Below are 57,671 nucleotides of genomic sequence, written 5' to 3' on the forward strand. Positions count from 1 at the left end.
GGCGGGTATCGAAGAGTACATTGAGTATTACAATCACTCACGCATAAAACTGAAGCTTAACGGCCTGAGTCCTGTGGAATACAGAATGCAGGCTGCCAAGGCAGCGTAGGTGGATAATTGTCCAACCTTCGGGGGTCACACCACTGTGAGGAACGATAATTTCAACTCCGTGCTGAAGCTCTGCGTCGGTCTGCGCGGACAACTCGTTATCGTGCGACGCTCCGCGTCGTCATGCCGTTCCGGACGCTCCGCGTCCTCTTGGCGACGCAGAGCGTCGCGACCCGCATTCCCACGCTGGAGCGTGCCGAACGATAATCTCACTCCTTACCAGCCAGCACCCCGATAATTCCCTGAATATCCCCCTGCAATTCCGCCAGCGGGTCAGCGCCATCGATCCCCAGCACTAATAGCTTGCTGCCGGCTGCCTCGATGGCCACCTTGACCGGCGCGGGTGGCTGGCGGTGATCGAGCACCAAGGCCACGTCGTTATCCTTCAGGGTCGCGCTCAATTTGCTCAAGGCTTCTGGCGTCCATTGCTCGTCCATCAGTGCCTGAGTGTCGATCAGTTCCAGATTCAGCCCGCTGATCAAATAGCTGAAGCGATCCGACAGGCTCACCACACTCAAATTATCGGCACCGGCCAGCGCTGCCTCGCTGCTGGCGCTGAGCTTGAGTAGCTGCTGCTTGAACGCCGCCAGGTTGGTCTCGATTTTCGGTTTGGCGGCCGGTGCCAGGCGCACCAGATCTGCTGCCAGCACATCGGCCATACGGCCCATGTTATTGCTCGCCAGCCATGGCTGACTGTTCAATCCGTCACTGCCCTGACCCGGCTGTACGGCGATGCCCGGCAAGCTGCCGTCCACCGGCCGTGCGGCGTCGATCTCGACGATACGAATATTGCTGCGCCGTGCATTGGGGTAAAGCGGGTCATCGGCCCAGATCGAGCGCAAGCCGATCACCGCGTCGGCGTTGTTCGCCAGCCCGCGCAAGGCATCGGCACCACGCCCGGTGAAATACGCCGTCTGACGCGAGCCTGGAAGGTTGGCCGCTGCAGCCCGCTCCAGCACCACACCGCTGTCCTTGAGCAGTATCTCGCCCAGGCCATAGGTAATCGGCAGGCTGGCCAGCACTCGCACCGGTTGCGAACTGTCGGTTTTGCTGTCAGCCGCCTGCAAGCTGTTGCTGAACAGGCCGGTCATGATCAGCGCGAGGGTCAGAGTACGTAACGTAGGCATTTATCCAATATTCCCTTTCAGGCTCGGCAGCGTGCCGCGAGCGATGGCGGCGAGGGCGAAAGCCATGCCCGCCACCAGAATGATTGCCGCGCCGGACGGCACAGGCAGGTCGAAGACGATGGGCAGCAGGATGCCGCACAGGGTGCTGAACGTCGCAATAGCCACTGAAATCCAGAAAAAGCCCTTGAGCGACTGGCTCAACAGGCGCGCCGCCGCCGCTGGAATCACCAGCAACGCACCGACCAGAATCGCGCCGATGACTTTCACCGCCGCGACCGTGATCAGCGTCACCAGAATCACGAACAGGTAATCCAGCGTCTTCACCGCGACGCCACGCACCGCAGCCAGTTGCGGGTTGAAGCTGGCCAGCATGATGCGGTTGTACAGCGGCAGGCTCAGGCCCATGACCAGCGAACCGACGATCAGCAGCACCAGCAGGTCGTTGCCGTTGACGGTCAGCACCGAGCCGAACAGCACGTTTTCCAGAATGTGCACGTTGATCTTGCCGGCCAGCACCAGCAACAGGCTCGCGCCCAGTGCCAGGGAGACCGACAGGAACACGCCAATCAACGTGTCCGGTGCCAGCCCGGTGCGGTTGCGCAGGTAATTGAGGACGATGCCGAACAGCAGGCAATAGCCGAACAGGGCGCCATAGGGGCCGGTGTAGGGTTCGCCGAGCAGAATGCCGATCGCCACCCCGGTCAGTGCCGCATGGCCCACGGCTTCGGAGAAAAACGCGAAGCGCTTGACCACCACCAGCGTGCCCAGACCGCCCAGCACCGGGCCGATCAACAGCCCGGCGAGCAGGGCGTTGACCACGAAACCATAGGCCAGCGCTTCGGGCAGATAACCGGACGAGGCGAGGCCCTGAATGAACAGGCGAAAGGTTTCGTAATCCATTACACGATCCTCCCGGCGCTGCTATCCATCGTGCGCGGGTGCGCCGAAAACAGGGTCAGCAGCCGCTCCGGGGTCAGCGCGGTGGCGGCCGGTTCGCCGAACAGGATGCGTCGGTTGAGCCCCGTGACCTGATCGGCCAGACGCCTGACGGCATCCAGATCATGCTCGATCCACAGGACCGTGACCCCGCTTCGGCGCCATTCACCCAACAACCGCTCGAACACCTGAATACCCGCCTCATCCAGCGCCGACATCGGCTCATCCAGCACCAGCAAATGCGGCGCAGGAATCAGCCCCTGCGCCAGCAGCACGCGCTGCCGTTCGCCACCGGACAGCGCGCCCATGCGCCGTTTGCGCTTGTCCTGCATGCCGACCCGTTCCAGTGCCTCGCCAATCGCTGCCGCGTAGTGCTTCGACAAGCCCAAAAACGCCGGGCGTCGCTGACACATGGCCGCCATGAAATCGTCGACGGTCATCGGCAGGCCACGGTCGAACTCCAGCGCCTGCGGTACATAGCCGATAATTCCTGGAGCTGCAGGCCACAGCAGGCTCAATTGGCCCTGATGCGGTGTCTGCCCGAGCAGGGTCTTGATCAGCGAGCTTTTGCCACCGCCATTCGGGCCGACCAGTGCGTGTACGCTGCCGGCGCGCACATTGAAGTGAACCTGATCGAGAATCGTGGTGCGCCCGAGGGTCAGGCTGACCTGGTTGAATTCGATGCCCGGCCCCTGGCTGACGATATCGAGGTGCTGTGCAGCCGTCATGCGCCCGACTCCTGAATGGCCCGTACCACCGTGTCGAGGTTGCCGGCCATCTCCTTTTCGTATTTGTCGGCGGTGTACTCGCCATAGGAAATGTGCGACAGCGGGTACAGCCGAACCCCGGATTCACGCTGAATGGTCTCGACGTAGGTGGACGGGAAATCCATTTCCGAGAAGATCACCTTCACGTCCAGCTCACGCAGTTGGTCGATGGTTTTTTTCAACTGACTCGGGCTCGGCTCGATGCCATGCGCCGGTTCAACCACGGCGGTGACTTCCAGACCGAATTCGCGCAGCAGGTAGTCGTAGGCGGCATGCACCGTGGCCACGCGCAGGTCGGCGTTGGGTGCCTTGGTCAGTTTGGCGAGCGCATCGGCGCGCATCTGGCGCAGGCGCTTGCCGTAGGCGCGGGCGTTGGCGGTGTAGGTTTTGGCATTGTCCGGGTCCAGCTTGCCCAGCTCGCGGGCGATATTGTTGACCTGCGCAATGGACGCACTGATCGACAGGAAAGTGTGCGGGTTGACCACTTTGCCATCACCTCGCGCCGCCACCCCGGTGGCCGCCAGCAACGGCACATCGGCGTTGGCCTCGATGGTCTTGATGTTCGGCGTTTCACTGGCGGCGATCATGCGGTCGGCAAAATCGTCGTGGCCAACGCCGTTGAGCACGATCACGTCCAGCGAGCCGATGCGCTTGATGTCCTCGGCGCGCGGCTCATAGGCATGCGGGTTGAAGCCCGCCGGGATCAGCGGCACAACGTCGGCCTTGTCGCCGACAATATTGCTCACGTAGCTGTAGTAAGGGTGCAGGGTAATGCCGATGCGCAGGCGTTTGGCCGGTTCGGCGGCGAAGCTGGACGGCGCCAGCAGGGCGACGATCAGTCCCGTCAGCAGGCCGCGCAGCAAGGGACGGCGTTTGAATGAAATAGGCATGGGCAAGCGGTCTTCTTTCAAAGGAATGCGGAGTTTCAGTGCGGGTGCTGACGGGTCACGCCAGCATCGAATTGCGCGACGACCTGTTTCCAGCCTGAATCGATCAAGGCCTGGTCACTGAGGTCGCTGACCGCCGCCAGCGAGGCGTTACGGTTGATCCAGATGTCCGGCTGCTCGCCCGAATCGACACGCATCAGAAACGAACCGGCCACGCTCGGCGTCCGGCTCAGTCCCAGGTAGGACTGCTCGATCATCTGCCAGGCATGGTCGCCACGGCTCACCGAACTGGCATCCCTGGCGAACGGCGCAAAGCCTTCATCGCCCAGTTGCTCTGGGGTGATCGGCGTCTGCTGCTCGCTGGCCAGCAGGCGAATTTCGTCGAGGGTCACGCGCAGGTCGGCGTAAATGCCTTGTTCCGCAGCGCTCAGGTCGCGTCGTGCGTCCAGTTGATGGCTGGCGACGCTGTGCGTTTCCTGAGTATCACGGTGCAGGCTGATCACGCCGGCAGCGCTGCCAAGGATCAGCAGGCACAGCAGCAGGACGTACAGGGTTTCATGCCCGGCGCCTGCCGGACGGACGATGTGTCGGGTTGGTGTGCTCATGGGGCCTGGATGTCCGCCTGATCGATTTCCACCACGTGACCGGGACCGGCGTCGAACAGCACGTAGAACTCGGAGGCAGGGCGTTTGAAGGTTACTGTCGAGTCCTCGCCAAGCTTGCCGGGCACCAGGATGGTTTCGTCGTAGCCGATCACGTCCAGGGTCACACCCGGCGCACCACTGCCGTCGGAAAAACCGCCGGTGCAGCGGATCTGCTCGGTGTCGATCTGTTTGCATTCGCACATCGGGTTATGCGCCAGGGCGTTGCTGCTCAGGCCAAGCAGGCACAAGGCACTGGCCGTCAGCCAGCGCAGGGAAGGGCGGGCACTCATGGTTGGGCTCCTTGTTTTTTCAGCCACGCCATGGTGCTGGGCGAAGCCTGTTGCAGGGGGATGGAAGTCTGATGCACGGCGCCGTCCCAGCCTTCCATGGTGATCCACAGCTCGGCGTCGGGATCGGTGTTTTGCGCGATCTGCATGAAGGCGCTCATGCGGTAGCCGCCACCGAAGAAAATCACCCCGGCGGTGCGCAGGCTGCGCGGTTTGCCGATGCGCAGATAAGTGGCCTTGACCCGGTCGATGCAGGCGTTGCACAGCGCGGCGTTGAAACTTTTCATGTAGCCCGATGGGCCGGAAAGGCGCGGCGCTTCGTTGCGGTCTTCTGCCAGGCGCAGGCTCCACGGGCCGACCTGAATCTCGCCGACTTCGCGCTGGCCAAGGCCCTGATCGCCACGATCCAGCGCGTTGTCGGAAAAGTACTTGGGCATGAAACCCAGCGGGATCAGCACCAGCAGCACGTTGATATGGAAGCGCCATTTGTGCCAGAAACGACTCAGTGACGATGCAGGTTGTGTAACAGCGGCGGCCTTGCTCACAGGCTGTTCTCCGGGGTGCGGGTCGCCAGCGGCGAGGGCGAGGTGTTTCGTGGGGTTGCAGCGGCCGTTGCCGGGCGGGCTCGGGTTTCACGCTTGAGGGCGTTGAGCGTCGCCAGTGCAGTACGCTTGCTCCAGATCAACAGGCCGCTGAGCACCATCATGCTCAGCAGCAGGCCGAAAAACGCCCAGATCAGCTTGATCCATATGCCGCCGAAATCGCCGGTGTGCAGGGGGCGCATGGACTCGGTGACGAACTCCAGCTTGTTGCGGTCCGACAGCAGGTGCGAGGCGGCAATCTCGCCGCTGTACGGGTTGATTTCGGCGGTCTGGAACATCAATGGATACCAGCTGCGTCCACCCACCTGCATGTTGCTGTAGGCATTGAACGGCGGTGTGATGAAGCTGGCTTCCAGGCCCGGAATCCGCTCCCTGGCGATTTCCACGGCGCGCTCCAGGCTGATGGTCGGCGCGGGTCTGCCGTCGGCAGTCAGCGGCACGGCGCTGTGCGGGATGATCGACGCGACCTGGGATTTGCTGGAAATACTGATCTGGTTGTCGCCCAGAATCGCCTGGATCAGAAACCACGTGCCGGTAATGGAAATCACCGCAATGAACCAGATCGACCAGACGCCGCTGAGGCGATGCAGGTCGCCCCAGAAAATGCGCGGGCCCTGGCTGAAACGCACGGGCTTGAAAAAGCCGCGCCAGAATTTCTTGTAGACCACCAGCCCGGTCACCAGTGAGGCCAGCAACGGCAGGCCGAGAATCGACACCAGATACCAGCCCCACGAATAGCCGTTGGTAAACGGCACCAGCCACCAGCCGTGCAGCGCGCGGGTGAAGCGGCGGAAGTCGAACGACGGGGTAATGCCCTGAATCACCCCGGTGTAAGGGTTGACGTAAGCCGGCACCGAACGCCCGTCGGGGTAGGTGATGAACACGCTCAAGGCGAAATAGTCGCCGTCCGGCTGCATGATGGTGCCGACGATCAGGTCAGGCTCGTTGCGTTCGATGGTTGCGCGAATCTGTTCGAAGTTCAGGCGCTGGGCGTCGTCGGAAGGGCGGTTGTCACGCATCTCCGGGTTGGCCAGCCACATGATTTCCTTGCTGACCACGGCCAGCGTGCCGGTCACACAAACGATCAGCACGAAGAACCAGATCGGCAGGGCCAGCCAGCTGTGGACGAGAAACCAGATTTTTGAACGGGACTTCTTCGACATGGATAAACAATCTCGATTCACGATGTGGAGCGGCCGCAAGGCGGTGCCCTCTGTCTGTACGCGCGGGCGTAAAAAGCCTCGCATTAAGTTAAAGACGAATGAGAACTGAATTCCTATAAGAACTTTTTGCGTTTAAATGCAAAAAATTGTTTCAGCGCCGCGGTACAGCTCCGCATGCCGCATGAATAGGGCGGTACGGCTAATTTTCCAGCAGCGCAGTACGTTCAATCTGAACATTGGTTTTGCGCCAGGCCGCAGGGGCTCGGGCGCTTTTGCCATCAAGGGAGAGACATCATGAGTCATGCGTTGAGTTTGGATATCCGGCCGTTGCTGGCAGGGGCGGGCAGCTTGCCGATGCTGGTGCAGGCACCCGAGCCCGGTCTGGACTTGATGGAAGCGCTGGGCGAACTCAAGCCGTTGGTCGCCGGGCACCTGTATAGCGCAGGCGGGATTCTGTTTCGCGGCTTCGAGGTGGGCGGTGCGGAAGCGTTTCGCGAGTTCGCCGCCGGTTTCGGCGATCCGCTGCTCAACTACGAGTTCGGCTCTACACCACGCAGCAACGTCACCAAAGGTGTGTACACCTCGACCGAGTACCCGGCGCACCAGAGCATCCCGCTGCACAACGAGCAGGCCTACACGCTGGAATGGCCGATGAAGATCTGGTTCTACAGCATGATCGCGGCGCAGACAGGCGGCGAAACACCGATCGCCGACAGCCGCGAAATCTACCGACGCATTCCGGCGCGCATTCGCGAGCGCTTTGTCGAAAAGAAACTGATGTACGTGCGTAACTACGGCAACGGGCTCGATGTGGAATGGAGTCAGGTGTTCAACAGCGAAGACGAGCGCGTGGTCGAAGCCTACTGCCGGGCGCACAACATCGAGTGCGAATGGAAAGACGACGGCGAACTGCGCACCCGGCAGATTTGCCAGGCGGTATCGCGCCACCCGGTGACCCACGACACCGTCTGGTTCAACCAGGCGCACCTGTTCCACATCTCCAACCTGCAACCGGAAGTGCGCGAAACCCTGCTCGACGTAGTGGACGAAGAAGACCTGCCGCGCAACGTCTACTACGGCGACGGCTCGCCCCTCGAAGAAACCCTGCTGGACGAAATCCGCGGCGTACTCGACGAATGCACCGTCAGCTTCCCATGGCTGGAAAACGACGTCCTGATGCTCGACAACATGCTCACCGCCCACTCCCGCGCACCCTTCACCGGCAAACGCAAAGTGGTGGTCGCCATGGCACAGGGGCATTCGGATAAGTAAACGCCGTCAGATCATCGTGCTAACGGAGCGTAGGCACGATAGTCACGTTTGAGCGAGTGGAACGATAAGTGTCCGGCGTTTGATTATCGTGCCTGCGCTCCGCTTAGGCATGCAGTTCTGGACGCTCCGCGTCCTCTCTTGAGTGCGCGGTGCAATGCAGAGCCTCACCCCCGAGAAACCTTTCTAAATATTTCCTCGCTAATTCGTTCTTGTTGATACGACCCCGCCCGACGGTCAGCCCCACTCAGCAAGGATCGACCCATGAACCCCGAACACGCCCAGAAACTCGCTCGCCGTTTTGTCGAGTTACCCCTTGAAAAACGCCGCCTGTTCCTCGACGGCATGCGCAAGGAAAACATGGATTTCTCGCTGTTCCCGATCCCTTCCTGTGCCGGGCTGGCCGAGCGTGACGGTCTGTCCTATGCCCAGCAACGCATGTGGTTTCTCTGGCAACTGGACCCGCACAGCGCGGCCTACAACCTGCCGATGTCGGTGTGCCTGAACGGTCCGCTGGAGCTGCCTTTGCTGGAGCGGGCTTTCAGTGCGCTGGTCGAACGACATGAAAGCCTGCGCACCACCTTCGGCCAGGAGGGCGACCGGGCATTTCAGCGTGTTGCGCCGCCAGCGCCAGTGAGCATCCGCCTGACCGACCTGAGCGCCTTGCCGCCCGAACAGCGCTGGGCCAGTGCGCGTCAGGCCATGGCCGAACAGGCTGCGCAAACCTTCGATCTGCAGCGCGGGCCGCTGTTCACCGTGCAGGTGCTGCGTCTGGCCGAACAGGAGCACCTGCTGCTGCTCAACCTGCACCACATGATCACCGATGGCTGGTCGATGAACGTGCTGATCGACGAATGGCTTCGCGGTTACGACGCGCTGCTGGCCGGTAAACCGCTGCCTTTTCAGCCGCTGCTCGTGCAGTACCGCGATTACGCGGTCTGGCAACGCAGCTGGCTGGAATCCGGTGAGCAGGCGCGTCAGCTGGACTACTGGCGCAGCCACCTGGGCGAAGAGCATCCGCTGCTGGAGCTGCCCACCGACCGTCCCTATCCGGCCTTGCCCAGTCACGACGGCGCTCGCCTGGAGCTGGCACTGGAGCCCGAGCTGCTGCGCAACCTGAAAAGCCTCGCGCAACGCCAGGGCGTGACCCTGTTCGTGGTGCTGCTGGCGACCTTCAAAAGCCTGCTGCATCGCTACAGCGGGCAGACCGACATTCGTGTCGGCGGCCTGATCGCCAACCGCACCCGCAGCGAAACCGAAGGGCTGATCGGCTGCTTCATCAATACTCAGGTACTGCGCAGTGAAGTGACGGCGCAGACCCGCTTCGTCGACTTGTTGAATATCGTCCGCGACGCCTCGACCGGTGCCCAGGCGCATCAGGAGCTACCGTTCGACGCCATCATCGACGCCCTGCAGCCGGAGCGCAGTCAGAGCCATAACCCGCTGTTTCAGGTGATGTTCAATCACCAGCCCGTGGTGGCCGACTTGCTCGACAAACAATTGAGCGGCGGCCTGCGCGTGGCCAATCTGCCCGCCGAACAACAGGCACTGGCGCAGCGCTCGCACGCTGCCGCCAGCGACCTGATGCTGGCCACCAGCGGTGAAGGCGAACAACTGCATGCCGCCTTCACTTACGCCACCGACCTTTTTGACGAGTCGACCATCGCTCGTCTGGCCGGGCACTGGCGCAACCTGTTGGCCTCTGTCTGTGCCGACCCGCTGCAGACCATCGCTGAGCTGTCGATGCTCTCGGCCGACGAGCGCACGCAACTGCTGAATGTCGACAATGCCACCAAAGCCGACACCACAACTCCTGCGCATCGCCAGTTCGAGGCACAAGTACAGCGCACGCCGCAGGCCCTGGCACTGATCCTCGCCCGTGAAGGTCACTCGCCGAGCCTGAGCTACACCGAACTGAACCAGCGCAGTAACCGTCTGGCCTGGCAGCTGCGCGAGCTGGGTGTCGGCGCGGACGTGTTGGTCGGCGTGGCGCTGGGTCGTTCGCTGGACATGCCCGTGGCGCTGCTCGCCGTGCTCAAGGCTGGCGGTGCCTATGTGCCGCTGGACCTGAACGCGCCGAGCGAACGCTTGCGTCATGTGTTGGCGGACAGTGGCGTGAAACTGCTGCTGACCCATAGCGATCAGCTGACCGGGCTGCCTGAACTGGCTGATATTCAATGCCTGTGCATCGATCGGATGAACAGCGAAACCGCCAGCGTGCAAAACCTCGACGGCCCGATCGATCCGGCCAGTCTGGCCTACGTGATTTACACCTCAGGGTCGACCGGACGGCCCAAAGGCGTGGCGATCAGTCATGCGGCGCTGGCCGAGTTCGTCACCCTGGGGGCGAGCTACAGTGACCTGCGCGAAGGCGACCGGGTCCTGCAGTTCGCCACCCACAGCTTCGATGGCTTCGTCGAGCAGTTCTACCCACCGTTGTGTCGCGGTGCGGCCGTCGTTCTGCGTGACCAGCGCTTGTGGGACAGCGCCACCTTCCATCAGGCCATCGTCGAGCACGGCGTGACCCTCGCCGACTTGCCCGCGGCCTATTGGCTGACGCTGGTTCAGGACTTCGCCGCCAGCCCGCCCGCGCATTACGGCGCGCTACGGCAGGTGCATGTCGGCGGCGAAGCCATGGCCGTCGAGGGTCTGCGCCTATGGCACAAGGCCGGGCTCGGGCATGTACGCCTGCTTAATACCTATGGCCCGACCGAAGCCACCGTGGTGTCGAGCATCCATGATTGCAGCACGCTGACCCCGCAGCAGGTGTCCTGGCGCGGCGTGCCGATTGGCCAGGCGCTGGCAGGACGACGCCTGTACGTTCTCGACGATCAAATGAACCTGCTGCCGCAAGGTGTGGTGGGCGAGCTGTACATCGGCGGTCCTGGTCTGGCGCGGGGTTATCACGCCCAGCCCGGTCTGAGCGCCGAACGTTTCGTTGTCGATCCGTTTGTCAGCGGTGAGCGCCTGTACCGTACCGGCGACCGCGCCCGACTGCGTGCCGATGGCGCTGTCGAGTACATCGGCCGGGTCGATCATCAAGTGAAGATTCGCGGTTTCCGCCTCGAGCTGGGCGAAATCGAATCGCGCCTGCAGCAATGCACGGGCGTGCGCGAGGCCGTGGTGCTGGCCGTCGAACTGGCGGGCAGCACGCAGTTGGTCGCCTACGCGGTGCCGGACGTTGCCGCCTCCACAGAGGCCGAGCAGTTGGCCCTGCGCCAAAGCATTCGCAGCCAGTTGCAAGCCAGCCTGCCGGATTACATGGTGCCGACGCACATGCTGCTGTTGCCCGAGCTGCCCCTGACGCCCAGCGGCAAGCTGGACCGCAAGGCATTGCCAGCCCCCGACGCAAGCCAGTTGCAGGCGCGTTATCGGGCGCCGCACAGCGAGGTGGAAATCTGCCTGGCGGCCATCTGGGCGGACGTCCTGCATGCGCCCCAGGTGGGCCTGGACGATCACTTTTTCGAACTGGGCGGGCATTCGTTGCTCGCCGCGCAAGTCATCGCCCGGATCAAGACGCAACTGGGCATCAGCCTTCCGCTGCGCAGCCTGTTTGAAAAACCGCTGCTCAGTGAGCTCGCCGTCGAAGCGGCAGCGCTGACCGACAACAGCACGGACAACGACTGGAGCGACATGGACCAGTTCATGGATTCACTGGAGGAATTCGGCGCATGACCGGGACCACTGCTGCACGCATCGCGAAACGTTTTGTCGGCCTGTCGCTGGAGCAACGCCAACAGTTCCTCGCCCGGTTGCGCCAGGAAGGCAAGGATTTCAGCCTGTTGCCGGTGCCGGTCAGTCGGCATGATGTCAGCGCCATTCCGCTGTCCTTCGCTCAGCAGCGCCTGCTGTTCCTCTGGCAGCTCGATCCCTCGAGCGACGCGTACAAGATGACTACCGGCCTGCGTCTGCGCGGCACGTTGAACGAGTCGGCGTTGCGCCGTGCATTCGATCACCTGATCGAGCGCCACGAGGTGCTGCGCACGGTGTTTCACACTGATGGCGATCAGGCACAGCAAGTGCTGCTGCACGATCAGACAGTGGCGTTGGAGAGCATTGATCTGGCCGGTCTGGCCAATGTCGAACTGCGCGATGCCGAGCTGGCGCTGCAAGTGGCCACCGTCACGGGCCAGGCGTTTGATCTGCGCACCGGGCCGCTGCTGCGCGCGCATCTGTTCCGACTGACTGAAGATGAGCATGTGCTGATCGTGAGCATGCACCACATCGTCTCCGACGGCTGGTCGATGGATGTGATGATTCAGGAGTTCGTGCACTGCTATCAGGTGTACTGCGAAGGCCGCGAGCCCGCGCTGCCGGAACTGCCGCTGCAATACGCCGATTATGCGATCTGGCAGCGTAGCTGGCTGGAGGCGGGCGAGGGCGCACGTCAGCTGGACTACTGGCGTCACCAGTTGGGTGAGGAGCAACCGTTGCTGGACGCCGCACCGGATTTCCCGCGTCCGGCCACGCAAAGCCATCAGGGCGAGCACCTGCGTTTCGATTTCGGTGTAGACCTGTCGCGGCGGCTCAACGCCTTTGCGCGCACGCAGGGCATGACCCTGTTCATGCTGGTGCTGGCCGGCTTTTCGCTGTTTCTGTCGCGCAAGGCCGGGCAGCGCGATATCCGCATCGGCGTGCCGAATGCCAACCGCGGTCGCGCTGAAACCGAAGGCTTGATCGGTTTCTTCATCAATACCCAGGTTTTGCGCTGCCAGGTGGATGAACGCCTGAGCTACCTTGACCTGCTGGCGCAGATTCGCGACACCTCGTTCGGTGCGCAGGCACATCAGGACGTGCCCTTCGAGCAACTGGTCGATCAACTGGCACCCGAGCGCAGCCTGGGCCACAACCCGCTGTTCCAGGCCAAGTTCAACCAGAACGTGGTCCTCAAGCAGAAAACCGCGCTCAGGCTGGCCGGGCTGGAGGTCAGCGAATATACCTTCGACAAACAGGGCGCGCATTTCGATCTGGCGCTGGACATCACTGACGACGGCACACTGATCCACGGCGACATGGCCTACGCCAGCGACCTGTATCGACGCACCACCGTCGAAGGTTTCATCCCGGAACTGCTCGCGCTGTTCGAAACCCTGCTCGACGCGCCGCAGGCACCGCTGTTCAGCTTGGGAGCACTGGCGGTCGAGCCGAGGCGCGACGCTCGCGAACCCGCGCCGCACATGCTGCAATTGTGGGACCGACAGGTCGAACGGCAACCTCATGCCCAGGCAGCCCGCTGTCTGGAGCGCACGCTGACCACGCTGCAACTGGAGCAGGCCGCTAATCAGCTGGCTCATCACCTGATCTGCATGGGCATCAGCGAGGGCCAGCCGGTCGCGGTATTGATGGAGCGTTCGCTGGACTGGCTGACGGCCGTGCTGGCAATTTTCAAGGCCGGCGGCGTGTACATGCCGCTGGACGTCAAAGCCCCCGATGCGCGACTGCAACAGATGCTGGTCAATGCGCAGGCCAGGGTGTTGCTGTGTGCCGAGGGCGATGTGCGGCACACGTCGCTGGGTGTTGCCGGTTGTCAGGGTCTGACCTGGACGCCTGCGCTGTGGCAGGACCTGCCTGTCAGTCGCCCTGACACCCGGCCTTCAGCCGATTCGGCGGCCTACGTGATTCATACCTCCGGCTCGACCGGCCAGGCAAAAGGTGTGCTGGTCAGCCGGAGCGCGCTGGCCAGTTACCTGCGCGGCCTGCTGGAACAGTTGCAACTGGCCCCCGAGGCGAGCATGGCGCTGGTCTCGACCATCGCCGCCGACCTCGGCCATACCGTGCTGTTCGGCGCGCTGTGTTCGGGACGCACGCTGCACGTGCTGACCGAGGCGCTGGGTTTCGATCCGGATGCCTTCTCGGCCTACATGGCCGAGCATCAGGTGGGCGTGCTGAAAATCGTCCCCGGTCATCTGGCCGCGCTGTTGCAATCCGGCCAGCCAGCTGACGTACTGCCGCAGCATGCACTGATTGTCGGCGGCGAAGCCTGCTCGCCAGCGCTGATCGAGCAGGTGCGTCAGCTCAAGCCGGGTTGCCGGGTGATCAACCACTACGGGCCGAGCGAAACCACTGTGGGTGTGCTGACTTATGAGATGCTGATGTCGCCCTGTGGGAGCGAGCCGGGCGACGGTTCGCTTGCTCGCGAAGAGGCCAATACAGGCTTGCGAAACAGGTCGGCTGGGCCATCGCTTTCGCGAGCAAGCTCGCTCCCACAGGATGTGTATCTCCCACAGGATGTATGTGTATCCACTGGGGTGAACTCTGGCGACCCTCTGCGTAGCGTGCCAGTCGGCACATCGTTGCCGGGGGCCAGCGCCTACGTGCTGGACGACGTGTTGAACCCTGTGGGTACTCAGGTCGCCGGTGAGCTGTACATCGGCGGCGACAGCGTGGCGCTGGGCTATATCGGCCAGCCTGCGCTGACCGCCGAGCGCTTCGTGCCGGACCCGTTCGCGAAGGACGGCACGCGCGTCTACCGCAGCGGCGACCGCATGCGCCGCAATCATCAGGGCCTGCTGGAATTCATCGGCCGGGCCGACGATCAGGTCAAAGTGCGCGGCTATCGCGTCGAGCCGGCAGAGGTCGCGCGGGTGTTGCTGGGCCTGGCTTCGGTGGCGCAGGTCAGCGTACTGGCGTTGCCCGTCGATGACGATCAGACCCGCCTGCAACTGGTGGCCTATTGCGTCGCGGCAAGCGGGGCGAATCTGAATGTCGACAGCCTGCGCGAGCAACTGGCTGCGCGCTTGCCGGACTACATGGTGCCCGCGCAGATCATGCTGCTGGACAGTCTGCCGCTGACCGCCAACGGCAAGCTCGACAAGCGCGCCTTGCCCAAGCCTGGCGTGGTCAAACAGCGTTACACCGCGCCGGTCGGCGAGATCGAGGAAAAGCTCGCTGCCGTGTGGGCGGATGTCCTCAAGCTGGAGCAAGTGGGCAGCACCGACAACTTCTTCGAGCTGGGCGGCGATTCGATTCTCAGCCTGCAGATCATTGCCCGCGCCAAGCGTCAGGGCATCAAGCTCAGCCCCAAGCAGCTGTTCGAAAAGCAGACTATCGGCCAACTGGCTTCGGTGGCGAAACTGATTCAGAAAAAGCCCGCCGCCTTGGCAGAACAGATCAGCGGTTCGTTACCGTTGCTGCCGATTCAGGCGCGTTTCTTCGAGCTGGACATCCCCGAGCGTCAGCACTGGAATCAGGCGCTGATGCTCAAGCCGTTGCAAGCGCTGGAGGCTACTCATCTTCAGTCTGCATTGACTGCGTTGGTCGAACAGCACGACGCACTGCGCCTGGGTTTCTTCCAACAGGATGGCCAATGGCTGGCCACCTTTGGCGCGCCGAATACTCGCGAGCTGCTCTGGACCCATAAGCTGGACAGCATCGAGCGTTTGTCTGAGCTGGCCGATGAGGCGCAACGCAGCCTGGACCTGAAAAACGGCCCGCTGCTGCGTGCCGTGCTGATCAACCTGCCGCAAGGCGAACAGCGTCTGTTGCTGGTGATTCACCATCTGCTGGTGGACGGCGTGTCATGGCGGGTGTTGCTGGAAGACCTGCAACAGGCGTACCTCGCCCTGGCACAAAGCCAGCCGGTAGCACTCGCGGCAAAGACCACGTCGCTCCAGCGCTGGGCCGAGCAATTGCAACAGTATGCGGCCGGCCAGAAGCTGAAAGCCGAGCGTGATTACTGGCTGCAGGCCTTGCAGGGCGCCGACCAGTCGCTGCCTCGCGACAAGCCCGAAGGCACGATGCGCAATCGCGATGCGGCGCATGCATCTTCCTGGCTGAGCCGGGACCTGACCCACAAGCTGCTGAAAGTCGCGCCCGCCGCGTACCGCACGCAAGTCAACGACCTGTTGCTGACGGCGCTGGCCCAGGTCCTCTGCGAATGGAGTCAGCAGCCCTCGGTGCTGATCCAGCTGGAAGGGCATGGCCGCGAAGACCTGTTCGACGACACTGATCTGAGCCGCACCGTCGGCTGGTTCAGCAGCCTGTTTCCGGTACGCCTCACACCGCAGATCGCGCCGGGGGCAAGCCTGTGTGGCATCAAGGAGCAATTGCGTGCGGTGCCGGACAAGGGCATTGGTTACGGTGTGTTGCGCTATATGGGCGAGGGGCCTTTCGCGCAGCAATTGGCCGCCTTGCCGCAGGCGCGGGTCACGTTCAATTATCTGGGCCAGTTCGACGGCAGCTTCAACGAACACCAAGGCGCGCTGTTCGTACCGAGTGCCGACAGTGCAGGCACTGCGCTGTGCGAAGACGGGCCGCTGGGCAATTGGCTTAGCCTCAACGGTCAGGTGTTCGACGGCCAGTTGCAACTGGACTGGAGCTTCAGCCGCGAGGTGTATCACGCCTCGACCATCGACACCCTGGCGCGTCGCTACGAGCAGGCGCTCACCACCCTGATCGAACATTGCACGGCGGGGCATCAAGGCGTTACGCCGTCGGACTTCCCGCTGGCGCGCCTCACCCAGGCGCAGCTTGACGGTCTGCCGATTGCGGCGGGCCAGATCGAGGATATCTACCCGCTGTCACCGATGCAGCAGGGCATGCTGTTTCATTCGCTGTTCGATGAAGACGCGGGAAACTACATCAACCAGTTGCGGGTGGACATTCGCGGGCTGGATGTGCCGCGTTTCCGCAACGCCTGGCAGGCCGCGGTGGACCATCACGACGTGCTGCGCAGCTGTTTTGTCAGCCAGCGCGAGCAGTCGCTGCAAGTGGTGCAGCGTCAGGTCGAGGTGCCCTTTGTCGAGCTGGATGCGCGTGGTCAGCCAGAAAACTGGCTCGACGACTGGGCGCAGGCCGACCGTCAGCAAGGCTTCGATCTGGCGCAAGGGCCATTGTTGCGCCTGGCCGTGTTGCGTATCGCCGACGAGGCGTGGCATTTGGTTTACACCAGCCACCACATCCTTATGGATGGCTGGAGCAGCTCGCGCCTGCTCGGTGAAGTGCTGCAACGCTACAGCGGGCAGATGCCAGCGAAACAGGCAGGCCGCTATCGTGATTACATTCAGTGGCTGCAACATCAGGATGCCGCCCTCAGCCAGCGTTTCTGGACTGCGCAGCTGGCGGAACTGGACGAGCCGACCCGCTTGCTGCAAGCGTTCAAGTCTTCGGCCGAGGAGCAGGGCTACGGCGATTACATCCAGTTGATCGATGCCGATGGCACCCGACGCCTGAACGCGTTTGCCCGCGAGCAGCGCGTCACCCTCAATACGCTGCTGCAATCGGCCTGGCTGTTGCTGCTGCAACGCTATACCGGCCAGTCCAGCGTGACCTTTGGCGCGACGGTGGCCGGGCGTCCGGCCGAGTTGCCGGGTGTCGAAGAACAGCTGGGGCTGTTCATCAATACCCTGCCGGTCATCGCCAGCCCGCGTGCCGAGCAGACGGTGGCCGACTGGGTGCAGCAGGTGCAGACGAAGAACCTTGCCCTGCGCGAGCATGAGCACACGCCGCTGTATGACATCCAGCGCTGGGCGCGCAACAGTGGCGAGGCGTTGTTCGACACCATTCTGGTGTTCGAAAACTACCCGGTGTCCGAAGCCCTGCAGCGCGCGCCGGACGGTCTGGCCTTCAGCGACCTGCGCAATCAGGAGCAGGCCCATTACCCGCTGACCCTGGTGGTCGAGGCCACTGAGGTGCTGTCGGTGCGTTTCAGCTACGACCGCCAGCACTTCAGCGCCGAAGGCATTCTGCAATTGGCGGCGCATTTCGATCACCTGCTGCAGAGCCTTTGCGCATCGGCAACCACGCGACTCGGCGAGCTGGCATTGCCGACCGCCTGGACGCAAAGCGTGCAGCGCTACCCGAGCGAGCACTGCGCCCACCAACGCATCGAAACCCAGGCCGAGCGTAACCCGCAGGCCATCGCCCTGAGTTTTGGCGATCAGCAACTGAGTTACCAGCAACTCAACCAGCGTGCCAACCAACTGGCGCACAAACTGCGCGAGTTGGGTGTCGGCCCGGATGTGCGCGTCGGGCTGGCTGCCGAGCGCGGTCTGGAGATGATTGTGGGGATGCTGGCCATCCTCAAGGCCGGGGGTGCTTACATGCCGCTGGACCCGGATTACCCGCAGGATCGCCTGAGCTTTCTGATGCACGACAGTGGTATCGAACTGTTGCTGACCCAAGCGCCGCTGCTTGGCAAACTGCCGATCCCCGAACAGGTGCAGACGCTCGACCTGGCTGATGCGCTGGGTGGCTACAGCACGGAAAACCCGCTCAACCAGACCGCGCCGGACAACCTGGCCTACGTGATCTACACCTCGGGCTCGACCGGTAAACCCAAAGGCACCTTGCTCGCCCATCACAACCTGATGCGCCTGTTCGCCGCGACGGATGACTGGTTCACATTCAGCGAAAAGGACGTGTGGACGCTGTTCCATTCCTTCGCGTTCGACTTCTCGGTCTGGGAGATCTTTGGCGCACTGCTGCATGGCGGCCGACTGGTGATCGTGCCTCGCGAAGTAACCCGCTCACCGGAAGAATTCCATGCGCTGCTGATCGAACAACAGGTCACGGTGCTCAACCAGACGCCTTCGGCGTTCAAGCAACTGATGCGTGTGGCCTGCGATTCGTCGCTACCGCCGTCGTTGCAGAAAGTCATCTTCGGCGGCGAAGCACTGGACGTCGCCAGCCTGAAGCCTTGGTTCGAGCGCTTTGGCGATCAAGCGCCACAACTGATCAACATGTACGGCATCACCGAGACCACCGTGCATGTCACCTATAGGCCAATAACCGAGGCCGACACGCAGAACCCGGCCAGCCCGATTGGCGAGGCGATTCCGGACCTGTCGTGGTACGTGCTGGACGCTGATTTCAACCCGGTCGCCCAGGGTTGCAGCGGCGAGCTGCACATCGGCCATGCCGGTCTGGCGCGGGGCTATCACAATCGTGCGGCGCTGACCGCCGAACGCTTTGTGCCGGACCCGTTCTCCAACGACGGTGGCCGCCTTTATCGCACCGGCGACCTGGCGCGTTATCGGGCTGGTGGGATGATCGACTACGCCGGGCGCATCGACCACCAAGTGAAGATTCGCGGCTTCCGTATCGAACTGGGCGAAATCGAAGCGCGGCTGCAAGCGCACCCGGCGGTGCGTGAAGTGAGCGTGCTGGCGCTGGACGGGCAATTGGCGGCGTACCTGGTGCCTGCTGAGCCTGATCAGGATCAGCAGGGTCTTCGTGAAACGCTGAAAGGCGAACTCAGGGCGCACCTGCCGGATTACATGGTGCCCACCCATTTCATCGTTCTCGACAGCATGCCGCTGACTGCCAACGGCAAGCTGGACCGCAAGGCGTTGCCAGCGCCGGACGCCAGCCAGTTGCAGGCTACCTACAGCGCTCCGCAGGGTGAGCTGGAGCAGCAACTGGCGGCGATCTGGGCCGATGTGTTGAAGGTCGAGCGGGTCGGGCGCAGCGACAACTTTTTCGAGCTCGGCGGCCATTCGCTGCTGGCGGTGCAGATGCTCGTGCGGGTGCGCGAACAGTTGCAGCACGAGGTCGGCCTCAAGGATGTCTTCGAGCAACCACTGCTGGCGGACTTCTGCGCCACGCTGCAGGAAAAAAATGGCGAAAGTGACCATGCGCAGGACGAATTGACTAAATCACTGGAGGCACTCAAACGTTTATCAGCGGAGGAAATTGATAATTTGATTGCTTAGCAGGAGAGACCCCAGTGCAACAGTTGCTTGACTCCGTTAAATCGCTGTCCGCCCGTGAACGCAAGGCGCTGGCGGTGCTGCTCAAGCGTCAAGGGGTGAATCTCTACGGGGTCACGCCGATTGCCGTGAGGGAGACGCAGGCACCGGCCGCGCTCTCCTACGCGCAGCAGCGGCAATGGATCATCTGGCAACTGGAGCCGCACAGCGCGGCCTACAACATTCCGCTGGCGCTGCGCCTGCACGGTGCGCTGAATGTCGAGGCATTGCGACGCAGCGTGGAGCAACTGATCGAGCGTCACGAAACCCTGCGCACGACCTTCGAACAGCAGGGCGATGAAGCGCTGCAGGTGGTGCATCCGGCGTCGCCGCTTGCGCTCGGTGTCGAGCAGCTGGCGGCTGGCGAGTCCGTTGAAGCGTGGGTGGATCGGCACGTGCAGCAGCCTTTCGATCTGCTGCAAGGGCCACTGCTGCGGGTCAACGTGCTCAAACTGAGCGGGCAGGAGCATGTACTGGTATTGACCCAGCATCACATCGTCTCCGATGGCTGGTCGATGCCGATCATGGTCGAGGAGTTGATGCAGTTCTATCAGGCCGCCAGCCTCGGTCGCGAGATCACACTGGCGTCTTTGCCGATCCAGTACGCCGACTACGCCCTCTGGCAGCGCAACTGGCTGGAAATGGGCGAGCAGGAACGCCAGCTGGCGTACTGGAAGCAGCAACTGGGCGAGCAACAGCCGATTCTGGAGTTGCCCACTGATCGGCCGCGTCCTGCGCTGCGCAGTTACCAAGGTGCGCGACTTGACGTCGAGCTGGACGCCGCTCTGCTCGACGGCCTCAAGGTGCTGGCGCGTCAACAGGGCATCACGCTGTTCATGCTGTTGCTGGCCTCGTTGCAGACCCTGCTGCATCGCTACAGCGCTCAGGCCGATATACGCGTCGGTGTGCCGGTCGCCAACCGTACCCGCAGCGAAACCCAGGGGCTGATCGGCTTCTTCGTCAATACTCAGGTGCTCAAGGCCGAATTCACCACGCAGACCACCGTGGCCGAGCTGTTGCAGCAGGTCAGACACACCGCCGTGCAGGCGCAGGCCCATCAGGACCTGCCGTTCGAACAACTGGTCGAAGCCATGCAGCCGCAGCGCGACCTGAGCCGCAGCCCGCTATTCCAGGTGGCCTACAACCACCAGAGCGAAGGCCACAACCAGACCCGTGAGCTGGCAGGGCTGCGTCTGGAATATCAGGTGTCCGACAAGCACACCGCGCAGTTCGACCTGACCCTCGACACCTGCGAACGCCCGGACGGCCTGACAGCCGCACTGACCTACGCAACCGACCTGTTCGACGCGGCGACCATCGAGCGCATGGCCAGCCATTGGCGCAACCTGCTCAACGGCATGTGCCGCGACGTCAACCAACGCATTGCCGACCTGCCGCTGTTGAGCGTCGATGAGCGGCAAGACACACTGCGCGACTGGAACCGCGATCTTGCGGTTTACCCAAGCGCTTATTGTGCCCATCAACGTATCGAAACCCAGGCCGAGCGCACGCCGCTGGCCATCGCTCTGAGCTTTGGTGTCGAGCAACTGAGCTATCAACAGCTCAACCGCCGCGCCAATCAGCTTGCCCATAAACTGCGCGAACAGGGGATTGGCCCGGATGTGCGCGTCGGGCTGGCTGCCGAGCGCAGTCTGGAGATGATTGTGGGGATGCTGGCTATCCTCAAGGCCGGTGGCGCTTACGTGCCGCTGGACCCGGATTACCCGCAGGATCGCCTGAGCTTTCTGATGCACGACAGCGGTATCCAGCTGCTGCTGACTCAGACGTCGCTGCTCGACAAACTGCCAATCCCTGCACAGGTGCAGACGCTCGATCTGGCTGACGCTCTGGACGGTTACAGCACGGAAAACCCGCTCAACCTGACCACACCGGACAACCTGGCCTACGTGATCTACACCTCGGGCTCGACCGGCAAACCCAAAGGCACCTTGCTTGCCCATCACAACCTGATGCGCCTGTTCGCGGCCACGGATGAGTGGTTCGAATTCAGCGAAAAGGACGTGTGGACACTGTTCCATTCCTTCGCGTTCGACTTCTCGGTATGGGAGATTTTCGGCGCGCTGCTGCATGGCGGCCGACTGGTGATTGTGCCTCGCGAAGTAACCCGCTCGCCGGAAGATTTCCATGCGCTGCTGATCGAACAACAGGTCACGGTTCTCAACCAGACACCGTCGGCGTTCAAGCAACTGATGCGTGTGGCCTGCGATTCGTCGCTACCGCCGTCGTTGCAGAAAGTCATCTTCGGCGGCGAAGCACTGGACGTCGCCAGCCTGAAGCCGTGGTTCGAGCGCTTCGGCGATCAGACGCCGCAACTGATCAACATGTATGGCATCACCGAGACCACCGTGCATGTCACCTACAGGCCACTAACCGAAGCCGACACGCAGAACCCGGCCAGCCCGATTGGCGAGGCGATTCCCGACCTGTCGTGGTACGTGCTGGACGCTGATTTCAACCCGGTCGCCCAGGGTTGCAGCGGCGAGTTGCACATCGGCCATGCCGGTCTGGCGCGGGGTTATCACAACCGCGCCGCGCTGACTGCCGAGCGCTTCGTGCCGGACCCGTTTTCCAGCGACGGTGGCCTGCTTTATCGCACCGGCGACCTGGCGCGTTATCGGGCTGGTGGGATGATCGACTACGCCGGGCGTATCGACCACCAAGTGAAGATTCGTGGCTTCCGCATCGAACTGGGCGAAATCGAAGCGCGGCTGCAAGCGCACCCGGCGGTGCGTGAAGTGAGCGTGCTGGCGCTGGACGGGCAGTTGGCGGCGTACTTGGTGCCTACCGAGCCTGATCAGGATCAGCAGGGGCTTCGTGAAACGCTGAAAGGCGAACTCAGGGCGCACCTGCCGGATTACATGGTGCCCACCCATTTCATCGTCCTCGACAGCATGCCGCTGACTGCCAACGGCAAGCTGGACCGCAAGGCGTTGCCAGCGCCGGACGCCAGCCAGTTGCAGGCTACCTACAGCGCTCCGCAAGGCGAGCTCGAGCAGCAACTGGCAGCGATCTGGGCCGATGTGTTGAAACTCGAGCGGGTCGGGCGCAGCGATAACTTTTTCGAGCTGGGTGGGCATTCGCTGCTGGCCACTCAGGTGATTTCGCGCATTCGTCAGCAGCTGGACGTCGAGTCGTCGTTACGCGACTTGTTCGAAACGCGTGATCTGGCGGCCTTCGCGCTGGCAGCCGGCGCAGGGCAGGGTAATGACGCGCCGCGCTTCATCAAGGCCGACCGCACGCAGCCGCTGGGGCTGTCTTACGCGCAGCAGCGTCAGTGGTTCCTCTGGCAGCTTGACCCGGAGAACACCGCGTACATTATTCCCGCAGCCCTGCGCCTGCGCGGTTCGCTGGACATCGCGGCACTGGAGCACAGTTTCAGCGCGCTGATCGCCCGCCACGAAACCCTGCGCACGACCTTCCGCCAGCAGGGCGAGCATGCCGTACAGGTCATTCATGCGCCACGCGCCTTGACCCTGTCTGTCGAGTCGCTGCCCAGCGGCCAGAGCCTTGAAGCTTGCGTGCAGCAGGAAATGCAGCGCCCGTTCGATCTGGAGCAGGGGCCGCTGTTGCGGGTCCGTTTGCTGAACCTGAACACCGACGAGCATGTGCTGATTCTGACCCAGCATCACATCGTCTCCGATGGCTGGTCGATGCCGATCATGGTCGATGAACTGGTGCGCCTTTACGAGGGCTACAGTCAGGGCCGTGAGGTGAGCTTGACTGCGCTGGACCTGCAATACGCCGACTACGCACTTTGGCAGCGGACCTGGATGGAGGCTGGCGAGCAGGCCCGGCAGCTGGATTACTGGAAGCAGCAATTGGGCGATCAGCAGCCGATTCTGGAGCTGCCAGCCGATCGGCCACGGCCCGTGGTGCAAAGCCATGCCGGTGCGCGGCTGGCAGTCGAGCTTGAGCCTGCGCTGATCGATGGCTTGAAGCAGGTCGCGCGGCAACAGGGCGTCACCCTGTTCATGCTGTTGCTGGCGTCATTCCAGAGCCTGCTGCACCGTCACAGCGGCCAGTCGGACATTCGTGTCGGCGTGCCGATTGCCAACCGCAACCGCGCTGAAACCGAAGGCCTGATCGGCTTCTTCGTCAACACGCAGGTGCTGCGCGCCGAGTTTGACGTGCACACGACCTTCAACGAGTTGCTGCAGCAGGTCAAACACACCGCCCTGCAAGCCCAGGCGCATCAGGAGCTGCCATTCGAGCAACTGGTCGAAGCCCTGCAGCCACAACGCAGCCTCAGCCACAGCCCGCTGTTTCAGGTGATGTTCAATCACCAGAGCCAGGCCAGTGCCGACATCCGCGCGCTGCCCGGTCTGCAGGTCGAGGCACTGCTGCCGGACAGTTACCCGGCGCAGTTCGACCTGACCCTGAACACTGCTGAACATGACGGTGGCCTGAGCGCTGGCCTGACCTACGCGACAGCGTTGTTCGACCCGCGCACCATCGAGCGCATGGCCGGGCACTGGCTGGCCTTGTTGCAGGCCATCTGCGCCAATGCCGCACAGCGCATCGCCGAAGTGCCGATGCTCGACAGGGCTGAACGGCAGCAGATTCTCCACGGCTGGAACACCACAGCCGCAGACTTCCCCAGCGAGGACTGCCTGCACAGCCTGATCGAAGCGCAGGTACGTGCCACGCCGGACGCGCCGGCGCTGATTTTCGCCGCCGAGCAGATGAGCTACGCGCAACTCAACGCCCGCGCCAATCAGCTTGCGCATCGCCTGCGTGAGTCGGGCGTCGGCCCGGACGTGCTGGTGGGGATCTGTGTCGAGCGCAGTCTGCAACTGGTCATCGGTCTGCTGGCGATCATCAAAGCCGGTGGCGCCTACGTGCCGCTGGACCCGGATTATCCCGAGGACCGTCTGGCTTACATGATGCAGGACAGCGGTATCGGTTTGTTGTTGACCCAGACGGCGCTATTGGAGCGGTTGCCGGTTCCGCATCAGGTGCAGAGCCTGTGTCTGGATCAGGACGGCGACTGGCTGGAGGGTTACAGCACCGCCAACCCGGCTAACCTCAGCCATCCATTGAATCTGGCTTACGTGATTTACACCTCGGGTTCGACCGGCAAACCCAAGGGCGCGGGCAATAGCCATCGTGCTTTGGTCAACCGCTTGCACTGGATGCAGAAGGCTTACGCGCTGGATGGCAGCGATACGGTTCTGCAGAAGACGCCGTTCAGTTTCGACGTGTCGGTCTGGGAGTTCTTCTGGCCGCTGATGACCGGCGCACGTCTGGCCGTCGCGCTGCCGGGCGATCATCGCGATCCCGAGCGGCTGGTGCAGACCATCCGCGAGCATCAGATAACGACCCTGCATTTCGTGCCGTCGATGCTGCAGGCGTTCATGGCTCATCCTCAGGTGGAAAGCTGCAACACGCTGCGCCGAGTGGTATGCAGCGGCGAAGCACTGCCTGCCGAGCTGGCCGCTCAGGTGCTCAAGCGGCTGCCGCAGGCGGGTCTTTACAACCTGTATGGCCCGACAGAAGCCGCCATCGACGTGACCCATTGGACGTGCAGCACGGATGACATCCTCAGCGTGCCGATCGGGCGGCCGATCGACAACCTGAAAACCCACATCCTCGACGACGGTCTGCTGCCAGCTGCACAGGGCGTGGCGGCGGAGTTGTACCTGGGGGGCGTCGGGCTGGCGCGGGGTTATCACAACCGTGCAGCTCTGACGGCTGAGCGTTTCGTACCGGACCCGTTCGACGAGCAGGGCGGCGGCAGGCTGTACCGCACCGGCGATCTGGCGCGTTATCGCGACGCGGGCGTTATCGACTATGCCGGGCGTATCGACCATCAGGTGAAGATTCGCGGCTTGCGCATCGAACTGGGCGAAATCGAAGCCTGCCTGCTGGAGCACGACAGCGTTAATGAGGCGGTGGTGATCGACGTTGACGGCCCGTCCGGCAAGCAGCTGGCGGCGTATCTGGTGGTCGAGCACCACGACGATCAGTTGCGTGATGCGCTCAAGGCCTTCCTCAAGGAATCGCTGCCGGATTACATGGTGCCCACGCATTTCATCGTGCTGGACAGAATGCCGCTGAGCGCCAACGGCAAGCTCGATCGCAAGGCACTGCCGAAACCGGACGCCAGCCAGTTGCAGCGCCAGTACGTCGCGCCGTCCACAGAGCAGGAACAGCATATTGCGGCGATCTGGGCTGATGTGCTGAAAGTCGAACGTGTCGGCCTGAGCGACGACTTCTTCGAGCTCGGTGGCCACTCGCTGCTGGCGACGCAGCTGATTTCCAGAATCCACACCGGCCTGGGAATCGACATTCCGCTGCGCCTGATCTTCGAGAAACCGCAATTGAACGAATTTATTCAGGCCTTCGCTGGCAGTGGCCTGTCGCTGACCGAGGACGGCTTGTCCGATATTGAAAAAATGATGAATGAAATGGCGGGTATCTGACATGGACAAGTCTGCAGCAGAGCGTATCGCCCAGCGTTTCGTCGGCTTGCCCGTCGAACAGCGCCGGCAGATCCTCGCCAAGATGCACGAGACCGGACAGAGCTTCAAACTGCTGCCCATCGCCGTGACCCGGCATGCCGCAGCGCGTATCCCGCTGTCCTACGCGCAGCAGCGCATGCTGTTTCTCTGGCAGATGGAGCCGGGCAACGCGGCCTACAACGTGCCCATGGCGGTGCGTCTGAATGGGGCATTGGACCGTCAGGCCCTGAGCGCGGCGCTGGACCTGCTGGTGCAGCGTCATGAAACCCTGCGTACCCGCTTCGTTTCAGAGGACGGCGTGTTCTATCAGGAGATTCTCGAGCAGGCCACGGTCGCCCTCGAGTTCGCGTCGGTGGCGCCCGCAGACATCGAGCAGCAGGTGCGCGCCGAGTTGCAAAAGCCTTTCGATCTGTTGAGCGGTACGCTGCTGCGGGTCAAGCTGTTTCAGTTGAGTGAAAGCGAACACGTACTGACCGTGTGCATGCATCACGTGGTGTCCGATGGCTGGTCCGGCGAAGTGCTGATTCGCGAGTTCGTGCAGTTGTATCAGGCGCAGGTATCGGGGCAGCCAGTGCCGTTGCCTGCGCTGGCGATTCAGTACGCCGACTACGCGATCTGGCAACGCGCCTGGCTGGAGGCCGGGGAGGGCGAGCGGCAGTTGCACTACTGGAAACAGCAACTGGGCAGCGAACATCCGTTGCTGAGCCTGCCACTGGATCATCCGCGTCCGCTGCAACCCAGCCATCGCGGTGCGAGTGTGCGCGTCGACCTGCCGCAGCAACTCTCCGCGCAACTGAAAAGCCTGGCGCGCAACAACGGCCAGACCCTGTTCATGGTGACACTGGCGGCGCTGTCGGTGGTGCTGTCGCGCTTCAGCGGACAGTCCGACATCCGCATCGGCGCACCCAATGCCGGGCGCACACGCAGCGAGCTGGAAGGGCTGATCGGCTTTTTCATCAACACTCAGGTGCTGCGTGTGCAGGTGGACGAGCGGCAGAGCTTTGCCGAGCTGCTGGATCAGGTCAAACAGGTGGTCACGGGCGCGCAGTCGCATCAGGAACTGCCGTTCGAGCATCTGGTGGATGCCTTGGCACCGGAGCGCAATCCGGGCCACAACCCGCTGTTCCAGTTCAAGATCAATCAGCACGTGCTGGCGGCCGATGGCAGCGGGCAGCGCGTGTCGGGCCTGACGGTCGATGAGTTCCCGATGGGCAGCAGCGATGCGCGTTTCGACCTGGCCTTTGACTTCACCGACACGCCCAACGGGATACGCGGTTATTTTACCTACGCCACCGACCTGTTCGCAGTGCAGACCATCGAGCGTATCGCCGACGCGCTGCGCAGCGTGCTGCACGCACTGGTTTCGGACACCGACCGGCGTCTGGCCGATCTTCCACACGCGGTATCGTCGCTGGTCGCCGAGCAAACCCAGGACTTTGCCTGCACCGATTTTCTCAGCCTCTGGCAACAGGGCCTGCGTGCCGGTCGTGGCAAGACTGCGTTGCGTGTGGGCCAGCAGGTGTTGAGCTTTGACGAGCTTGAGACACGCAGTAACCAATTCGCCCGCTACCTGCACGCCCAGGACATCAAGTCGGGCATGACCGTCGCGCTGTGCCTGGACCGCTCTGTGGAATGGGTGGTCAGCCTGCTGGCGCTGCTGAAACTGGGCGCGGTGTACCTGCCGCTGGACAGCGCGCAACCGGCCGAGCGCCTGCAGCAACTGGTCCGTGACAGCGGCGCGGTGCTGCTGGTGCATGCGCCCGAAGACGACAAGGCCGCGCGGTTGGGCGTGTGCCCGGCGCTGGCGTTCGATGCTGCACTGTTGGCCGCTGTCGACAGCCAGACGCTGGACGTTCGGGTGCTGCCCGGGCAAGCGGCGTACATCATCTACACCTCCGGCTCCACCGGGCAGCCCAAGGGCGTGGTGATCAGCCACGGCGCGCTGGCCAACTATGTGCAGGGCGTGCTCGAGCGCCTGGCGTTGAACGACGGGGCGAGCATGGCGATGGTGTCGACGGTCGCTGCCGACCTGGGGCACACGCTGTTGTTCGGTGCGCTGGCGTCCGGCCGGACGCTGCACCTGCTGTCTCACGAACAGGCGTTCGACCCTGACGGTTTTGCGCGTTATATGGCCGAGCATCAGGTTGACGTGCTGAAAATCGTGCCCAGCCATTTGCAGGGCCTGCTGCAGGCCGCCAACCCGGCGGACGTGCTGCCTGGGAAGGTGCTGATTCTGGGTGGAGAGGCCAGCGCCTGGGCGTTGATCGAGCAGGTGCGTGCGCTCAAACCGGGCTGCCGGATCATCAACCACTACGGCCCGACCGAAACCACGGTCGGCATCCTGACCTACGAAGTGGCCGGGCACCTCAGTGCCTGCCGTAGTGTGCCGGTCGGTCAGCCGCTGGCCAACGGCAAGGCGCGGGTGCTGGATGCCTACCTCAACCCGGTGGCCGAACGGGTGGCCGGTGAACTGTATCTGGGCGGGCGCGGGCTGGCGCAGGGTTATCTGGGCCGTGCGGCAATGACCGCCGAACGCTTTGTGCCGGACCCGGACGCCAACGGTCAGCGCCTGTACCGTACAGGCGACCGCGCGCGGTGGGTGGATGGCGTGCTGGAATACCTCGGCCGTGCTGACGATCAGGTGAAAATCCGCGGTTACCGGGTCGAGCCGGGCGAGGTCGGCCAGCTTCTGCAAACCCTGGAAAACGTCGCCGAAGCCGTGGTGCTGGCGCAGCCGCTGGAAAGCGATGAAACACGTCTGCAACTGGTGGCCTATTGCGTGGCGGTAGCCGGCACGAGCCTCAACGTCGACAAACTGCGTGAGCAACTGGCGGCGCGCCTTCCGGAGTATCTGGTGCCCGCGCAGATCATGCTCCTGGAGCGTCTGCCGGTGACCGCCAATGGCAAGCTCGACAAGCGCGCCTTGCCCAGACCTGGCGTGGTCAAACAGCGTTACACCGCGCCGGTCGGCGAGATCGAGGAAAAGCTCGCCGCCGTGTGGGCGGATGTGTTGAAACTGGAGCAGGTCGGCAGCACCGACAACTTCTTCGAACTGGGCGGCGATTCGATCCTGAGTCTGCAGATCATCGCCCGCGCCAAGCGTCAGGGCATCAAGCTCAGCCCCAAGCAATTGTTCGAAAAACAGACCATCGGCCAACTGGCTTCGGTGGCGAAACTGATTGAAAAGAAGTCCGCCGCCGTAGCAGAGCAGATCAGCGGTTCGTTACCGTTGCTGCCGATTCAGGCGTGTTTCTTCGAGCTGGACATCCCTGAGCGTCAGCACTGGAATCAGGCGCTGATGCTCAAGCCGTTGCAAACGCTGGAGGCTGCTCATCTTCAGTCAGCATTGACGGCGTTGGTCGAACAGCACGACGCACTGCGTCTGGGTTTCTCCCAACAGGATGGCCAATGGCTGGCCACCTTTGGCGCGCCGAACACTCGCGAGCTGCTCTGGACCCATGAGCTGGACAGCATCGAGCGCCTGCCTGAGCTGGCCGACGAGGCGCAACGCAGCCTGAACCTGAAAAACGGACCGCTATTGCGTGCCGTGCTGATCAACCTGCCGCAAGGTGAACAGCGCCTGCTGCTGGTGATTCATCATCTGCTGGTGGACGGCGTGTCATGGCGGGTGTTGCTGGAAGACCTGCAACAGGCTTACATCGCCCTGGCAGCAGGTCAGCCAGCGCTGCTGCCGGCGAAAACCAGCTCGCTGAAAAGCTGGGCCGAGCACTTGCAGGCCTACGCGCAAAGCCCGGCGCTGGAGCAGGAATTGGGCTACTGGCAGGCGCAATTGCAGGACGTCAGCGATGCCTTGCCGTGTGATCATCCGCATGGCGGCCAGCAACAGCAGCACGCGCTGTCGGTGGTCACCCAATTGAACAGCGAGCTGACCCGGCAACTGCTGCAGGACGCCCCGGCGGCTTACCGCACGCAGATCAATGACCTGCTGCTGACCGCGCTGGCGCGGGTTATCAGCCGCTGGACCGCGCAGCCCCATGCACTGATTCGTCTCGAAGGCCATGGTCGCGAAGACCTGTTCGACGCACTGGACCTGAGCCGCACGGTGGGTTGGTTCAGCAATGTGTACCCGGTCAGGCTCACCCCGCAGGCCTCGCTGGCCGATTCGATCATGACCATCAAGGAGCAACTGCGCGCAGTGCCCGACAAGGGCATCGGTTACGGCGCGTTGCGCTACCTGGGCCGCGAATCGGCGCGGCAGACCCTGCAAGCCCTGCCGCTGGGCAGTATCGTGTTCAATTACCTGGGGCAGTTCGACGGCAGCTTCGACGCACCGGAAGCACTGTTCACTCCTTCGGCCGACAGCAGCGGAGCCTCACAAAGTGCCGCTGCGCCGCTGGCTGCACCAATCAGCATCAACGGTCAGGTTTACGCCGGTGAGCTGCGCCTGAGCTGGATCTTCAGTGGCGCGGTGTTCGAGCGCGAGACCGTGCAGCGCCTGGCCGATGATTACGCCGCCGAATTGCAACAATTGATTGCCCATTGCACCACCGAAGGCGTGGCGGGGGTAACCCCGTCGGACTTTCCGCTGGCACGCCTGAGCCAGTCGCAGCTGAGCAGTTTGCCAATAGCTGCCGGGCAGATCGAAGACCTCTACCCGTTGGCACCGATGCAGCAGGGTATGCTGTTCCACACCCTGTTCGAGCAGGAGGCGGGCAATTACATCAACCAGATGCGCATCGAGGTCAGCGGTCTGGACGTGCCGCGTTTCCGCGCCGCCTGGCAGGCTACGCTGGATGCTCATGAGGTGCTGCGCAGCGCTTTCATCAGCCATCTGCAGCCAGCGCTGCAAGTGGTCTTGCGTGATGTGCGCATGCCTTTTTTCGAGCTGGATGCCCGAGCGCAGTCGTCCGGCTGGATCGACCAATGGGCCAATGCCGACCGCCAGCAGGGTTTCGATCTGGCCCACGGGCCGTTGCTACGCCTGGCCGTATTGCGCACCGGCGAGCAGAGCCATCAGCTGATCTACACCAGCCATCACATCCTCATGGATGGCTGGAGCAGCTCACGCCTGCTGGGTGAAGTGCTGCAGCGTTATAGCGGCCAGACACTGCCGAGGCAGGTCAGCCGCTATCGCGACTACATCGAATGGTTGCAGCGCCAGGATGCTGGTCTCAGCGAGCGTTTCTGGGCCGATCAGCTGGCCAGGCTCGATGAGCCCACGCGGCTGGTGCAGGCCTTCAAGACGCCTGAGAATGGGCAGGGGCACGGTGATTACCTGCACTCGATCGACGCCGAGAACACCCGGCAACTGAGCGAGTTTGCCCGCGAGCAGCGCGTGACCCTCAACACGCTGGTGCAATCGGCCTGGCTGCTGGTGCTGCAACGCTACACGGGGCAGTCCAGCGTCACCTTCGGCGCAACCGTGGCCGGGCGTCCGGCGGATCTGCCGGGTGTCGAGGAGCAACTCGGGCTGTTCATCAATACCCTGCCAGTGATCGCCAGCCCACGTGCCGAGCAACGGGTGGCGGAGTGGGTGCAACAGGTGCAGGCGCAGAATATCGCCCTGCGAGAGCACGAACACACGCCGCTGTACGAGATTCAGCGTTGGGCACGCAGCGCTGGCGAGGCGCTGTTCGACACCATTCTGGTGTTCGAAAACTACCCGGTGTCCGAAGCCTTGCAACAGGCGGCGCCGCCGGGGCTGGTGTTCGGCGGTCTGCATACGCAGGAGCAGACGCATTACCCACTGACGCTGGTGGTCAATCTCGGTGAAACCCTGTCGTTGCGCTTCAGTTACGCCCGTCAGGCGTTCAGCGAGCAACACATGGCGCAGTTGTCGGCGCATTTTCAGCAGGTCCTGCAGGCGCTGGCGCATGACTCACAGGCGGCGCTTGGCGAACTGGCGCTGTTGAACGACGACGAGCAGCAGCATGTGCTGCGCGCGTGGAACGCCACAGCCGCAGACTTCCCGAGCGAGGACTGCCTGCACAGCCTGATCGAAGCCCAGGTGCGCGCCACGCCGGACGCGCCGGCGCTGATTTTCGCCGCCGAGCAGATGAGCTACGCGCAACTCAACGCCCGCGCCAATCAGCTTGCGCATCGCCTGCGTGAGTCGGGCGTCGGCCCGGACGTGCTGGTTGGGATTTGCGTCGAGCGCAGTCTGGAACTGGTCATCGGTCTGCTGGCGATCATTAAAGCAGGTGGCGCTTATGTACCGCTGGACCCGGATTATCCCGAAGATCGGCTGGCTTACATGATGCAGGACAGCGGGATTGGCTTGCTGCTGACCCAGGCTTCGTTGCAGGAACGCCTACCAGTTCCTGCGCAGGTACACAGTCTGTGCCTGGATCAGGACGGCGACTGGCTGGAAGGTTACAGCACTGCCAACCCGGTCAACCTGAGTCACCCGCTGAACTTGGCTTATGTGATTTACACCTCGGGTTCGACCGGCAAACCCAAGGGCGCGGGCAACAGCCATCGTGCGCTGGTCAACCGTCTGCACTGGATGCAGAAGGCTTACGCGCTGGATGGCAGCGACACGGTTCTGCAGAAAACGCCGTTCAGTTTCGACGTGTCGGTCTGGGAGTTCTTCTGGCCGCTGATGACCGGCGCACGTCTGGCCGTCGCGCTGCCGGGCGATCATCGCGATCCCGAGCGGCTGGTGCAGACCATCCGCGAGCATCAGATAACGACCCTGCATTTCGTGCCGTCGATGCTGCAGGCGTTCATGGCTCATCCTCAGGTGGAAAGCTGCAACACGCTGCGCCGAGTGGTATGCAGCGGCGAAGCACTGCCTGCCGAGCTGGCCGCTCAGGTGCTCAAGCGGCTGCCGCAGGCGGGTCTTTACAACCTGTATGGCCCGACCGAAGCGGCCATCGACGTGACCCATTGGACTTGCAGCACGGATGACATCCTCAGCTTGCCGATCGGGCGACCGATCGACAACCTGAAAACCCACATCCTCGACGACGGCCTGCTGCCTGCTGCACAGGGCGTGGCGGCGGAGTTGTACCTGGGTGGCGTCGGTCTGGCGCGGGGTTATCACAACCGTGCGGCGCTGACGGCCGAGCGCTTTGTGCCGGACCCGTTCGACGAGCAGGGCGGCGGCAGGCTGTACCGCACCGGCGATCTGGCGCGTTATCGCGAAGAGGGCGTTATCGACTATGCCGGGCGTATCGACCATCAGGTGAAGATTCGCGGCTTGCGCATCGAGCTGGGCGAAATCGAAGCGCGTCTGCATGAGCATGCCGCCGTGCGCGAAGCCACGGTGATCGACATCGACGGGCCGTCCGGCAAGCAACTGGTGGCTTATCTGGTGCCGACCGATGCCGCTCAGGCGCCGGACGTTCTGCGCGAGCGTCTGCAGGCCCATCTCAAGGCTCACGTGCCGGATTACATGGTGCCGGGCTACTTCGTATTTATCGATTCGATGCCGCTGACCGCCAATGGCAAGCTGGATCGCAGGGCTCTGCCGAAACCGGACGTGGCCCGTTCACAGCAGGGTTATGTGGCGCCGCGCAGCGCATTCGAGCAACGCCTTGCTGCGTTGTGGGAGCAGGTGTTGCACGTCGAACGGGTCGGGCTCAATGACAACTTCTTCGCCCTGGGCGGGCACTCGCTGCTGGCGGTTTCACTGGTGGGCAGGATTCGCGAGACGTTCGATATCTCCATCAAGCTGCATGACTTGCTGTTGCTGCAGACCCTGGGCGAACTGGCCGATTTCATGCGCGCCGATGAAGCCAGGGTCAAATCGGCGGTCATCGCCATGAACGCCAATGGCTCGGCGCATGCGCCACTGTTCTGCCTGCCTCCGGGCGGTGGTGGCACCTATTCGTATTACCCGCTGGCGGGCAGGTTGAGCGACAGCCGAAGGGTTTACGGGCTGGTCAACAAGGCCTATGTGGTGCCGGGCTGGTTCGATACGTCGTGGCAGGACATGGTCGACTACTACGTCGAACAGATCCGCATGACCCAGCCGCACGGGCCTTACAACCTGCTGGGCTGGTCGATGGGCGGCGCGCTGGCCGTCGAGGTCGCGCATGTGCTGGAGCGTGCTGGCGAGGTTGTGAGCTTTCTCGGGCTGGTCGACACCCAGCTACCGGCATCGGTCGGCATGCAATGGGTCGAAGAAGAGCCGCACGTCACCACGCAGCAGCAGGGCGAAAACTACTACCGCAGCCTGATCAAGAGCCTGCAGGCCTTTGTGCCGGGCTTGCAGGAGCAAACCATTGTCGACCTGATCGAAACGGCCCGGCAGTCGGTGACCGGGGAGAGTGAGGTGATTGATCGAGTGATCGAGCAGATCGCGCTGCAACACGCGATGAACGTCGACAGCCTGCGCAGCATGTTCCAGGACATCGCGGTGCAGGACGAAATTGAAACCGGTTACACATTGCTGGAAGCCAACGCAAAACTCAGCCAGGCGTTTACCTTGAAGACCCTCAATGTACAGGCCGATTGCTGGTGGGCAGGGCAAAGCCGCAAACCGGGGCAGATTGCCAAGGCCGAAGCAGTGCTGCTGGAACAATGCTCGGTCAACGGACTGCGCAGCTCGACGACGATCGATCAACGACACGACAACCTGGTGATCGCGGAAGCGTTTCTGCAGGGGCTTGCCGAGCGGTTGGTGTGACGCGGAGCGTCACGAACGGCATTCCCACGCTGGAGCGTGAGGAACGATAGGCGTCTGGGCTGGCGCGTACGGGACGATAGGTGTCAGGGCTTGAGTGTGAGGGACGATACGCGTCCTGAAGAACACTATCGTGCCCATGCTCCAGCGTGGGCATGCCTTTCTGGACGCTCTGCGTCCTCTCTTGAGTGCGTGGTGCGGCGTAGCTGGTGTGACGCAGAGCGTCACGAACGGCATTCCCACGCTGGAGCGTGAGGAACGATAGGTGTCCGGGCTGGAGTGCGAGGGACGACAGGTGTCCGCTCTAGAGTGCGCGGCGCGAGCGTCGCTTAAAAATCACCGCGCAGGGTCAGGACGTAGTTGCGCGGGTCGCCGTAGTAGTTACCGCGGTCGATGTCGCCGGTGGCCTTGTAGTATTTGCGATCCAGCAGGTTGTTGCCATTGAGCGCCACCGACCAGTGTTCGTCGATTTTCCACGCGATCCGGGCATCCCAGATGGCCCGGCCAGCGTTATCGATGGGTTGGGTCGACTCGTGTTCCGAGTAGCCGCTCTGCGCCGAAACCCCGCCGCCGACCGTCAACCGACGCCAGGCGCCGGGCAGGGTGTAGCGGCTGGTCAGGCGCAGCATATGCCGGGGTGTTTCTGCTGAAATCGATTGCCCGTCACTACCGCGGGTGATGTTGAACGTGTACCCGGCCAAAGTCTGCAATCCCGGTAACGGCTCGCCGCTGACTTCCATGTCGATGCCCTTGCTGCGCCGGATGTCACCGTTCAGGTAGCAGGTCCCATAGGCATCATTGCTCAGGCACTGACCCGCATTGGCATCATCTTCGACGGCCACGTCCTTCTGCTTCACATAGAACAGCGCCAGTGACACGTTCAGACGTTTGTCGAGCAGCTCGCCCTTGATTCCGGTTTCATGGCTGGCGCCGATGGCCGGATCAAGCAGCGTACCTGATGCGGTTCGATAGGCGCTTTGCGGCAGAAAAATATCCGTGTAACTGGCGTACCACGACCAGTCCCGGTTGAGGTCGTAGATGACTCCCGCAAACGGCGTGACCTGGTTGTCCTCCTGCGCGCGACGGGTCACGCCTGCGGACGTGGTCTGATAGTCATAGCTGCTGACCCGGCCACCCATCACCAGGCTCAAGGATTCTGTCAGGCTCAGGCGCAGGTTGCTGTAGACGCCATAGCGCTTGTCGCTGTAGTCCGTGCTGCTCCAGGCCGGGCGCGCAGGTTCGGCAATCGCGTCGTGGTCGGGGTTGAAGATAGCCAGCGGCTGATTGGCGTTGACCGTGGCATAGCGCGACTCGCGTTTCTGCTCGGACCCGTTGCCGCCGACGGTCAACTGGTGAGTCAGGCCAAAGGCGTCGAACCGGCCGTCCAGGTGCACGTCGATGCCATTGCTATGGATATCGTCCGAGCGGAACAGGGTTCTGACCAGTCGGGAACCGCTCTGCGTCGCCGGATCAATAGCGCCCTGTGCGTAGGCGACCTTCTGATCGAAAGCGCCATCGGAGTGGGTTGCTGACAGTGTGCCGCTCCAGTTCTCGTCAAAGCGGGTTTCCAGCTCGCTGAACACTTCGTCGGTGCGGGTCTGGTGGCGGTTCCAATCCTGGGCCAGCGACGTGGAGCGCGGCAGGTCGATGGCCTTGCCGTTACTGTAGCGGGGCAGACCGAAGATCGAAAAGCCTTTGGTGTCCGCGTTCTGATGGCGCACGCCCAGGGTCAGGGTGGTGTCTTCGCTCAGGTCGGTTTCCAGGATGCCGTAGAGCAACGGTGCGGTTTTCTGCAGACCATCGGTGAAATAGCCGCGGTCTTCATAGGACGTTACAAAACGCCCGCGGATGCTGCCTGACTCGTTGAGTTTGCTGCTGCCATCCAGGTCGACCCGGTAGTTGTCCCAACTGCCTGCGCGGGTGGTGATCGACAACTGCGGCAGGGCGGTCGGGCGCTTGCGCACCAGATTGACCGCGCCACCGGGGTTGCCCGCGCCGATCAGCAGACCGGCCGCGCCGCGCAGCACTTCGACGCGATCGTAGATTTCCATGTCCGGGGTCATCCAGCCGGTCACGCTGTAACCCTGTCCGGCCACGCCATCGATGATGTAACTCTCGTCCTCCAGCGCGAAGCCTCGAGAGCTGAAGACATGAGAGCCGAAGTTACGTTGGGAAAAGGTGATGCCGGGTGTTTGGGCCATCACTTCGTCGAGGCCGGTGAGGTTTTTGTCGTCCATCACCTGGCGGGTCATCACGGTGACCGACTGCGGCGTTTCGCGCAGCGACTGAGCGGTCTTGTTGATGCTCACGCCAGTGGCCGCATACGAGCCGCTGCCTTCGGTGGTGATGCCGAACGAGTCGCCCTTGATCGCCACCGGCCCGAGATTCATGGTGTGTGCGGAGGCAGCCGCGCCAAGGGTCAGGGTGTTGTCTTCAAGACTGTGCGCTACGTTGGCTTTTTTCAGCAGGTCGGCCACTGCCTGTTCGGGCGTCAGCCTGCCATGCACCGGGCTGCTGAGCTTGCCGTTCAGGTCGTCGGGGTTATAGAGGATTTGCAGATCGCACTGGCGGCCCAATTCCTTTAGCGCACTGCTCAGGGTCTGGGCCGGGATATCGAACTCGAATTCCTCTGCCAGTGCCTGTCCCTGAACACTCAACACCAGCAACAACCCCACACCGCCCAGACGCAGGCCGAGCGTTTTCACGCGGCCTGTGCGCAGACGGCTGGAGGATGTTTGCATGGGAGGGATGGCTCGTTGAGATCAATGGCGAAGGATAATGCATTTACGGCAGCCCGGTCGCGTGCAGAGCGCTGTATCACGAACCGAAGCTGCTCCGCGCGGGGCATGGGCACGATGGTGCCGTGCCGCGCGATCAACGCTTCGCTTGCTCGCGAAGAGGCCTGTCCAGTCCCTGAAATCAGGGCGTTTGAACCATTGCCTTCGCGAGCAAGCTCGCTCCCACAGGGATTTCCATAACGCTGAGCTTAGATCAGAAATCCCCCCGCAAGGTCAGGACGTAGCTGCGCGGTTCGCCGTAGACGTTGGAGCGGTCGGTGGCGATCGAGGTGGTGTAGTACTTGCGGTCGAACAGGTTTTCGGCGTTGAGTGACACCTTCCAGTTTTCGTCCAGTTTCCACGACGCCCTGGCATCCCAGATGGCCCGACCGGCCACGCCGAGTGCTTTGTCGTAGGGCACTTCGTAACCCGAATCCGCCGACACTCCAGCGCCCAGGGTCAGGCGGTTCCAGGCACCCGGCAGGTTGTAGCTGGTGTTGAGGCGCAGCATGTGTTTCGGCGTTTCGTAAGCCACATCCGAGTCGCCGTTGTTGCGCAGCATGTTGTAGGTGTAGCCGCCGAACACTTGCAGCCCCGGCAGCACTTCACCGCTGGCCTCGACATCGACGCCCTTGCTGCGGCTGATGCCGTCCTGCAGGTAGCAGGAGCCGTCGGAACTGGTAGGGCACAGTTCAGTGGTGTTCACATCAACGGCAGCCACATCTTTCTGCTTGATATAGAACAGCGCCATCGACAGGTTCATGCGCTTGTCGAACAGCTCGCCCTTGAAGCCGGTTTCGTAGTTGGAGCCGATGGCCGGGTCCAGTGGCGAGCCGCCAGCGGTGACGTAGTTGGCCTGTGGCGTGAAGATGTCGGCATAGCTGGCGTACCACGACCAGCTGTCGTTGATGTCATAGATCAGGCCGGCGAACGGGGTGAATTCCTGAGTCTGCTTGGATTCGTAACTGTTTGCCGCACCGGTTTTGACGTCGTACTTGTAGTCGTACCAGCTGAGGCGCGTGCCCAGCACCACGCTCAACGGTTCGCTCAGGTGAATGCGCGTGTTGGCGTACAGACCCGCGCGTTCTTCGGTGGTGTCGATGTCATTTTGCCAAGCGGGACGGGCCGGTTTGGCAAACGCATTCTCGTTGACGTCGAAAACGTTGACTGCGGTGCGTCTGGTCACGGTCGCCTGATGTGTGTTGGCGTCCTGCTTCGACCAATCGGCACCCAGGGTCACTTGATGTTCAAGGCCGAACGCGTTGAAGTTGCCTTCCAGCTGGCTGTTCAGACCGACGCTGTCGACCTCGTCCTTGCGAAACAGCGTGCCCTGAAAGTTGGAGCCCGCCAGCGTCACGGGATTCACTGCGCCCCGTGCGAAGGCAATGTTCTGATCGAAGCCACCTTGGGAATAGGTCAACGACGTCCGGCTGGTCCAGTCCTCATTGAAGCGATGCGCGACTTCGGTGAACACCTCGGTCATGTCGCTTTCATGGCGGTTCCACTTCTGCGCCAGGTTGGTCGAGCGCGACAGGCCCAGCGACTGGCCGTTGCTGTAGCGCGGCAGGCCATAGATCGAGTAGCCGTTGATGACCTGTTCCTGACGACGCAGGCTCATGGTCAGGGTGGTGTCATCGCTCAGGTCGGCTTCGACGATGCCGTACAGCAGCGGCGTGCGGCTGTCGCGACCGTCCAGGTAGGAGCCGCTGTCATCGTAGGCCGCTACCATGCGCCCGCGCAGGGTGCCGGAATCGTTGAGCTTGCCGCTGCCATCCAGGTCGATCCGGTACTGGTCCCAGGAGCCGGCGCGGGTGGTGATCGAAAATTTGTTCTCGGCGGTCGGGCGTTTGCGCACCAGATTGACCGCACCGCCGGGCTGACCGGCACCGACCAGCAGCCCTGACGCGCCGCGCAGCACTTCCACGCGGTCGTAGATCGCCATGTCGGGCTGCATCCAGCCGGTGATCTGATAGCCCTGACCGCCAATGCCGTCGACCAGGAAGCTTTCCGCCAGCAGCGAGAAGCCGCGCGAGGTGTACACGTGACCGCCGAAGTTGCGGTACTGGAAGGTGATACCCGGAGTGTCTTCCAGCACGTCGCTGAGGCTGGTGAGGTTGTTGTCATCCATGACTTGCCGAGTCACCACGCTCACCGATTGCGGCGTTTCGCGCAGCGATTGTGGCGCGCCCTTGCCGATACTCACTGCGCCGGTGGTGTAGGAACCGGTGCCGTCGGTGCTAGTGCCCAGGTAATGCGAGTCGATTGCGGTCGGGGCCAGATTGACCGTGCCCGTCGTGTTCGAATCGTCTGCGACAGTTTCCTGTGCCTGGCCGGCCACCGGCATGCACAGCGCAAGACCCATGGCCGCCATGGATGGCCGGGAGCGGAACATCTGACTGAGCATCAACGCTTTGCTGAGCGGGGTGAGTCGTGACGGGTTGTGCATGAATTGGCTCTTTCCAGTGAGTATCGGCAAGGAGATTGGGGGCGTCGTTCAGGTCTGCGCAGTCGGGTCCAGCCGTCGACCGGGCAGGCGTGAGCTACTTTTTTATGAGGCGCTGCGCGAGAGATGGCTGGGCGCGCAATTCGCTGTTAATGAGAACGAAAGCGAATAACGTTTATTTAATGTTTTTTTCACAATCCACGAAAAAAGATGGCGCTTGGCTAGCAATTGAGCGTGGCGCGGAGCAGCCAGGCAAAAAAAAGCCCCGCTCACGGACGTACCGGGCGGGGCGTTCAAGGCGTGGGTGAATCACGCCGGAATAGTTTTATCGCGGGTTTCGCTGTGAACCTGTTCGACCTGAATCTGCCCGGTCTGCATCCGCACCAGTTGGTCGGCGACGTAGAAATAGCGGTCGTCATGGGAGATCACGATGATGGTCTTGCCCTGTTGCTTCAGTTCCGGCAGCAGCTCTGTGTAGAACACGCGACGGAACGCCGGGTCCTGATCGGCGGCCCACTCGTCGAACACCAGCACCTGACGCTCGTCCAGCCACGCATTGATCAGCGCCAGACGCTTGCGCTGACCGGTCGACAGATCGGTTGTGGTGAAGGCCCCGTTCTCGATCCTGACCTTGTGCGCGATGTCCAGGCGCTCCAGGTATTTGCCCGCGTCCTGCGGCAGCGCGGCCTGGCCCTGCAACGGCTCGTCGAACAGGTAGTAGTCGGCGAAAATCGTGGTGAACAGCTGGCGGTAGTCATCCAGGTTTTCCGCGCTGACGGCCTGGCCATTGAGGCGGATCTCGCCCTGTTGCGGCGTGTACAGGCCCAGCAGCAGCTTGATCAGCGTGGTCTTGCCACACCCGTTCTCGCCAACGATGAACACGATGTCGCCCTGTTTGATGCTCAGGTCGACCGGGCCGAGGTGAAAGGCGTCGCTGCCCTCGACCGGCGGGTAGTCATAGCGCAGGTTGTGCAGCTCCAGCGTGTGCATGCTGGCCAGCGACGTCGGGCGGTCACTGACCAGCAGGTGCGGTTCGGGGCTGGAGAATTTCCATGACAGCTCGGCAATGCGGCGCATGGCGATCTGCGCACGGCTGATGCCGGGCAGGGCAGTAATCAGGCGCTCCAGCGGGCCTTTCATGTACAGCATCACCAGCACGAAGCCGCCCAGTACGGTCTTTTCGGTCGTCGGCCAGAGCGCCTGAAAGGCAATGGCCATGCCGATCACCGCAAAGAACAGCATCGAACCGAAGGTTTCCGCGCTGACGAAGATGTTGGCAGCGCGAATGTTCGAACGGCAGATGTGTTCAGTGGCCCCGTGAATCTTTTCGTCGAGCATGTGCTGACGACGTTTGCGCTGAATGCGCAGCTCCTTGGCGCCTGCGGACAGCGCCTGATAGTGCTTCTGCAATTCGTCTTCGCTGTTGCGCGCGGCCAGAATGCTGCGCATGCCGAACGCATGCGCCAGGTATTGTGCGCCGGTGCCGAGCACCACGGTGAGCACCGTCAGTGCCAGAATCTGCCAGGACAGCACGGCCAGATAGGCCAGGCAGCCTAGGGTGACGGTAAACGAAATCACCATCGGCGCGACCGACAGGGCAAAGGTGCTGATGGTGTTGACGTCGTTGAGCAGCACCGGGATCAGGCGGTGCGCGCGATAGCGTTCCAGCTGCTCAATGGGCGCGACCAGCACCTTGGCCGCCAGCTCGCGGCGCAGGTTGGCGACGACTCGCTGGCCGACGTAATTGGTCGACAGGTTGGACAGGGTCGAGCACGCCAGGGTCAGCACACACAACCCGGCGAACAGCAGCGCGGTCTGCGTGTCCGGCCCGCCGGGCATGTTCATCGCGTTGTTGATGGTGGCCAGCAGGCCGGTCACGCTCAGGCCGCTGACAATCCCCAGCACGGTCGACAGCGCCACCAGCCACCAGAATGGCTTGAGGATTCTCAGGGTTTCCCGGGCGAGGCTTTCAGTTGTGCGGGTCATGGTGTGTCTCGTCAGTGTCCGTGAGTGCGGCGTGGGCTTGTTCAGGCCCCGGATGCGCATGAAGTCCGTCAGAGGTCGCGGGCGACCCGGAAACCCAGCCAGTCACCCCGTACATCCGGCTGGCGGCTGTTGCGGTTGCCGGAGCGCGAGAAAATCGGCGCTTCGGTCCAGTCATTGCCGCGAATCATCTTCCAGGTGCAATCACCGGCCAGCCATGCGCTGCCATCGGTGGGCGCGCCGTTGTAGTTGCTGGTCTCGCAATCGGCAGTCCATTCGTAGACGTTGCCGTGGGCGTCGTAAATGCCGAAATCGTTGGGGCTGTAGCTGCCAGCGGGTGCCGTGTAGCTGAAGCCGTCTTCCGGGCCGTAGGTGTTGGCGTGTTTGGCAATGCTGTAAGGCTTGCCTTCGTCCATCGGAAACGGGAAAGAGCCCTTGCTGCCTCCGCGTGCCGCGTATTCACGCTGGGCTTCGCTGACCATGTGGTAGGACTTGCCGGTCTTTTTCGACAGCCATTCGACATACGCCTTGGCTTCGTTCCAGTCCATGCACACCGCAGGCTGACGCGGGCTCAGCGGGTAGCGCGGCGTGCCGGCCTTGCACTCGCGGCCTGGTCGGGTATCGCCGTCCGGCATTTTGTAGCCGGAGCTCTTGATGTATGCGTTCCACTCGCCGCTCAGCACCTGAAAACGGCTGATGGCGAAGGGTTTGGCGAAGGTCACGTCATGCAGAGGACCTTCGTCCGGCTGACGACCCAGTTCCTCTTCGGGCGCACCCATGGTGAAGGTGCCCGTAGGCAGCACGACCATTTCCGGGCAGTCCTTGCAGTCCTTGAACACCTTGCCGGGCGCGGGTACCGGCGTGGCGGCCATGGCGCTGTCGCAGAGCAGAAGGCCGAGCAGGGCGGACAGGGGCAGCAGTGTTTTTTTCATGACGGGTCTCGATGGAAAACGGAAAACAGGTGATCGGTGCATTTGTGTCAGGTGCGCCGGGCGAGCAGCGTCATGAAACGATCGATTTCGGCTTCGCTGTTCAGCAGCCCCGGCGCGGCGCGCACCACCGGGCCGACGTCGCGACTCACCGCGTCAACGACCATGCGCTGCTTCATCAGCCAGGCCGCCACGTCGTCGCACGACTGGCCCTTGAGCCGGAAGAAGCTGAAGCCCGCCGACAGCGCAGGGTCCATGGGCGTCACCAGCTCGACATTGGGCTGGGCCTTGAGGCGCTGTTTGAGGTAACCGTTGAGCTGGTGAATACGTGCCTGCACATCGGCCTTGCCCAGTTGCAGGTGCAATTTGAAAGCCTCGTTCAACGCCCAGCGGTGTTCGAACGAGTGGTAGCCACCGGGCGTCATGATCGTGCTGAAACCGGTGGCTTCCGAGAATGTCGGGATCAGCGGCGTGAGGTCCTTGACCTGTTCCGAACGGGCGCAGACGATGCCGGTGCCGCGTGGTCCGAACAGCCACTTGTGAGTGCCTGCGACATAGAAGTCGCACTTCATCTCCGGGAAATCGAGGTTCTCGACGCCAAAGCCATGCACGCCGTCGACCACGTAGAGGATGCTGTCCCGGTCTTCACGGTCGCGGTTGTGTTCCTCGACCAGATCGCCGATGGCCCCGATGGGCAGTTTTACGCCGCTGCCGGACTGCACCCAGGTCATGCCCAGTACCCGCGTTTTCGGCTGGATACTGCGCGCGATGGAGCCGATGATTTCATCGGCCGAGACGGTAGCCGGGTCCTTGAACAGGCGAATCTTGCGCACCTGCGTGCCGTCGCGCTGCTGACGGAATTTGAGGATGTCGCGGACGCAGGAATGCTCGTGTTCGGTGGTCAGAATCTCCTGATCCGGGCGCACATGGAGACCGCCGTAGATGATCGCCAGGCCTTCAGTGGTGCTGCCGGTCAGGGCGATCTGGCCGGGTTGGGCGTTCAGGTACTTGCCCGCCCAGACGCGAACTTCGTGTTCGCGGCGCTCGGTCTCTCCCAGGTCCCAGTCCATGGCCAGACCGGGATTACGGTCGATATGCGCGCGATGCTGTTCGATGGCCTGGCGAACCGGTACCGGGTGCGAGGTGACCAGAAAATTGGAGAGGTGAACGTAGTCCGGGTCCTGATTGAACAATTGTTTCAGGCGCGTCCATTTATCCGTGGAGGCCGGTTGAGTGGCTGGCGTCATGGCCGCCGTTGCAAGACCGGAGCCCAGGGGCAGGGCCGCCGCGAGCAGCCCGGCCTGTTTGAGGAAGGTTCTGCGATCAGTCATGAGCGTCTGCGCCTGAGGGTCGGGTAGCGGCGTTTGAGCGATTCATGTGCTTCACATCCGGACGAGCAGCAGCCTGAACCTGCTCCCAGACGCGCAGGAAATTGCCGCCCCACAGCTTGGTGATATCCGCCTCGGCGTAGCCGCGCTCGATCAGTTCGGCCGTCACGTTGCGGATTTCGCTGACATCGTTGAAGCCTTTCACGCCGCCGCCATCGTTGAAGTCGGAGCTGATGCCGACGTGGTCGATGCCGATTTTGCGGACGGTGTAATCGATGGCGTCGACGAAGTCCTTGACCGTGGCTTTGGGCTCCTCCTCAAGAATCGCGTACAGCTTGCTGGCATAGGCGCCGAAGCGTTGTTCCGGCCAGACGGTGATGATCGGGTCGCCGGGCATCAGCGCCATGGCCAGGTTCGGCAGCGGTGTCAGGTCGAAGTCCTTGCGCAGCGCGTTGAGCTTGTCCTGGGTTTTCTGGGTCAGCGGTTTCAAATAGGCCGGAAACGCCACGATCTGCACCACACCGCCACTGCGCTTGATGAGCTGCAGTTCCTCGTCGCTGAGGTTGCGCGGGATGTCCACCAGCGCACGCGGCGCCGAGTGCGAGGCGACCATGGGCGTACGGCTCAGCTCGCTGACCTGTTGCAGCGCCTTGCTCGACATCTGCGACACGTCGATGATCACGCCCAGGTCGTTGAGGCGTTGCACGGCCTGCCTGCCGATCTCCGACAGGCCGCCCAGTGCGTCGGGCGTGTCATTGAGAAAGGGCAGGGGACGTGAAGAATCGGCCCAGCTGTTGTTGCCGACATAACTGAAACCGAACATGCGCATGCCGCGTGCGGTCCAGTGGTCCAGCAGGCTCAGGTCATTGCCCAGCGGGTAGGCGTTGAGCATGCTGATGAAAATCGCAAACTTGCCTTCGCCGTGCAGGCGGCGCATGTCGTCCGGGGTGTAGGCGATGCCGACCTGATTGGGGAAATCGCGCACCATGCCGGTGATGATCTTGTAGCGCACTTCCTGCTGATGGCGTGCTTCGTCGACGAAACCGGGTGTCGGACGGTGCGGGGCGTTGTCGCCGTTCCAGATTTCCGGCCAGCCGAATACCGTCAGTGCAGCCCCGGACAGGCGTCCGCGCGCGGCTTTCACCAGGTCGAACTGCCCCGAGCCGTCCTTGTCGGCTTCGTTGCCCTCGCTGCCGAATTTCATCGGCACGGTGATGTGGCTGTCGAAGGAAATGATCCGCTCCTGCAGGTCGTCGGCCTGTTGCATGACCTTGACCGGGTAGCCTGCCGGCGACCAGTAATTCCAGGCCAGAAAGCCCGTACCTGCACTAATGGCCAGGGCCAGCGGCAGGCCGATGAAGAGAGCTTTTTTCCAACGCGGTCTTGTCATTTCCGTCTCGTGTGGTTAACCGTTGCGCAGCCTGCTACGGCTGTTGCTATCTGGTGGAGAACGAGCGGATCGCCGATAAATTTAGCGCGGGGTCATGGATGTGGGTACAGCGCTAAATTTGTCTGCCGGGTTTACGTTCTAGCTTGGATAACGGCTGTCTCGGGGCTGGAACAGGTAGGGTAATGACGATTTCTCGACGAGGGTTCATAGCGGGGCTGGCGCTGACCGGTGCGGCAGTTCCGGCAGCGTATTACGCGCATCGGGAACTCACCCGGGTCGACCTGCCCGAAACGCCGGGCGAAGCCACGGCGGGGCCTGCCGATACCGCCACCCAGCGCCTGGCCGACAAGTTGCGCGGTGTGTGGACTCTGCGCTTCGAGGGGCGCGATGCCGGGCTGAGCGGTGCGCCGCTCGAAGGCCTGGAAATGTTTCTCGACATCGCCCCGCGCGGTCGCGGCCTGCGCGGCTATATCGACACGGCCGAGCAATTGCGCGGCGATGCGCTGCCGCGTTTTCGGGTGATTGGCGATCTGCAACCGGCCAATGCCGCAAGACTCTATCTGCGGGTCATGGACGGCCATGCCGGCAATGATGCGCACAGCGACAGCCCGGATTACGAATTTAGCCTGACCCTCGATGAAGTCTGGGGCGCGTTCGGTAACGCGGGCAGTGGCACCCTGAGCGGGCGTATCGAACGTCTGGACCGACCGCTGGCCCTGCCGGAACTGGACAACCGTCTGATCGCGATCAAGCAGGTGTTTCCAGAGGCGCGGGAAAGGGTCGGTCTGAGCCCGCCGTTTCTGGCCTGGCTGGTGTCCAGGGAGCATCGTCTGTTCCATCAGCTCTGGCATGCTTCGCGAGACAAATGGCACAAGTTGCCCGAAGACAAGCGTGACGCTCTGCGTGGCATCGGCTGGCAGCCGGGGCCGCGTGATCATGAGCGCGATGCGCGTGGCCCGCACAAGGACCGCAACGGCTCGGGTGAAGACTTCTTTTATATGCACCGGCACATGCTGATCCAGGCCCGCAGGATCCAGGACTTGCCGTCCTGGCCGCGTTTTCCGCTGCCGCAGCCTGAGCTGGAGCGCGACCGGCCGGGCTTTGCCCGCTATTTCGACAATTACGACGGTTGTTCGCTGCCGCCCAACTGGCTGGCGCATGGTGACGAGGAATACACACAGCTGGTCAGCGATATCAAAAGCCACGAGACGTTTCATACGCATTTTCAGGTCTGGGAATCGCAGTATCGCGATCCGCGTTTTTTGTCGAAGCTGACCCTGGGCCAGTTTGGTTCGCAGGTCGAACTGGAACTGCACGACTGGCTGCACATGCGCTGGGCCTCAGTGGCACGTGACCCGGCCAACGGTCAGCCGGTGCCGATGGCACGTCGTTCGGATGATTTTGCCGAGCGCTGGTTCGAGCCGGAAAACGACTTTCTCGCCGACCCGTTTTCATCGCACGTGAACCCGGTGTTCTGGATGTTCCATGGCTGGATTGACGACCGCATTGAGGACTGGTTCCGCGCCCACGAGCGCTTTCATCCTGGCGAAGTGAAGCGCCTGGAAGTCAACGGCGTGCCGTGGTTTGCGCCAGGCCGCTGGGTGAATGTCAGCGACCCCTGGCTGGGGCCGGGCACCCACGGTTGCAGTACCGTGCCGGGTCAGGCGGCGGGCACGACCATGGAAATGGACCCGGAAGTCATGAAGCTGGCGCTGCGCATCACCTTCGCGGCCGATGATAAACTGAGCAACCTGCTACGCCGTGTGCCGCGCAGGCCGTGGTATGCACGGAATCTGTTGCCGGAGAGGTGGTTTTGACGAGCGACAGTTGAGATTGTCGTTCCCTGCGCTCCTGCTTGGTAGTGCCGTGACCGACGCAGAGCTTCAGCACGATAGTTGGGATTATCGTTCCTCACGCTCCAGCGTGGGAATGCAGTTCATGATGATGTGGCGCAAGAGGACGCAGAGCGTCCAGAAAGGCATGCGACGCAGAGCGTCGCACGATAATGAGTTGTCCGTGCAGGCCGACGCAGGGCTTCAGCACGATAGTTGAGATTATCGTTCCTCACGCTCCAGCGAGGGAATGCAGTTCATGATGATGTGGCGCAAGAGGACGCGGAGCGTCCGGAACGGCATGACGACGCAGAGCGTCGCACGATAATTGAGTTGTCCGTGCAGACCGACACAGAGCTTCAGCACGATAGTTGGGATTATCGTTCCTCACGCTCCAGTGGGAATGCAGTTCGCGACGCTCTGCGTCGCACGATAGTGGTAGTGGGATTATCGTTCCTTGCGTGATGCTCAGTGCTCCTGCCAACCCCCACCCAGTGCCTTGTACAGCGCGATGCTCGCCTGCAGGCGAGCCAGCCGCAGTTGCACGCTGACATCCTGCGCCAGGTACAGCGTGCGCTGGGTTTCCAGTACGGTGAGCAGGTCCTCGGCGCCTTCCTGGTAGCGGCTCTGGGCGATGCGGAAGGCGGTTTGCGCCTGTTTGAGTTCTTCTTCGTGCCAGTAGCGCTGTTGATCCAGGCCGCGAATGCTGTTCAGGGCTTTTTCCACGTCGGCGAAGCTGTTAATGATCGCGCCGCGATAGGTTTCCAGCAGCTCTTCCTGACGCGCTGTGGCTTTGTCGCGCTCGGCGGCCAGACGCCCGTTGTTGAAGATCGGTCCGACCAGCCCGGCAGCGAGGCTACTGAACGGTGCGCGCAGCCAGTCTTCGGCGCGGGTGTTTTCGGTGCCGAGCCTGGCGCTCAGGGTCAGTTTTGGCAGCATGGCGGCGCGGGCGACGGTGACATTGGCCTGTGCCGCTGTCAGGTCGGCCTCGGCCTTGGCCAGATCAGGGCGGCGGGTCAGCAGTTCGCTGGGCAGACCGGGGCCGATGTCCGGCCAGTTCAGGGTGTCGAAGGACTGATCCGCGAGGTGCAGATTCTGCACCGGCTGACCGAGCAAGGCCGCCAGGGTGATCAACTGCTCGTTGGCCAGTTGCTGAACACGGGGCAGTTCGCGCTGCTGGGTCGCAACCAGATTCTTCTGCTGCGCCAGCTCCAGTGCCGTTGCCGAGCCCGATTCATAACGGGTCTGCACCAGACGCAGCACGTCTTGGGCGTTGGTCAGGTTCAGTTCGGCAATCCGCCCTTGCTCGCGCGCCGCCAGGGTTTGCGCATAGCGATCGGCGACGTTGGCCAGCAGGGTCAGCTCCACGGTCGCCTGATCGAACTGGCTGGCGCGCAGGCCTTGTAGTGCGCTGTCGCGTCCCGCTGCGATGCCGCCCCAGAAATCCACTTCATAGCTGGCGGTCAGGTCGCTGGTGAAGTTGTTGGTGTTGTTGTCGTCGGAAGGGTTGGCCTTGCGGTCGCTGTTGCGCACGAATTTGTTGCGTTCACCGCGCAGGTCAAAGGCCAGTTCCGGGAGCAAGGGCGCGCCGCCGATGATGGCGCTGGCCTGTGCCTGACGAACCCGTGCCATCGCCGCAGCGACTTCGTGGCTGTCGCGGCTGGCCTGTTCGATCAGGCGATTCAGCTGCGGACTGCCGAACTGCTGCCACCAACGCACGTCGCTGCGCTGTGCGGCGGCGTTTTCAGCAAACGCCCAGCTTGCTGGTGGCTGGATGCCGACGTCCAGCGTCGGAGCGGGCGTCTGGCAAGCGCTCAGCAACAGGCAGGCAGTCAAAACGGAGAGACTCGGCTTCATTGATCGATCATTCACTGGTGAGGGCCGCGACCGGGTCGAGGCGGGCAGCTTTGCGGGCCGGCATGAAGCCGAAGATCACGCCGGTGATCAGGGCGCAGGCAAACGCCCCGGCCACAGCCGGCAAGGTGAACGCTACGGCCACCTTACTCAGCAACAGCGCTGCGCCCATGCCCAGCGCCAGCACGATACCGGCCAGCCCGCCGACCACGGAAAGCATCATCGCCTCGGTGAGAAACTGCCGCAGGATGTCGCTCTGCCGCGCGCCGGTGGCCATGCGGATGCCGATTTCACGGGTGCGTTCGCGCACCGTCATCAGCATGATGTTCATCACGCCGATACCGCCGACCAGCAAGGAAATGGCGGCAATCGAGCCGAGCATCAGCGACAGGGTGTTCTGGGTGCGTGCTTCGGCCTGGATCATCGCGGCGTTGTTGGTCAGCTCGTAATCCTGTTTGCCGTGATGCAGTTGTTGCAGCAGGTTGCGTATCGACTGTTCGGCCTGTTTGACGTTGTTGGCGTCGCGGGTGGCGATGGTGATGTACTCGGGGTCCTGCGTGCCGAACAGGCGGATGCTCGCCGACGAGTAGGGGATGGCGATGCGATTGTCGCTGTCCGGATCGCCCGACGTGGCGCCTTTTTCCTGCAGCACGCCGACCACCTGAAAAGGCACGTTTTCGATCAGGATGTACTGGCCGACAGGGTCGGTCTGCTCGCCAAACAGTTTCTGGCGAACCTTGTAACCAATCACTGCCACGGCCGCTGCGTTCTGCTCATCCGCCTCGCTGAAATAACTGCCTTGCACCACCGGCCAGTTGAAGATTGCCGGAAAGTGCGTGTCATTACCGCCAACGTAACTGGAATGATCGACGTTGCCGTAGCGCACCCCGGCCTGGCCGCCGTTGACCGGCATGATCATTTTCACCTCGGGCAACTCGCCCAGCGCGGCGACTTCCTCCAGGGTGATGACGCCCTTGGGCGCGCGCGGATTGGGCGCCTTGCCGTTGAGGTAAATGATATTGGAACCGAACGAGGACATCTGCGCCATGACCTGACGCTTACTGCCTTCGCCAACTGCCAGCATCACCACCACCGACGCCACGCCGATGACGATGCCCAGCAAGGTCAGCGCGGTTCGGAAGCGGTTGATCCACATGACGCGCCACGCCGCCTGAACCGCGTCGAGCAGTTCGCCTTGCCAGGCGCTGTGACTGCCGCTGCCCTCGCTCAGGCGCTTGCGCAGGTCGACCGCTTGCAGCGCGGCTGGATTGTCTGCAGGCGGCGTGGACCGGTCATTGGCGGTATCGCTGATCACCAGGCCATCACTGATCTCGATGACCCGTTTGGCGCGCGCCGCCACTTCCCGGTCATGGGTGATGAGGATCACCACATGGCCCTGGCTGGCCAGTTCGTCGAGCAGGGTCATCACCTCCGCGCCACTGTTGCTGTCCAGCGCACCGGTGGGCTCGTCGGCGAGGATGATGTGCCCGCCGTTCATCAAGGCGCGGGCAATGGAAACCCGTTGCTGCTGGCCGCCGGATAACTGATGCGGTCGATTGCCGGTGCGCGACGCCAGGCCCAGCCGGTCGAGCAGGGCGGCGGCCCGCGCGTGACGCTCTGCGGCGGGCGTCCCGGCATAGATCGCCGGCATCTCGACGTTTTCCTGCGCCGAGCCGGACGGAATCAGGTGATAGCCCTGAAACACGAACCCGAACGCTTCGCGGCGCAGCCAGGCGAGTTCGTCGCTGCCCAGCGCGGCGACGTGTTCTCCGGCGAACAGGTATTCGCCCGAGGTCGGACGGTCCAGACAACCGAGGATGTTCATCAGTGTCGACTTGCCGGACCCGGAAGCGCCGACAATCGCCACGAACTCACCGGCATGAATCGACAGATCAATGCCGCGCAGCACGTTGACCCGCGGGCTGTCGCCTCCGCCGTAGGATTTGCGGATACCTCGCAGGTCGATCAGCGGCGTGCGCATTCAGCCCCCGCTGCCGACGGAGGCGGGCACCAGCAGGCGCTCACCTTCATCCAGGCCGTCGAGTACCTGCACGCGCAGGCGGTCGCTGATGCCGGTGCGCACCTGACGGTCCTGCACCTCGCCATTGGCAGACAACACCTGAGCGGTCTGCCGATCGGCCTGCGCCCCGTTTCGCAACGCCGCGAGTGGCGCGGTGAGGGTGTTCTCGGCTTTCTCGGCGACGAAGAATATCTGTGCGGTCATTTCTGCCATCAGCGCCTGATCGCTGTTATCCACGTCCAGCAGCACGGTGTACAGCACCACCCGGCCACCGCCGTTCTTGCGCGAACTGCTTGGGCTACCACCGCCCTGATTGGCTTGATCCAGCGGCCTGGGCGGGACTGGCAGGATCTGCCGCACGGTGCTGCTCCAGCGCCGGTTGCCGCCGCTCAGGGTGGTGAAATAGGCGGTCATGCCAGGTTTGACATGGCCGATATCGGCCTCCGAGACCTCGGCCCAGACCGTCATCGGCGACAAGCGGGCGATGCGCAGAATCAGCGGCGTCTGTTGTTGCGCGTTCAGTGTCTGGCCTTCACGTGCGTCGAGGGCCACCACTGTGCCGCTCATGGGCGCGAAAATACGGGTGTAGCCCAGCGCTGCTTCATCGCTGCGCAGAGCGGCCTGGGCTTCGAGAATCTGCGCCTTGAACATGTCTACCCGTGCCTGGGTGGCGCGAAATTCCGATTCCGCAGCCTGCACGTCCTCGGCCCGTGTGGCACCGCCTGCGGCGAGGCGCTTCTGGCGCTGCTGCTTCTGCTCGGCCAGTTCGTGCAGCGCACGCTGTTCCTGCAATTGCGCCTTGAGGTTATCGATGGCGTAGCGTGCGGCGTCGAGCTTGGCTTTTTGCGTCGAAGGGTCGATCTCGACCAACAGGTCGCCTTCCTTGACCTGGTCGCCGACCTGGGCGTGGATTTTCATGATCTGCCCACTGGCCTGCGAACCCACGTCCACGTAGCTGCGCGGCTGCAGGGTACCCAGCGCCGTGACGCTGTTTTCGATCGTGCCGCGGGTCACCGGCACAGTCGCGGCGCTGTTTTTGCTGTCGGGCAGGATTTGCCAGGCGCATACGGCAATGACCGGGAACAGGCACAGCGCCACCAGGAGGGCGCGTCGAGGATGTCGAGAGCGTTTCATGCAGATTCCTGGGCTGGGAGATCAGTCGGTCGGTGAACGACGGCCACGAGAGCTGCCCTTTAAACGAGGCATGCCGGCAGGAATTTAGCGTCGATCACGGGTTGTCCGCTTCGGCTAAACATCAGCGTCCGTGCTTCGTTTAACGGGAGCGGCTAATTCGGGTCGTCTTGTCGAGTTGGAGTCAGCGTGATTATTTTCAGACCCCTGTGCGGTTTTCTGTTTGCAGGTCTTTCGTTCGCTGTGATTTTGCCCGCGCAGGCCTTGGTTGAGCCTGGAAATCAGGCGGCCAGGGCCGAGATCCGGCGGACCGGTTTTGGCGTGCCGCATATCGTTGCCGCCAATGAGCGCGGTCTGGGCTACGGCATCGGTTATGCCTACGCGCAGGACAACCTGTGCCTGCTGGCTAATGAGGTGGTTACCGTAAACGGCCAGCGCTCGCGCTATTTTGGCCCCGATAAGGCGACCCTTGAGCAGCGCAACAACATGGCCAGTGACCTGCTGTTCCAGTGGCTCAATACGCCGCAGGCACTGGCGGATTTCTGGAAGGCGCAGCCATTGGAGATTCGCCAGTTGATGCAGGGCTATGTCGCCGGTTACAACCGTTCGCTCGATGAGCAGAAGGCCAAGGGCCTGCCGCAGCCCTGTGCGGCCGAGTGGGTTCGGCCGATCAGCACCGACGATCTGGTGCGCTTGACCCGCCGCCTGCTGGTCGAGGGGGGCGTGGGGCAGTTCGCCGAAGCGCTGGCCGGTGCCACGCCGCCTGCGCTGCAGAAGCCACTGCAGGTAAATGCTCAGCAGGTTCAGGCGCTGCAACTGGCCGCAGCGCGTAATCAGCGTTTTGCCCTGGAGCGCGGCAGCAATGCTGTGGCAATAGGGCGCGAGCTGTCCGCCAACGGGCGCGGCATGCTGCTGGCCAATCCGCATTTTCCATGGGCTGGCGGCCTGCGTTTCTATCAAATGCACCTGACCATTCCCGGCAAACTCGACGTGATGGGCGCAGCGCTGCCGGGCCTGCCGCTGATCAATATCGGCTTCAATCAGCATCTGGCCTGGAGCCATACCGTCGACACGTCGAAACACTTCACGCTGCATCGCCTGCAGCTCGATCCGAAGGATTCGACCCGCTATATGCTGGATGGCCAATCGGTTGCCATGGGCAAGCAGCAGGTGAGTGTCGAGGTGAAGCAAGCGGATGGCAGCCTGAAGTCGGTGCCACGCATCGTCTATTCGTCCATATTCGGTCCGGTGGTGCAATGGCCGGGCAAGCTGGACTGGGACAATAAGTTTGCCTTCAGTCTGCGTGATGCCAATCTGCAAAATGATCGGGTGTTGCAGCAGTGGTATGCGATGGACAAGGCCGACAGCCTCAAGGCGTTTCAGGATTCGGTGCGCAAGATCCAGGGCATTCCGTGGGTCAACACCCTGGCAGTCGATGCCAAGGGGCAGGCGCTGTATATGAACCTCTCGGTGGTGCCGAACGTTGACGCCGCCCGGCTCGCCCGATGCAGTGATCCGCGCATCGGCACGGAACTGATCGTGCTCGACGGCTCGCGTAGTGAATGCAACTGGGAGGTCTCCGCAGAGGCGGCACAAGCCGGTATCTATCCGTCCTCGCGCCAGCCGCAATTGCTGCGGACCGACTTCGTGCAGCACTCCAACGATTCGGCGTGGATGGTCAACCCTGCTGCGCCGTTGAAGGACTTTTCGCCGCTGATCAGCCAGGACAGTCAGCCGCTGGGACAGCGAGCGCGTTTTGCGCTGGATCGGCTGGGCAGCCTGAAAAAGGCGGGCAAGATCAGCGTCGAGAACCTGCAAGCGATGGTCATGGACAACGAGGTCTATCAGGCCGGGCAAGTGCTGCCGGATCTGCTCAGTTTCTGTGCCTCGGAGCTGGGTGATGATGCGGCGCGTCTGACGCCGCTGTGTACCGCGCTGAAAGCCTGGGATGGACGCGCTGACCTGAACAGTGGCATCGGCTTCGTGTACTTCCAGAGAATCGTGACGTCCATGCAGGCTGTTGCCTTGCGCTGGCGCGTGGAGTTCGACCCGCGGGACCCGGTTCACACGCCGAGCGGGCTGGCAATTGAGAACCCTCAGGTCGCCACTGCATTGCCCGCTGCCATGTTGGCCGCAGTGGATGAAGTGACCAAGGCAGGCCTCTCGGCAGGCAGTAAATGGGGCGACATTCAGGTCTCCAGCATCAGCGGCAAGCAGATCCCTATTCATGGCGGGCCGGCCGGGCTGGGCGTCTACAACGCCATGCAGACAATCGCCGGCAAGGACGGCAAGCGTGAGGTGGTCAGTGGCACCAGCTACCTGCAGGTGGTGTCGTTCGACGAGCAGGGCCCCAGGGCGCAGGGTCTACTGGCGTTCTCGGAGTCGAGCAACCCACAGTCAGCCCATTCAAACGACCAGACTGAGGCGTTTTCAAAAAAGCAGTGGCAAGCGTTGCCGTTCACTGAACAACAGATCAAGGCTGATCCAGCGTATGAGGTGCAGGTGATAAGCGAGGAGACTGATCGCTGAAAGAGTCAAGAAAAGCGTTTGGGCCATGCGGCCCAAATGCGCTTATCGGGAATCAGCCGCCCGGTGTGTCGATGTCGGCGTCAACGCCAGTGGTTGGCTGATGATTGCGTAAATCCTCGGTTTTTTCTTCCGGCTCATGATCAGGTACGTAGGCGCTGTCGCTGGTCGACTGGCTTTGCGACTGGGACTGGCTGGGGGAGGGCGTCTGGCCCTGGCCATTACCCTTTTCAGTCTCGGGCTTTACGTCCCCGACTTGTGGCTCGATTGCCGGATCGTTGCGGTCCGGGCCCGGGCTGGCAGGTGCGTCCTGATTTGGCGTCGGTTCTTTCTGAGCTTGCGGCTGGATAGACATGAGTACCTCGATATCGGGTTCAGAAAATGGTCTGACAGAGTTTCGAGGCAGGTTTTTTCAGATCGTTCGATGGAAAGTGCCCAGCGGAGCAGGGAGCAGGGAGCTACAAGCTACAAGCAAGAGCGGTTCTGCTTTTGCTTGCAGCTTGCAGCTTACGGCTTGCAGCTTAAAGCTTAAAGAACCTGCTTGATCGCGTCACACACTGCGTCGATGTTCTTCTGGTTCAGCGCGGCCACGCATATACGCCCGGTGTCCAGCGCGTAGATGCCAAACTCGCTGCGCAGGCGCTGGGCCTGTTCGGCGGTCAGGCCGGAGTAGGAGAACATGCCGCACTGGCGCGCGACGAAGCTGAAGTCCTGACCGGCCGGGTTATCAGCCAGACGCTCGACCATCGCCTTGCGCATGCCCTGAATGCGCAGACGCATTTCGCCCAGTTCCTCTTCCCACATTGCACGCAACGTCGGGTCGTTAAGCACCGCTGCGGAGATGATCGCGCCGTGGGTCGGCGGGTTGGAGTAGTTGGTGCGGATCACGCGTTTGACCTGGGACAGGACGCGAGTGGTTTCTTCCTTCGATTCGGTAATGATCGACAGCGCGCCGACGCGTTCGCCATACAGCGACAGCGATTTGGAGAACGAGCTCGAGGCGAAGAAGGTCAGGCCCGACTCGGCGAACAGGCGCACTGCCAACGCATCTTCCTGAATGCCCTGACCGAAGCCTTGATAGGCCATGTCCAGAAACGGTATGTGGCCCTTGGCCTTGACCACTTCCAGCACTTTTTTCCAGTCATCCAGGCTCAGGTCGACCCCGGTCGGGTTGTGGCAGCAGGCGTGCAGCACGACCACCGAGTTGTTCGGCAGGTTGTGCAGGTCTTCGAGCATGCCGGCACGGTTCACGTCGTGGGTGGCAGCGTCGTAGTAGCGGTAGTTCTGCACCGCAAAGCCTGCGGTTTCGAACAGCGCACGATGGTTTTCCCAGCTTGGGTCGCTGATGGCGACGACGGCATCGGGCAGCAATTGCTTGAGGAAGTCGGCACCGATCTTCAGTGCGCCGGTGCCGCCGACCGATTGGGTGGTCAGCACGCGGCCCGAGGCGATCAGCGGCGAATCGGCGCCCAGCAACAGTTTTTGCACGGCCTGGTCATAGGCGGCAATACCGTCGATCGGCAGGTAGCCACGTGGGGCATGCTGGGCCACGCGGACCTTCTCGGCTTCGGCCACGGCGCGCAGCAGGGGAATGCGCCCGTCTTCATCACAGTAGACGCCTACGCCAAGGTTGACCTTGGTGCTGCGGGTGTCGGCGTTGAAGGCTTCGTTGATACCCAGGATCGGATCGCGGGGTGCCATTTCGACAGCGGAAAACAGGCTCATGGTGCGGCGGCTCTTGGTGAAGAGTGGGAAGGGGACACGCTGAGGCTCGATGCGCCAAAGCGGTGCGCAAACAGAGCGTAGTATAGAGAGCATCCCCTCGCTGATCGACAGTGCAGGGCGGGTTTTTTACAGGTTTTTGCGCATATTTGTAGAACGTTCGTTCGGTTAAAACCTCAATGCTTTAAGTGCGTGCCTTGAAAGGCTGATATATGACTCCATCTATTAGCCATCACTTCAAAACATCGCACGCCTGCTTCCCGGCGGGAACGGCTGTTTGCGATGATTTCGTCATTGCGCGCCGTCATGCGCCGACGAATATTTCCAGTTGTGCCGTCGAGGCGGTCAGGTCGCGGAAAGATTCACGCGAACCCCGTCACACGCGCACCATTCAAGAGGTCAGTTATGTCCGAGTTCCAGCTCGTTACCCGCTTTGAGCCAGCCGGCGATCAGCCCGAGGCCATTCGCCAACTGGTCGAAGGGATCGACGCCGGGCTCGCGCACCAGACCTTGCTCGGGGTGACCGGCTCGGGCAAGACGTTCAGCATCGCCAACGTGATCTCCCAGATCAAGCGCCCGACGCTGGTGCTGGCGCCGAACAAGACCCTGGCCGCGCAGTTGTATGGCGAATTCAAGGCGTTTTTCCCGAACAACGCCGTGGAATACTTCGTTTCCTACTACGACTACTACCAGCCCGAAGCCTATGTGCCGTCGTCCGACACCTTCATCGAGAAGGATGCGTCGATCAACGACCACATCGAGCAGATGCGTCTGTCGGCGACCAAGGCGCTGCTGGAGCGCAAGGATGCGATCATCGTCACCACGGTGTCGTGCATCTACGGTCTGGGCAGTCCGGAAACCTACCTGCGCATGGTCATGCACATCGATCGCGGCGACAAACTCGATCAGCGTGCCTTGCTGCGCCGCCTGGCCGATCTGCAGTACACCCGTAACGACATGGACTTTGCCCGTGCGACCTTCCGGGTGCGCGGTGATGTGATCGACATCTACCCGGCTGAATCCGATCTGGAAGCGATTCGGGTCGAGCTGTTCGATGATGAGGTCGAGAGCCTGTCGGCGTTCGATCCGCTGACCGGCGAGGTGATCCGCAAGCTGCCGCGCTTCACTTTCTACCCGAAAAGCCACTACGTCACTCCGCGCGAAACGCTGATCGAAGCGATGGAAAA

At 62.5% G+C, this 57,671-nt stretch carries 28 protein-coding genes (1 of these 28 running past the window's edge); 9 read left to right on the plus strand and 19 right to left on the minus strand.

The features are described from left to right. Positions 1 to 109: IS3 family transposase (locus LIX91_RS16970; RefSeq protein ID WP_146099844.1), on the plus strand; the 109-nt coding region annotated here is incomplete at its 5' end. 208 nt (positions 110 to 317) lie between these two features. Here the strand turns inward: LIX91_RS16970 and LIX91_RS16975 are convergent. Genes LIX91_RS16975 through LIX91_RS17010 form a run of 8 tightly spaced genes read right to left on the minus strand, consistent with a single transcriptional unit; the run spans position 318 to position 6,521 of the window. Further along, the gene (locus LIX91_RS16975) at positions 318 to 1,235 is read right to left on the minus strand and encodes a metal ABC transporter substrate-binding protein (protein WP_226488831.1); all 918 of its coding nucleotides are present in this window, start codon (positions 1,233 to 1,235) and stop codon (positions 318 to 320) included. Then, positions 1,236 to 2,135: a metal ABC transporter permease gene (locus tag LIX91_RS16980; protein ID WP_003348835.1), complete on the minus strand. Its 900-nt coding sequence runs from the start codon at positions 2,133 to 2,135 to the stop codon at positions 1,236 to 1,238. Continuing rightward, positions 2,135 to 2,899, minus strand: a complete 765-nt coding sequence (locus LIX91_RS16985; RefSeq protein ID WP_003416001.1) for a metal ABC transporter ATP-binding protein — start codon at positions 2,897 to 2,899, stop codon at positions 2,135 to 2,137. The genes LIX91_RS16980 and LIX91_RS16985 overlap by 1 nt, the downstream gene beginning before the upstream one ends. Continuing rightward, positions 2,896 to 3,828, minus strand: coding sequence for a metal ABC transporter substrate-binding protein (locus tag LIX91_RS16990; protein ID WP_226488832.1), 933 nt, complete (start codon positions 3,826 to 3,828; stop codon positions 2,896 to 2,898). The genes LIX91_RS16985 and LIX91_RS16990 overlap by 4 nt, the downstream gene beginning before the upstream one ends. A gap of 35 nt (positions 3,829 to 3,863) precedes the next feature. Continuing rightward, complete coding sequence (locus tag LIX91_RS16995) at positions 3,864 to 4,430, minus strand: DUF6162 family protein (RefSeq protein ID WP_003409764.1); 567 nt, start codon at positions 4,428 to 4,430, stop codon at positions 3,864 to 3,866. Beyond that, positions 4,427 to 4,759 carry a hypothetical protein gene (locus LIX91_RS17000; RefSeq protein WP_003406932.1) on the minus strand — a complete coding sequence of 111 codons (333 nt, stop codon included), beginning with the start codon at positions 4,757 to 4,759 and terminating at the stop codon, positions 4,427 to 4,429. Before LIX91_RS17000 ends, LIX91_RS16995 begins: the two co-directional genes overlap by 4 nt. Continuing rightward, the gene (locus tag LIX91_RS17005; RefSeq protein WP_003416004.1) at positions 4,756 to 5,301 is read right to left on the minus strand and encodes a hypothetical protein; all 546 of its coding nucleotides are present in this window, start codon (positions 5,299 to 5,301) and stop codon (positions 4,756 to 4,758) included. Before LIX91_RS17005 ends, LIX91_RS17000 begins: the two co-directional genes overlap by 4 nt. After that, positions 5,298 to 6,521: a PepSY-associated TM helix domain-containing protein gene (locus LIX91_RS17010; RefSeq protein ID WP_226488833.1), complete on the minus strand. Its 1,224-nt coding sequence runs from the start codon at positions 6,519 to 6,521 to the stop codon at positions 5,298 to 5,300. Before LIX91_RS17010 ends, LIX91_RS17005 begins: the two co-directional genes overlap by 4 nt. A gap of 294 nt (positions 6,522 to 6,815) precedes the next feature. Between LIX91_RS17010 and LIX91_RS17015 the strand changes: the two genes are divergently transcribed. The 5 genes from LIX91_RS17015 (at position 6,816) to LIX91_RS17035 (ending at position 34,552) form a co-directional block, all read left to right on the plus strand. After that, positions 6,816 to 7,793: a TauD/TfdA family dioxygenase gene (locus LIX91_RS17015; protein WP_024959262.1), complete on the plus strand. Its 978-nt coding sequence runs from the start codon at positions 6,816 to 6,818 to the stop codon at positions 7,791 to 7,793. A gap of 261 nt (positions 7,794 to 8,054) precedes the next feature. Then, positions 8,055 to 11,465 (plus strand): non-ribosomal peptide synthetase, encoded by a 3,411-nt coding sequence (locus LIX91_RS17020; RefSeq protein WP_226488834.1) that lies wholly within the window; start codon positions 8,055 to 8,057, stop codon positions 11,463 to 11,465. After that, positions 11,462 to 19,441: a non-ribosomal peptide synthetase gene (locus LIX91_RS17025; protein ID WP_226488835.1), complete on the plus strand. Its 7,980-nt coding sequence runs from the start codon at positions 11,462 to 11,464 to the stop codon at positions 19,439 to 19,441. The genes LIX91_RS17020 and LIX91_RS17025 overlap by 4 nt, the downstream gene beginning before the upstream one ends. A gap of 14 nt (positions 19,442 to 19,455) precedes the next feature. Continuing rightward, positions 19,456 to 25,920 (plus strand): non-ribosomal peptide synthetase, encoded by a 6,465-nt coding sequence (locus LIX91_RS17030; protein ID WP_226488836.1) that lies wholly within the window; start codon positions 19,456 to 19,458, stop codon positions 25,918 to 25,920. A gap of 1 nt (position 25,921) precedes the next feature. Continuing rightward, positions 25,922 to 34,552, plus strand: coding sequence for an amino acid adenylation domain-containing protein (locus LIX91_RS17035; RefSeq protein WP_226488837.1), 8,631 nt, complete (start codon positions 25,922 to 25,924; stop codon positions 34,550 to 34,552). Positions 34,553 to 34,878: 326 nt separating this feature from the next. Here LIX91_RS17035 and LIX91_RS17040 read toward each other — a convergent pair whose 3' ends face one another. The 6 genes from LIX91_RS17040 to pvdM form a co-directional block, all read right to left on the minus strand. Further along, positions 34,879 to 37,290, minus strand: a complete 2,412-nt coding sequence (locus LIX91_RS17040) for a TonB-dependent siderophore receptor (RefSeq protein ID WP_226488838.1) — start codon at positions 37,288 to 37,290, stop codon at positions 34,879 to 34,881. A 250-nt stretch (positions 37,291 to 37,540) separates the two neighbouring features. Further along, positions 37,541 to 39,772, minus strand: coding sequence for a TonB-dependent siderophore receptor (locus LIX91_RS17045; protein ID WP_226488839.1), 2,232 nt, complete (start codon positions 39,770 to 39,772; stop codon positions 37,541 to 37,543). 306 nt (positions 39,773 to 40,078) lie between these two features. Beyond that, complete coding sequence (locus tag LIX91_RS17050; RefSeq protein WP_003419851.1) at positions 40,079 to 41,755, minus strand: cyclic peptide export ABC transporter; 1,677 nt, start codon at positions 41,753 to 41,755, stop codon at positions 40,079 to 40,081. A 68-nt stretch (positions 41,756 to 41,823) separates the two neighbouring features. After that, entirely contained in the window at positions 41,824 to 42,684 is an 861-nt protein-coding gene (locus LIX91_RS17055) for a formylglycine-generating enzyme family protein (protein ID WP_226488840.1), read from the minus strand. Between the two features lie 47 nt (positions 42,685 to 42,731). Beyond that, entirely contained in the window at positions 42,732 to 44,012 is a 1,281-nt protein-coding gene (locus tag LIX91_RS17060) for an aminotransferase class V-fold PLP-dependent enzyme (RefSeq protein ID WP_226488841.1), read from the minus strand. After that, the gene (gene pvdM, locus LIX91_RS17065) at positions 44,005 to 45,399 is read right to left on the minus strand and encodes a pyoverdine-tailoring dipeptidase-like protein PvdM (protein ID WP_226488842.1); all 1,395 of its coding nucleotides are present in this window, start codon (positions 45,397 to 45,399) and stop codon (positions 44,005 to 44,007) included. The genes LIX91_RS17060 and pvdM overlap by 8 nt, the downstream gene beginning before the upstream one ends. Positions 45,400 to 45,581: 182 nt before the next feature. Here pvdM and LIX91_RS17070 point away from each other — a divergent pair, with 182 nt between their 5' ends. Further along, positions 45,582 to 47,216: a PvdJ/PvdD/PvdP-like protein gene (locus LIX91_RS17070; RefSeq protein ID WP_226488843.1), complete on the plus strand. Its 1,635-nt coding sequence runs from the start codon at positions 45,582 to 45,584 to the stop codon at positions 47,214 to 47,216. Between the two features lie 483 nt (positions 47,217 to 47,699). Here LIX91_RS17070 and LIX91_RS17075 read toward each other — a convergent pair whose 3' ends face one another. Genes LIX91_RS17075 through LIX91_RS17085 form a run of 3 tightly spaced genes read right to left on the minus strand, consistent with a single transcriptional unit; the run spans position 47,700 to position 52,239 of the window. Further along, on the minus strand, positions 47,700 to 49,088 hold the full coding sequence (locus LIX91_RS17075) for an efflux transporter outer membrane subunit (protein WP_226488844.1): 1,389 nt from the start codon (positions 49,086 to 49,088) through the stop codon (positions 47,700 to 47,702). A gap of 7 nt (positions 49,089 to 49,095) precedes the next feature. Next, positions 49,096 to 51,066 (minus strand): MacB family efflux pump subunit, encoded by a 1,971-nt coding sequence (locus LIX91_RS17080; RefSeq protein ID WP_226488845.1) that lies wholly within the window; start codon positions 51,064 to 51,066, stop codon positions 49,096 to 49,098. Further along, positions 51,067 to 52,239, minus strand: coding sequence for an efflux RND transporter periplasmic adaptor subunit (locus LIX91_RS17085; RefSeq protein WP_226488846.1), 1,173 nt, complete (start codon positions 52,237 to 52,239; stop codon positions 51,067 to 51,069). A gap of 186 nt (positions 52,240 to 52,425) precedes the next feature. On the opposite strand from LIX91_RS17085, the gene LIX91_RS17090 reads away from it, so the two are divergent. Continuing rightward, complete coding sequence (locus LIX91_RS17090; protein WP_226488847.1) at positions 52,426 to 54,765, plus strand: acylase; 2,340 nt, start codon at positions 52,426 to 52,428, stop codon at positions 54,763 to 54,765. A 52-nt stretch (positions 54,766 to 54,817) separates the two neighbouring features. Here the strand turns inward: LIX91_RS17090 and LIX91_RS17095 are convergent, their stop codons facing one another. Next, a complete protein-coding gene (locus LIX91_RS17095; protein WP_100072610.1) occupies positions 54,818 to 55,117 on the minus strand; it encodes a hypothetical protein in 300 nt (99 codons plus the stop codon). Positions 55,118 to 55,290: 173 nt separating this feature from the next. Continuing rightward, on the minus strand, positions 55,291 to 56,487 hold the full coding sequence (locus LIX91_RS17100) for an amino acid aminotransferase (RefSeq protein WP_226488848.1): 1,197 nt from the start codon (positions 56,485 to 56,487) through the stop codon (positions 55,291 to 55,293). A gap of 402 nt (positions 56,488 to 56,889) precedes the next feature. On the opposite strand from LIX91_RS17100, the gene uvrB reads away from it, so the two are divergent. Next, positions 56,890 to 57,671, plus strand: partial view of an excinuclease ABC subunit UvrB gene (gene uvrB / locus LIX91_RS17105; RefSeq protein WP_003345654.1) — the start only. Its footprint extends 1,234 nt past the window's final position; 782 of the gene's 2,016 nt are visible here — the first part of the coding sequence; its start codon is at positions 56,890 to 56,892; its stop codon lies beyond the right edge, outside the window.

The organism is Pseudomonas sp. B20 (assembly GCF_020515755.1).
Lineage (GTDB): Bacteria > Pseudomonadota > Gammaproteobacteria > Pseudomonadales > Pseudomonadaceae > Aquipseudomonas > Aquipseudomonas syringae.

Coding starts and splice junctions, on each gene's coding strand:
- LIX91_RS17095 (WP_100072610.1), bottom strand. CDS start 55,117: ATGTCTATCCAGCCGCAAGCTCAGAAAGAACCGACGCCAAATCAGGAC.
- LIX91_RS17085 (WP_226488846.1), bottom strand. CDS start 52,239: ATGAAACGCTCTCGACATCCTCGACGCGCCCTCCTGGTGGCGCTGTGC.
- LIX91_RS17080 (WP_226488845.1), bottom strand. CDS start 51,066: ATGCGCACGCCGCTGATCGACCTGCGAGGTATCCGCAAATCCTACGGC.
- LIX91_RS16985 (WP_003416001.1), bottom strand. CDS start 2,899: ATGACGGCTGCACAGCACCTCGATATCGTCAGCCAGGGGCCGGGCATC.
- LIX91_RS17025 (WP_226488835.1), top strand. CDS start 11,462: ATGACCGGGACCACTGCTGCACGCATCGCGAAACGTTTTGTCGGCCTG.
- LIX91_RS17055 (WP_226488840.1), bottom strand. CDS start 42,684: ATGAAAAAAACACTGCTGCCCCTGTCCGCCCTGCTCGGCCTTCTGCTC.
- LIX91_RS17010 (WP_226488833.1), bottom strand. CDS start 6,521: ATGTCGAAGAAGTCCCGTTCAAAAATCTGGTTTCTCGTCCACAGCTGG.
- LIX91_RS17070 (WP_226488843.1), top strand. CDS start 45,582: ATGACGATTTCTCGACGAGGGTTCATAGCGGGGCTGGCGCTGACCGGT.
- LIX91_RS17050 (WP_003419851.1), bottom strand. CDS start 41,755: ATGACCCGCACAACTGAAAGCCTCGCCCGGGAAACCCTGAGAATCCTC.
- LIX91_RS16975 (WP_226488831.1), bottom strand. CDS start 1,235: ATGCCTACGTTACGTACTCTGACCCTCGCGCTGATCATGACCGGCCTG.
- LIX91_RS16980 (WP_003348835.1), bottom strand. CDS start 2,135: ATGGATTACGAAACCTTTCGCCTGTTCATTCAGGGCCTCGCCTCGTCC.
- LIX91_RS17020 (WP_226488834.1), top strand. CDS start 8,055: ATGAACCCCGAACACGCCCAGAAACTCGCTCGCCGTTTTGTCGAGTTA.
- LIX91_RS17100 (WP_226488848.1), bottom strand. CDS start 56,487: ATGAGCCTGTTTTCCGCTGTCGAAATGGCACCCCGCGATCCGATCCTG.
- LIX91_RS17035 (WP_226488837.1), top strand. CDS start 25,922: ATGGACAAGTCTGCAGCAGAGCGTATCGCCCAGCGTTTCGTCGGCTTG.
- LIX91_RS17000 (WP_003406932.1), bottom strand. CDS start 4,759: ATGAGTGCCCGCCCTTCCCTGCGCTGGCTGACGGCCAGTGCCTTGTGC.
- LIX91_RS16995 (WP_003409764.1), bottom strand. CDS start 4,430: ATGAGCACACCAACCCGACACATCGTCCGTCCGGCAGGCGCCGGGCAT.
- LIX91_RS16990 (WP_226488832.1), bottom strand. CDS start 3,828: ATGCCTATTTCATTCAAACGCCGTCCCTTGCTGCGCGGCCTGCTGACG.
- pvdM (WP_226488842.1), bottom strand. CDS start 45,399: ATGACAAGACCGCGTTGGAAAAAAGCTCTCTTCATCGGCCTGCCGCTG.
- LIX91_RS17040 (WP_226488838.1), bottom strand. CDS start 37,290: ATGCAAACATCCTCCAGCCGTCTGCGCACAGGCCGCGTGAAAACGCTC.
- LIX91_RS17060 (WP_226488841.1), bottom strand. CDS start 44,012: ATGACTGATCGCAGAACCTTCCTCAAACAGGCCGGGCTGCTCGCGGCG.
- LIX91_RS17075 (WP_226488844.1), bottom strand. CDS start 49,088: ATGAAGCCGAGTCTCTCCGTTTTGACTGCCTGCCTGTTGCTGAGCGCT.
- LIX91_RS17045 (WP_226488839.1), bottom strand. CDS start 39,772: ATGCACAACCCGTCACGACTCACCCCGCTCAGCAAAGCGTTGATGCTC.
- LIX91_RS17015 (WP_024959262.1), top strand. CDS start 6,816: ATGAGTCATGCGTTGAGTTTGGATATCCGGCCGTTGCTGGCAGGGGCG.